Origin of the sequence: Synechococcus sp. Lug-A (assembly GCF_024345655.1) — a bacterium.
GTDB lineage: Bacteria > Cyanobacteriota > Cyanobacteriia > PCC-6307 > Cyanobiaceae > MW101C3.
Window position 1 is genome coordinate 53793 of record NZ_JAGQBN010000004.1, and the last position, 54449, is coordinate 108241.

The following is a 54449-nucleotide window of genomic DNA, read 5'->3' on the forward strand; positions in this document are numbered from 1 at the left end:
CGAGGTGGAACTGTTCACCGGCCGCTCCGACGGCCGTGTGGTGGGGGTGGCGGCTGAGGCCGCCGCGGCCCTCAGCGGCTTCGTGACCGAACCGGATCACCGCAATCTCGAATACATCACCGAACCGGACGCCGATTACGCCCGCCAGCTGGCGCTGCTGCTGGAGCCCCGCCGACGGTTGCGGCACTGGCTGCAGGACCGCGGCCTCACCCTGCTGCCGGGCAGCACCTTGAGCCTGGGGGACAGCCGGCGCTTCGAGCGCTCCGACCCCAGCAACCCGTACCACGGCTTCATCGCCTCGGCCTACGGCACCCGGGTGGTGACCGCGAGCGTGCACATCAACCTGGGCCTCACGTCGATGGAACCTCTGTTCGCCGCCTGCCGGCTGCTGCGCTGCGAGGCGGCGCTGCTGCTGGCCCTGAGTGCGAGCAGCCCCTTCCTCGATGGCGTCGCCACCGGCGCCCATTCGCAGCGATGGCTGCAGTTTCCGCTCACCCCCGAGCAGGTACCCCTGTTTCTCGATCACGGGCACTACATCCGTTGGATGGAAGAGCAGCTGGCGGCGGGAACGATGCGCAACATCCGCCACCTCTGGACCTCCGTGCGGCCCAACGGCGACGACCGTCCCCACCGGCTTAACCGGGTGGAGATCCGGATCTGTGATCTGATCAGCGATCCCCGGCTGCTGCTGGCGATCACCGCCTTCGCCGAGCTGCGCCTGTGGCAGCTGCTCGACGACCCCGACGCCCACGACCCCCTGCTCGCCAGCCGTCTCAGCCCCGACGCCCTGGCGGAGCTGGCCGATGCCAACGATCAGGCCGCCGCGCGCCTGAGCCTCGACAGTGAGTTGCGCGACTGGCGCAGCGGCGAAACGATCACGGCTCGCGCCTGGCTGCGGCGGGAGATCGATGCGCTGTGGCCCCTGGCCGAACGCAGCGGCCTCGCCCCCTGGCTGCTGCCGCTGGAGGCGGTGCTGCGGGACGGCAACCAGGCGATCCGCTGGCTGGCGCTGCACCGGCAGGGCGAATCGATCGAGGCGATCCTCAGCCGCGAGGTGGTCTGGATGGAAGAGCAGGAACGCACGTGGGATCCGGCACCGCTCAACACAGAAGCCCTGCACCCTTTGGGATGATCATGGGAGCGTCCTCTGCTGGCTCCGTCCTCATGCGGCAGTCCCTGTCCGCCCCTGCACCCATGCGCGAAGACGGCGTCATGGAGGCCGGCCTGGCGCAGCCTGCCCCGCGGGTGACCCGTCTGCTCGGTGAGCGGCTGGAGCTGGTTGAAGACCTCTGGAAAACCGTGCTGCGCAGCGAGTGCCCGCCCGAGCAGGCGGAACGGCTGCTGCGCATGAAAGATCTCAGCGATCCCGCCAACGCCCTGACGGCCAGCGCCACCAGCGCAGCGATCGTGCAGCTGATCAGGGACATGGATCTGGCGGAGGCGATCGCCGCGGCCCGCGCCTTTTCTCTCTACTTCCAACTGGTCAACATCCTCGAGCAGCACATCGAGGAAGACAGCTACCTGGCCAGCCTCCAGGAGGGCACCACCAACCCCATCCCCGATCCGTTCGCGCCGCCGCTCGCCAGCCAGACCGATCCGGCCACCTTCCGCGAGCTGTTCACCCGCCTGCGGGGGCTGAACGTGCCTCCTGCCCAGCTGGAAAACCTGCTGCGCGAACTGGACATCCGCCTGGTGTTCACTGCCCACCCCACCGAGATCGTGCGCCACACCGTGCGGCACAAGCAGCGGCGGGTGGCGAGCCTGATCCACCGGCTACAGGTGAACAGCCCCAGCGATCTGCACGACGAGCGCAGCCTCAGGCTGCAGCTGGAGGAGGAGATCCGGCTGTGGTGGCGCACCGATGAGCTGCACCAGTTCAAGCCGTCGGTGCTCGACGAAGTCGACTACGCCCTGCATTACTTCCAGCAGGTGCTGTTCGACGCCATGCCGCTACTGCGCCAGCGCATCCACAGCGCCCTGGGCTGCAGCTACCCGGATGTGGAGCCCCCCCGCGACGCCTTCTGCACCTTCGGCTCCTGGGTGGGAGCTGATCGCGACGGCAACCCCTCGGTCACGCCGGACATCACCTGGCGCACTGCCTGCTATCAGCGGCAGCTGATGATCGAGCGCTACATCAGCGCCGTCCAGGACCTGCGCGATCAACTCAGCATCTCGATGCAGTGGAGCCAGGTGAGCGCTCCGCTGCTGGAATCCCTGGAGATGGATCGGCTGCGCTTCCCCGAGATCTACGACGAACGGGCTGCCCGCTACCGGCTGGAACCCTACCGGCTGAAGCTGAGCTACACCCTGGAGCGGTTGCGCCTCACCCACCGCCGCAACCAGCAGTTGGCGGAGGCGGGCTGGGAGGCCCCCTGCGATGCCGGCTCCTTCCCGCCGGCTCTCACCATCGGCACCGGGCCGATCGCCAGCGCCCCGCAAGACCTCCACTACGCCTCCGTGGATGAATTGCGCACCGATCTGGAGCTGCTGCGCGACAGCCTCGAAACCACCGGGCTCAGCTGTGAGCCGCTGCGCAAGCTGCTGAGCCAGGTGCACATCTTCGGCTTCAGCCTCGCCACCCTCGACATCCGCCAGGAGAGCACCCGCCACAGCGATGCCCTCGACGAACTGAGCCGTTACCTCCAGCTGCCGGTGCCCTACGGCGAGATGGCCGAGGACGAGCGCGTCGCCTGGTTGCTGCAGGAGCTGCAGACGCGGCGGCCGCTGCTGCCCGCCGCCGCCGTCTGGAGCCCGGCCACGGCCGAAACCTTCGCGGTGTTCCGCATGCTTGAGCGGCTGCAGCGGGAGTTCGGCACGCGCATCTGCCGCAGCTACGTGATCTCGATGTCGCACACGGCCTCCGATCTGCTGGAGGTGCTGCTGCTCGCCAAGGAGGCCGGGCTGGTCGATCCCAAGGCGGTGCGCACCTCGCTGCTGGTGGTGCCCCTGTTCGAAACGGTCGAAGACCTCCAGCACGCCCCGGCCGTGATGGAGCGGCTGTTCAGCGAACCCTTCTACCTGCAGCTGCTCGCAAGCAATGGCGAAGCCGACAGGGCCCTGCAGGAAGTGATGCTCGGCTACTCCGACAGCAACAAGGATTCCGGCTTTCTCTCCAGCAACTGGGAGATCCACAAGGCCCAGATAGGCCTGCAGCGGCTGGCGCTGCAGCACGGGGTGGCGCTGCGCATCTTCCATGGCCGCGGCGGCTCGGTGGGACGCGGCGGCGGGCCCGCCTACCAGGCGATCCTGGCCCAGCCGAGCGGAACGATGAATGGCCGCATCAAGATCACCGAGCAGGGCGAGGTGCTCGCCTCGAAGTATTCCCTGCCCGAGCTGGCGCTCTACAACCTCGAGACGATGACCACCGCCGTGCTGCAGAACAGCCTGGTGAGCAGCAGCCTCGATGACACCCCCGCCTGGAACGAGCTGATGGGCCGCCTCGGTGCCCGCTCCCGTCAGCACTACCGCAAGCTGGTGCATGAAAACCCCGACCTCGTGGAGTTCTTCCAGCAGGTCACCCCGATCGAGGAGATCAGCAAGCTGCAGATCTCCAGCCGGCCGGCCCGCCGCAAGAGCGGCGCCAAGGATCTGTCCAGCCTGCGGGCCATCCCGTGGGTGTTCGGCTGGACCCAGAGCCGCTTCCTGCTGCCGAGCTGGTTCGGTGTGGGGGCGGCGCTGCAGGAGGAGCTGGAGCACGACCCCGACCAGCTGGAGCTGCTGAAGCTGCTCTACCAGCGCTGGCCCTTTTTCCGGATGCTGATCTCCAAGGTGGAGATGACCCTCTCGAAGGTGGATCTCGACCTGGCCCATCACTACGTACAGGCTCTGGGCCGGCCCAGCCACCGCGACGCCTTCGAGCGCATCTTCGAGGTGATCGCCGCCGAGTTCACGCTCACCCGGGATCTGGTGCTGAAGATCTCCGGCCACACCCGCCTGCTGGATGGTGATCCGGCCCTGCAGCTCTCGGTGGATCTGCGCAACCGCACGATCATTCCGCTGGGCTTCCTGCAGGTGGCCCTGCTGCGCCGCCTGCGCGACCAGCACCGCCAGCCGCCGATGAGTGAAGTGGCCAGCGATGCCGCCACCGATGGGCGCACCTACAGCCGCAGTGAGCTGCTGCGCGGCGCCCTGCTCACGATCAATGGCATCGCCGCCGGCATGCGCAACACGGGTTGAACGCTGCTTGATCCCGTTTCGCAACCAACCGGCCGTGCCGCGTCTCCCTGATGGGTACGTCCTGGAGAGTGAGCCCTCCCCCCACCCCAGTGAGCTGAACCGGCTGCTGATGGCCTGCGGCGAACCGCAGCGCAGTGAGGCCAAGCTGGCGCAGGTGCTCCTGCGCAGCGCCTGGCAGCTGAGCGTGCGCAACCCCGCCGGCGAGCTGGTGGGCTTCGTGCGCGCCACCAGCGATCAGGCGCTGAACGCCAACCTCTGGGACCTGGCAGCCACCCCCGGCGACGAACAGCAGCAAGCGGTGCTGACCGTGCTGGTGCATGCCGCCCTCTCCCGCCTGCGCCGTGAGCTCAGCGGTTGCAGCATCTCGGTGGCGGCCCCACCGGAGGCCTTGCCAGCCTTGCGCCGCTATGGGTTTCTGGTGGATCCCGGTGGCATCCGCGCCATGGGTCTGGGCCTCAAGGCGGAGGTGGAGGCGCCGGCCCCCGCCGGCGACGGGGCATCATCGCGGCCAATGGCCGAGTGACACCCGCCACTGGTGTGAGGGAGGGTCGCCTTAGTGAATGAGTGAAGCGAGCATGGAGGGATTCGAACCCCCGACCCTCAGAACCGGAATCTGATGCTCTATCCAGCTGAGCTACATGCCCGTGTACGGCGCTGTGGGCCGGATCACGTGGGTGAACAGGCAAAACCTGTTGACCTTGATGGGAAGACAACGCCCTCACCACTCGGCCTACCTTAGCCGCAAGCCGCCCCAGACCCATTCGGCTGCATCGCCTGGAGCTGCTGCACTTCCGCAATTACGCCCGGCTGGAGCTGGAGATCGAAGCCCCACGGCTGTTGGTGATCGGAGCCAATGGCGAAGGCAAGTCGAATCTGCTGGAAGCGGTGGAACTGCTCGGCAGCCTGCGCTCGCATCGCACCGGCAGCGACCTCGACCTGATCCAGCACGGCGAAACCCACGCCAGCGTGCGCGGCTTCTGCCATGAACCGGCGGCGCCGAACCACCAGGGTGCGGCCAGCGCCAGCGACGCCCTGGAACTGGAGCTGCGCCAGCGGGGCGGACGCACAGCACGCCGCAACGGCAAGACCCTGAGCCGCCAGCACGATCTGATCGGTCCGCTGCGCTGCGTCGGCTTCAGTGCCCTCGATCTGCACCTGGTACGCGGCGAACCGGCCCTGCGGCGCCAATGGCTCGACCGGGTGGTGCTGCAGCTCGAGCCCGTCTACACCGAGCTGCTGAGCCGCTACGCCCGCTTGCTGCGGCAGCGCAGCCGCCTCTGGCGCGGCGGCCTCTCAGGGCCGGAGCGGGAGGCCCTGCTCGATGCCTTCGACCTGCAGATGGCGGTGGTGGGCACCCGACTGCACCGGCGCCGGCGGCGGGCGCTGGCACGCCTGCAACCGCTCGCGGCCGCCTGGCAGGACCGGCTGAGTGGGGGCCGGGAACGGCTGGAGCTGCGCTATCAGCCCGGCAGCGTGCTGGAGGGAGAGGAGGAGGAGGCCCTGTGGCGGGAGGCCCTGATCGAGCAGCTCCAGCGTCAACGCCAGGAGGAACGCCGGCTGGGCCAGTGTCAGGTGGGGCCGCACCGCGACGAAGTGGGGCTGTTGCTCGGCGATCAGGCGGCACGCCGCTACGGCTCGGCCGGCCAGCAGCGCACCCTGGTGCTGGCACTGAAGCTGGCCGAGCTGGAGCTGGTGCAGCAGCTCTGCGGCGATCCGCCCCTGCTGCTGCTCGACGACGTGCTCGCCGAGCTCGACCCCACCCGCCAGCAGGTTTTGCTTGAAGCCGTGGGCGAGGCGCATCAGTGCCTGGTGAGCGCCACCCATCTGGAAGGTTTCAGCGATCGCTGGGCCGCAGGCTCGCAGCGGGTGGGGATCGTGGCGGGGGCGATCCACTCCCCCCCTTGAACCTGGCACTAGGATGCATTGCTGTTTGTACAGATTCGATGACCCAGACCCTGCCCTGCCTCCACCCCAACCCGGGATGGAACGGAGCCCAAAGCCTCAAGAGCCCTAAGCACCCCGCCTCTCCTGCCCCGGCTGAACCCGTGGCCAGCTCACCTGAAACCATGGTGGGCAAACACTGCATCCTCGAGCTCTACGACTGCAACCCGCAGAAGCTCGATGACGAAGCCTTCCTCAGGACCGCCATCACCACAGCAGCGAAACGTGCTGGCGCCACTCTCCTGAACCTCATCACCCATCGGTTCGAACCGCAGGGCGTTACGGGGCTTGCTCTTCTGGCCGAATCCCACATCTCGATTCACACGTGGCCGGAATCCGGTTACGCGGCTGTGGACGTGTTCACCTGCGGTGACCACACCATGCCCGAGCGGGCCTGTGACGTGCTCGGCCAGGAGCTCGGAGCCACACGCCGGAAGTTGAAGAGCTTCCGGCGCGAAACGCCCGCCTCGATCGCCGACGGAATCCGCGAACCGGTGCCCGCCGCCTGATCCGTTCCGGGGCACACCAAGAGGGCCATGCAAGGTGGGCGGGCATTCAGTGCCCTGCCCACCTTTTTCGCGTCTGGCCATGCTCTGACACAGGCCTGGCCCGTAGATCGGCCTGTGCTCTGGCCATCGTCTTGCCGTGGCTCGGCCTGGGTGTGGGCGCTGCCTGGAAACTGACCGTGCGTTTGCCTGGTCCCGTTCAGCCCCGGCCCATTGCGGCGCCGGGCAGCTGGCGGTTCAGCTTGCCGCTCACCAACCCTTCCAGGTCCAGGCTCACAGCGGTGAAGCCCAGCCCCAGGAACGTGTCCACCAATTCCTGTCGCGGCAGGCGGGTCACGAAGGAATCGAGCTGATCGGCGGGCACTTCGATGCGGGCCGTCTCCCCCTGCACCCGCACCCGCAGCTCACGCACCCCGCGGCGGTGCAACCACTCTTCGGCACGCGCCAGCCGTTCCAGGCGCAGCGCTGTGATCGGCTCTCCGTAGGGAAATCTTGAGGAGAGGCAAGGCTGGGCAGGTTTGTCCCACCAGGGGAAACCGAGCGCTCGCGAGATCTGACGCACGCCCGCCTTGTCGATACCGAGCTCCGCCAGCGGTGAAATCACCCCATGCTCCCGGGCCGCCTCGATCCCGGGGCGATGATCCCCGAGGTCATCGAGGTTGACACCATCCACCACCTGCAGGCCGCGGCCGGCGGCGATCTGCTCCGCCAGCACACCGTGCAGCTCCTTCTTGCACGCGTAGCAGCGGTTGACGGGGTTGCGGAAGTAGGCGGGATCCTGCAGCTCTGCCGTGGCCAGCTCCTGGTGGCGGATGCCCATCCAGGCCGCCTGCTGGCGGGCCTCCTGGAGCAGATGGGGGGCCAAGGCGGGGGAAACACCCGTCACCGCCAGGGCCTCCTCGCCCAGCTGCTCGGCCGCCACCGCTGCCACCAGGGCGCTGTCCACACCGCCGGAATAGGCCACCACCACAGCCCCGAAACCCTGCAATCGGGCGCGCAACCGCTCCAGCTGGGTGCACAGCTCGGCAGGCAGGCACTCCAGCAGGCGGTGCAGGGCCGGGGCAGCAGCGCCTCCGGCAGCATGAAACGGCAGTGCTGGTGAAGGCATTCCAGTCGCTGCCGATCGTTAGCATCTGATCGTAGAAGCCTGAGCCATGGCAGCGACCACAAGCAACGGCCGGGGCATAGGGATCCGCACGGCCGCAGGCAGCAGTGAGCGCAGCCACGGCCAGTTGCACGTCTACGACGGCGAAGGCAAGGGCAAAAGCCAGGCGGCCCTCGGGGTGGTGCTGCGCACCATCGGTCTGGGAATCTGCGAACAGAAACGCACGCGGGTGTTGCTGCTGCGCTTTCTGAAAGGCCCGGGACGCTCCTACGACGAGGACGCGGCCATTGAAGCCCTGCAACAGGGCTTTCCCCATCTGATCGATCAGGTGCGCACCGGCCGCGGCGATTTCTTCACCGCCGGAGAGGCCACGGCCTTCGACCGGCAGGAAGCGCAGCGCGGCTGGGACATCGCCAGAGGCGCCATCGCCAGCGCGCTCTATTCCGTGGTGGTGCTGGATGAGCTCAACCCGGTGCTCGACCTGGGCCTGCTGGAGGCAGGTGAGGTAGTGCGCACCCTGGCGGCCAAACCGGCAGGGATGGAAGTGATCGTCACCGGCCGGGGGGCGCCGGCCCAGTTGGTGCAACTGGCCGACCTGCACTCGGAGATGCGGGCCCACCACCACGAGGATCAGGGCGGCCGGCTCACCGGAATTGAGATCTACACCGGCGAGGGCAAGGGCAAATCCACCAGTGCCCTGGGCAAGGCGCTGCAGGCGATCGGGCGTGGCATCAGCCAGGACAAGAGCCACCGGGTGCTGATCCTGCAATGGCTCAAAGGCGGCAGTGGCTATACCGAAGATGCGGCCATTGCCGCGCTGCGGGAAAGCTATCCCCATCTGGTGGATCACCTGCGCTCAGGCCGCGATGCGATCGTGTGGCGCGGCCAGCAGCAGCCGATTGATTATGTGGAAGCAGAGCGGGCCTGGGAGATCGCCCGGGCAGCGATCGCCAGTGGTCTCTACAAAACCGTGATCCTCGATGAACTGAATCCCACTGTGGATCTGGAATTGCTGCCGGTGGAGCCGATCGTTCAGACCCTGCTACGCAAGCCGGCCGAAACGGAAGTGATCATTACGGGCCGCTGCAAGAACCCACCGGCCTATTTCGATCTGGCCAGTGTGCATTCAGAGATGGTCTGCCACAAGCACTACGCCGAGCGCGGCGTGGACCTCAAGCGCGGCGTGGATTATTGATTCGAGCGTTTCTTTGCTTCTCTGACTTGGATCTTCCAGGATCCCGCAACTTCAGCACGAACATGCCTGGGCCATGTGTACGCGCATCTGTGGGTGGCGCCTCTCTGGAGAGTGTATCCCTGGCTTGAGCTCTTCTGAATTGCGCATCCCCTGATTGGACATCCTTGGCTTGCGTCTCCCTGGCTTGTGCATGCCTGGCTTGCGCTCTCAAACTTCACCCAATTTGCTCCATCCTGTTTTATTGATTTTCGCGCAGACGACTGTACGCAGCGACTCCAGCACAAGCACAAGCACGTTCGCTCATTCCTTTCGGCTTCTGTCGACATCGAGCGGCAGCGGCAGGCGCCCCTCCTCGATTTCCTCTTCGATCAGATCCACCTCCCGGTTGGCAATGAAGCGGCCGAGCAACAGGCCCATCAACAGAGACACATACAACGTGCTGCTGAGGCTCAGCAGAATGGCCAGCCGTTCGCCGAGGGGATTGCTGGGCAACACATCGCCATAGCCCAGGCCGCCGAGGGTCACAAAGCTGAAATAGGTGAGTCGGTCGAGCAGGAAGTCGTTGTGGGCTTCTACGCCCAGGTTGAAGCTGCCCGGGTGAATCACCTGAATGGCCGTGGCCAGGATTCCACCGGTGAGGCCAAGATGCACATAGCCCGCCGCCGCGCCGGCCAGCACCTTCAGGTTCACACGCGGCACCCGGGCCAGCACCAGGACGAACCGCACCGTTGTGGTGAGGAAGAACACCGTGAGCATCAGCAGCGCCACCACCCTCAGCTGCTGGTTTGGCCAGCCCCCAACCAGCAACGGCACCCAGGTGCCGAGCGCCGCCAACAGTCCGAGCAGCCGGTAGAGCTGAACGCGCAGCAGCTCCGACGAGGACGGCCGGATCGCCGGCAGAAGCCGGATCGACTGGAGCACCAGCAGCGACACCATCACCGGCAGCAGGAAGCGGGCGAAGCCCACCCCGCGGATCGTGGCCACCGGCATGAGAAACACCGGCAGCAGGGTCAGCAGGAGGAAGGGAACGAACTGCTGTTCAAGGAGCAGCAGACGCCGTTCCTCCTGTCGCCGGCCGTCACGCTCGTGCTCCGTGAGTGCCGCCCTTGCCACTGGGGGCATGCGGGGGTCAGTAGAGCGGAACGGAAGGATCGACCTCCTCGCTCCAGGCCTTGATGCCTCCCGTCACGTTGACCCCCTCGATGCCATGCCGTTTGAGCGCGATCAGGGCCTTGGCCGAGCGGCCGCCGAGCTTGCAGTGCACATAGAGGCGCTTGCCTGCGGCCAACTCGCGCACCTGCTCGATCGCCTGCCCGCTTTCGATCTGATCGAGGGGAACGAGCACGCCACCAGGCATCACCGCGATCTCCGCCTCCGGCGGGTTGCGCACATCGAGCAGCACCACATCGGTGGGCTGGCTGTCGAGCAGGGCTTTGAGCTCCTGCACGCTCACGGAGGGCACACTGCCCGCTTCCTCCTGGCCGGGTGCCGAGCCACCGACACCACAGAACTCCTGATAATCGATCAGTTTGTCGATCACCGGACGCTCAGGGCTGGGGCGCAGCTTCAGTTCGCGGAAGGTCATCTTCAGGGCATCGAACAGCATCAGGCGACCGCTGAGCGTGGTGCCGATGCCCACGATGATCTTCACCGCTTCGGTGGCCTGGATCATGCCGATGATGCCGGGAAGCACGCCCACCACCCCGCCTTCGGCGCAGGACGGCACCATGCCCGGCGGCGGCGGTTCGGGGAACAGATCTCGGTAGTTGGGCCCGCCCTGATAGTTGAACACCGTGGCCTGGCCCTCGAAGCGGAAGATCGAGCCGTAGACGTTGGGCTTGTCGAGCAGCACGCAGGCGTCGTTCACCAGATAACGGGTGGGGAAGTTATCGGTGCCATCGCAGATCACGTCGTAGGGGGCGATGATCTCGAGCGCGTTTTCGCTGGTGAGCGCCGTTTCGTAGAGATCAACCTGGCAGTGGGGATTGATCTCGTGGATGCGATGCCGCGCCGATTCGATCTTCGGCTTGCCCACCCAGGTGGTGCCGTGAATCACCTGGCGCTGCAGGTTGCTGCTATCCACCACGTCGAAATCGACGATGCCGAGGCGACCGACGCCGGCGGCGGCCAGATAGAGCAGAAGGGGAGAACCAAGGCCACCGGTGCCTACGCAGAGCACCGAGGAGGCCTTCAGGCGCTTCTGTCCCTCCATGCCCACCTCGGGCAGGATCAGGTGGCGTGAGAAGCGGGCCACCTCATCAGGTGTGAGCTGGACGCCGCTGGTGTCGGGAGGAAGCATGGGCAGAAGGCCGGTGGCCAGAACAGCCGCTTGGGCGGCACATGCCTCAGTCTCCCAAACCCCCGGGCCTTGCCTCATCATCCGAAGCCAGCGGCAGCGGCTCGGCCGCCCTGCCATCGCCGGTCTCCGTCAGCCACCAGCCCCGCAACTCCTGGTGCAGGCCTGAGGCGATCAGCAGCACGGTGGGGGGCATCGCCAGCTCCAGATCCAGCGCCGAAGGCACCGCCGCGCTGGTGGGATGGCTGTGCGCGGCGCCGATCACCGAGAGGCCACGGCTGCGCGCCCACTTCTGTGCCTGCAGCTGCTCGCGCGGATCGAGGGCGAAACGCCGATGACGCTCCGGTTCCGGTTCCCACACATTCAGGCACGGCCACGCCGTGGTGATCCGCCAGCGGTGGTCTGCGTGGCCTGTCGGAATCGGGCCGATCAACAGAGCGCAGCCCTCCTGAGGGTGGGCCGCCCGCACGATCGCCTCCAGCACCGTCAGGGCGCGCCGATCGATCACCAGCTGTTCTGGCCAAGAGCCACCCATGCCGATACGTTATGGGCCGTCACCGCACCCCGCTCATTCAATGAACGAAACAATCACCGAGCAGGACGTGCAACCGACCAGCCATGTGCCCGCTTCTGAGAGCTCCGACGCTGGAGCGAGCTTCAACGCCCGTTACGGCGAGATCCTCACCAAGGTGAACCAGACCCTCGAGCAGGTGGACTGGAATCAGGCCGGCAAGGCGGGCAAGGCGCTCGGCATCCTGCTGGCCGTGATCGTGGCCCAGATCCTGATCAAGGGAGTCCTCGACACGATCAACCTGCTGCCTGTGGTTCCCGGCCTGCTCGAACTGCTCGGTTTGGTGGTGGTGGGCAGCTGGAGCTGGAAGAACCTCACCACCAGCGAAAAGCGCTCCGCCGTGGTGGAGCGCCTGCGCAGCCTGCGCCAGGAGTATCTGGGCTGAGGCCTAGAGCAACCGGTCAATCAACGCCTGCGCCTGTCGCCAGTAACCGCCACCGAACAGGTTGGCGTGATTGAGCAGGTGGTACAGGTCGTAGACAAGCCGCCGGCGCGCTTCGCCCGGCGGCAACGGCCATTCACGCCCATAGCCCAGGAAGAAGTCCGCCGGAAAGCCTCCGAACAACCGCGCCATGGCCAGGTCCACTTCCCTGTCGCCGCGGTAGACGGCCGGATCAAACAGAGCCGGCAGCGACGAATCTTGCAGCAGCGCCGCATTTCCGCTCCACAGATCCCCGTGCACGAGGCAGGGATCAGGGCCGTGGTCGTCGAGCCAGCCGGGCAGGTCTGCCAGCAGTTGCTGGCTGCCCGGTAGCTGTTTTCCCTTCGCCGCCGCCAGCTCCAGCTGCACGCCCAGACGCCGCTCTGCGAAGAAGCGACCCCAGTGATCCCCCCAACCGTTGCGCTGGGGGTTCGAGCCGATGAAGTTGTCGTGCGGCCAGCCGAAACGCAACGACGGGCCAGCGGCGCTGCGCCGGTGCAGGCAGGCGAGGGCAGCACCGAAATCACTCCAGGCCTGGGAGCTGCCGCCATGGGCCAGCGTCAGCCACGGCAGCAACAGCACCGCTTCCCCCTCCACCACGGCGCAGTGCAGCGGTTGCGGCACCACCAGGTCGGCGCCGGCGGCGGCCGCAAGGGCCTTGAGACCGTCCGCTTCGGCCTGAAGCAGGGGCAACGCTGTCGCGCCGTTGGTTTTGGCGAAGAAGCGGCGGCCATCGGCAAGCTGCAGCTGCAAGGCCCGGTGGATGCAGCCACCGCCCACCGGCTGGCGGGAGAGCAGTGGCGCCTGCAGGTGCTGCCGCACCCAGGCCGCCAGCGAATCGTCCGTCACGGCCGCCCCGTCAGCATTGCCAGCATGCCTGCAATTCTGTGGCGGGGCAGCGAAGGTGGGCGCGCAAGCCGATGCGGCCAAAGGCCAGTGCGACGTGGCCGTGCTCGGCGCCGGAATCGCCGGCCTCACGGCAGCGGCCCTGCTGGCGCGCCAGGGCCTGGACGTGCAGCTGCTGGAAGCCCATCACCAGAGCGGCGGCTGCGCCGGCACCTTCCGCCGCCGGGGCTATGTGTTCGATGTGGGGGCCACCCAGGTGGCCGGCCTGGAGCCGGGCGGCATTCACGCGCGGATCTTCGAGCAGCTGGGCGTGGAGGCGCCGGCAGCCACCCCTTTGGACCCCGGTTGCGTCGTGGATCTGGCCGATGGCCAGCCGGCGGTGCGGCTCTGGCGTGATCCCGAGCGCTGGCGGCAGGAACGGCAGCGGCATTTCCCGGGCTCGGAGCGCTTCTGGAGCCTGTGCGCAGCCATCCACCAGGCCAACTGGGGCTTCGCTGGACGGGAACCGGTACTGCCCCCCCGCAGCCTCTGGGACCTGGGCCAGCTGCTGGGGGCCCTGCGCCCCGCCAACCTGGCCAGCGGTGTGCTGGTGGGAAGCACGATCGCCGATCTGCTGAGGCTCACGGGCTGCGCCAACGACGCGCGGCTGCGGCGCTTTCTCGATCTGCAGCTGCGTCTCTATTCCCAGGAGCCGGCCCACCGCACTGCCGCGCTCTACGGCGCCAGCGTGCTGGCGATGGCACAGGAGCCTCTGGGCCTGTTCCACCTGGCGCCCTCGATGCAGGCCTTGAGCGATGCGCTGGAGCTGGGGCTGGCCCGCGCCGGCGGCAGCCTGCGCTTGCGGCACCGGGCGAGCGAGCTGCGGCAGCACGGCAGCGGCTGGAGGGTGCATGGCACAGGGCCAGGCGGGAGCAGCTGGCAGCTGCTCGCCCGTGAACTGGTCTGCAGCCTTCCCCCCCAGTCGTTGCCGGATCTGTTGCCAGGGGATGCCCTGCCGGCCGGTTACGGAGCGCGGCTGCGGCACCTGGAGGATCCCAGCGGTGCGCTGGTGCTGTACGCGGCCGTGGAGCGCAGCGCCCTGCCCGCCGACTGCCCCGCTCATCTGCAGCTCGACTGGGCCGACCCTGGCTCCCTGTTCGTGTCGGTGAGCCGGGAGGGGGATGGCCGGGCGCCGGCGGGGGAGGCCACCGTGATCGCCAGCGTGTTCACTCCGGCCCGGCCCTGGTTCGAGGGCGACGAAGCCGCCTACCACTCCCGCAAACAGACGGCGATGGCGGGCCTCCAGGCAGGGCTGAATCGGTTGCTCGGTCTCACGCCGGCGCACTACCGCCACGCGGAACTGTCCACACCACGCAGCTTCGCCCGCTGGACCGGGCGGCCCTTCGGCTTCGTGGGCGGCCTGGGCCAGCATCCCTCCCGTTTCGGCCCCTTCGGGCTGGCCAGCCGCACACCCCTGCCTGGCTTCTGGCTCTGCGGCGATGCCATCTACCCCGGCGAAGGCACCGCGGGCGTGAGCCTGTCGGCGCAGATGGTGAGCCGGCAACTGCTGGCTCGGCGGGGGATGGCTGCCTAGAGGAACTCCGGCCGCAGGCGCTGGCCGGCCGCCAGTGCCTCGCGCAGATCGGCCCAGCGCTCCTGCTGCAGCAACCCCTCCAACTGATCGAGTGATCGCCGGTAGGAGGCCAGGGCCGCCAGGAGCTGCTCCCGGTTGCAACGGGCCATCAGGGCACCCAGTTCCGGGTTGCCGCCCCCCACACGTGTGGTGTCGGCAAAGCCACTGGAGGCCAGCGCACGCACCAGCGCCCTGGCCTCAGTGTCCACCTGCTCGTAGCCGGCTTGCCCATCGCCAGGGGCCGGTGCCGCCACGGCGCCCCGATCCGCCGCCTGCAGCAGGGCGGCACCCACCAGCACCGGCAGGTGGGAAATCAGCGCCACGGCGCGGTCGTGGGCCTGGGGGTCGCACAGCAGCCATCGGGCCTCCACGGCTTCCGAGAGGGTGCGCACGAGCTCCAGAGCTGCCGGGTCGGTGTCTGGCGTGGGCGTCACCACCCAGGGGCGACCGCGGAACAGGTGGCGCACCCCCGCTTCCACCCCGGCCTCCGCGGTGCCGGCCATCGGGTGGCTGGCAACGAAACGGGGCACGATCCCCTGCCAGGTGCGCAGCACGGGTGCCTTGACCGAGCCCACATCGGTGATCACCGCGTCCGGCGGCAGGGCAGCCAGCAACGCCGGGGCCGGCGCCAGCAGCTGATCGAGCGGCAGCGCCAGCACCACGAGCCGGCAGCCCGCCAGCACGGAGGGATCGGTGCTGACCCGGCCAGCCAGTCCACGCTGGCGAGCCCGCTCCGCCGTGCTCTCCCGCCGTACAAGCCCGCGCACATCCCAGCCGCGGGCACGCAGATCGAGGCCGAGGGAGCCGCCGATCAGGCCCAGCCCCACCAGCCCCACCACTCCGGCCGTGCCGTCGGGGTGCATCGTCTGGGCTGTCATGGCTGCCACGGTCCACTCGGAGCAGCTTCCTACGATTCGCGGATGTTGGAAGCCCGCGCCCACCAGCAACTCAAGCAACTCCTGCGGCAGGAGGGTGGCGTGGGCTGGCCGCATCACCTCACGCTCAGCCGGGTGGTGGGGCGCAGCCTGCGGCGCGGCGATCACTGCTGCCTGCAGCTTGCGCCTGGCAGCGATCCGGGCTGGCTGGTAGCCCTGCTCGTGCCGATGGCCCTGGCGACGGCACCGCTGGTGCTGGTGGTGAGCGAGCCGATGCGCCGGCGCTTGCTGCAGGTCGAGCTGCCCCGGCTGCGGGCCGCCGGGCTCACGCTGCCGTGCTGGGAAGGGGAGACACCGCCCCGCGACAGCACCCTCTGGCTGATGAACCATCAGCAGTTGGTGAAGGCCTGGCAGAGCGGCACCCTTGGAGATCGCCACCTGGTGATTCCCGAGGAGGAGATCCTCGAAGCACGGCTGCGCACGGAGCTGGATCAGCAGCTCGCTCCTCAGCATTGGGACCAGATCCGCCTCAGCCTGCCGGCGGCGGACGCGAGCCTGCTGGAGCTGCACCAGCGGCTCGGCCGTCGGATCCTCAGCCACCCGGGCACCCCCTCGGCCCAAGTGCCCCTGCCGCCCGAAGACGAAGCGCCCCTGCGGCAGTTGCTGTCGCTGCTGGGGCCGCTGCCGCGTCCATGGCCCGAGTGGATGGCGGCCAGCGGCCCGGGCTGGACGAGCTGGGCCACCGTGGACCGCCAGCTGCTGCAGTGGGACCTCCACCGGGTGCCGCTCGAACCGCTGGAGGTGATGCAGGGACTGCTGGATGGCCGGGCCCTGGTGCTGGTGGGCCAGCGCGGAGCGCCTGTGCAGCTGGCGGGGTTCACCCCCCAGGTGCGGGTGGATCTGGCCGATCCGCTCCTTTCCGACCCTTTGCCGCTCTACGCGCCCCTGCGCCAGCCCCTGCCCAACAGCCCCCAGTACGGCGAGCATCTGCTCGATCACTGCCGCCGTCTGGTGCTGGGCCAGGCTGGTCTGACGATCGTGCTCGTCGATGAGGCTGGCCTGCGCCTGCCGCTGGCGGCGGCGCTGGCGGCCGAGTTCGGCACGCGGGTGTGCCATCAGGACACAGCCCCGGAGAGCAATGGTGTGATCTGCTGCGGCTGGACCTGGTGGCTGGAGCATCAGGAGCGATTGCCGGTGCCCTGCCAGGTGGTGGTCGGTCCACTGCCGATCGCCAGCCTGGAAGACCCGCTCACCGCCGCCCGGGTGATGCGGCTGCGCCAGCAGGGACGCGACTGGTTCCGCGAACTGCTGCTGCCCGAAGCGCTTGATCGACTGCAGCGCGGCCTGGCCAGCCTCAGGCGCGGAGGGGCGGGGCGACTGGCTGTGCTGGATGGCCGGGTCCGCAGCCGCAGCTGGGGGCGGCAGGTGTTGCGCGCCCTGGAACCCTGGGTGGCCCTGAATCGCCTGCTCCCGGGCTGAGCCGCCAGCTGCAGATACGCCCGGTGGCCACCTCTACGCTGCACCGCAGTGGGAGCAGAACGGTCATGGGTGAAGCAAGGCGGAGGGCGCAACAGGGTCTGCCACCACGCCAGAAGGCCAAGCCATCCGCAGCCAAGGACGCCTCACCACGCCTGGTGGAATGGTTTCCGCTCACGCGCGACCAGGCCGATCGCTTCGTGAAGCTCACCACCCGCGGCGCCTGGGTCGGCATTGGCTCACTGGTCCTCTTCTGGGTGGTCGTGCGCTTCATCGGCCCGGCCGCCGGCTGGTGGCAACTGTCCGACACCCCCTGAGACATCGCCCTGACATCCACCCCCTGGCCGCCGCAGGCGCTCCTGCTGAGCGCCACAGACGTCACCGCCTGCTGACGCGCCACTATGAACGGTCGCAACAATCGGAAGAAAACCTTATGATCGGGCGGACCAACGGTTCCGCGTGATGTTTACCCGTCTGGCTGAGCAATACCGCTCGCTGGCTCAGGATCTCGTCATGAGCCTTCAGGCTCTTGCCAGCAGCCTGCAGCGCAAAGGGCTGGTGGCCACCTGCTACGTCTGCGGAGACGGCCAGGAGCGGCAAGGCGCTTCCTTCGTCGCAGACCTGGGGGATACCCACACCATCCGCTTTCTGGTGTCTGACTGCGGCATCAGCTGGGTGGAATCGCGCAATGGTCACGAGCTGGTACGGCTGGACGGGGCCGATGCGATCCAGGAACTGCAACGGGTGACCGCCTTCCTGCAACAGGTTCCCGCCGACGGCAACGCCATAAAGACTGCGGACCAACGGCAGGCTGTGCTGATCAGCGCAACGTCCCAACCCCTCGAGGAATTGGTGGGGTGACCAGCTCGGCTGAGCGGATGAGCCGCTGGCGTTCTGGGGACAGTCGACCCACGGGTGTACGGCTCTGCTCAACTTCTGAGCTGCAGAGCTGCTCGTGTACTGACCGAAAGGCTGGTTCTTCGGAAGGCTGAATTGAGCCCAGGCGAGGCCCAGGACGCCTCAGCACTGGACCGGTGAGCTGGACAGCTGACTGGGAATCGGAGGGAGCGTTCCAGCTGCGGCCAGCTTTCAGGCCGATGGCTGGCCGCAGCTGGCTCTCGTTGCCGTCGAGACTTCACCTGGATTTCCGCACCACGCTGGGGCGATCCGGGCTCTCTGTCGATGCCCGAATCACCCTTTCAATCCCCCGCCCCGCTGATACGGCTGGAATGGTGGGGCTGGGCCTGCGGCCTGCCCTCAGCGCGCAGCCAGACCAGCCACCTCCACGGCGTCATCCGCGTCGGAGCCGTCGTCGGCCTCAGCCTCAGCCGCAGCCAGCTTTGCCGCCGCCGCCGCCAGGGGCTTGACGGAATTGGCCGTCACATCGGCGCCTTCGGTGAGCTTGCGGCGCACGATCGCTTCGATCGCCTCCTTCTGGGTGGGGTTCTGCTCCAACCAGGTGATGGTGTTGTCGCGCCCCTGGCCGATGTTGTCGCCCTCGTAGCTGTACCAGGCACCCTTGCGGACCACCACGGCCGTTTCCTCGGCCAGATCCAGCAGACAGCCCAGGGTGCTGATGCCGCGGCCAAAGAGAATGTCGAACTCAGCGATGCGGAAGGGGGGCGCCACTTTGTTCTTCGCCACCTTCACCTTGGCCCGGATGCCGTACTCCTCGGTGCCACGCTTGAGGGTCTGAATGCGGCGGATGTCGAGGCGAACCGAGGCATAGAACTTGAGCGCGTTGCCTCCCGTGGTGGTTTCCGGGTTGCCGTAGGTCACCCCGATCTTTTGCCGCAACTGGTTCAGGAAAATCACCGTGCAGCCGGATTTGCCGATGTTGCCGGTGATCTTGCGCATGGCCTGACTCATCAGACGGGCCTGACTGCCCACCGCCAGGTCGCCCATCTCCCCTTCGATCTCCGCGCGTGGGGTGAGCGCCGCCACCGAGTCGACCACAACGATGTCGACGGCCGCAGAACGCACCAGCTGATCCACGATCTCGAGCGCCATTTCGCCGGTGTCCGGCTGGGAGACCAGCAGGTTCTCCACATCGACCCCGAGGGCCGCCGCATAGACCGGATCCAGGGCATGCTCGGCGTCGACGAAGGCCGCCACGCCACCACGGCGCTGGGCTTCGGCGATCGCATGCAGCGTGAGCGTGGTTTTCCCCGAACTCTCGGGGCCGTAGATCTCCACCACCCGGCCCTTGGGATAGCCGCCACCGAGGGCAAGATCAAGAGTGAGCGCGCCGGTGGAAACGGTTTCGACCCGCATGCGGGAAGCATCCCCGAGGCGCATGATCGAACCCTTGCCGAAGTTGCGCTCGATCTGACCGAGTACGAGGTCAAGGGCCTTGTCGCGGGCGGCGGCGGCGGAACCGAGGGCGGCGGCCGACGATCCGGCGGCGGCGGAGCGGGGATGAGCGGCCCTGAGGTCGGTGCTCTTGGGGTCGGCAGGCATGGTCAACGGTGGGTGAGAGAACAGGCCGCTGATCGAGACGTCCGAAGCGGGACATCCTGCGGCCTCAAAGGCACAGGTGCCACCGAATCGGGTGGACGTATCAGGCCGGCGCGCCGGACAGGAATTAGTACAGGCGTACGCTAGCGGATCAGGGCCAGGTCGCCAAGGGGGCCGCGAACCGCTCCGGGCGGAGCAGGGCGATGCCCGGCGGCAGGCCGGTCAGATCAGCCGCGCGCACGTACCCCCACGACACCAGAAAGCAGCGCACGGAGGTCAATCCCGGCGTGGCCCGCACCTGCTCCAGGGTGGGGCGCCTGTCTTCGATGAACCAGATCGGCCTGTTCAGCGACCGCAACTGGAGCAGAACCTCCGGCTTCGGCCCCTGCTCATGACCGAACAGCTGCCAGGGCTCAAGGCCCTCGGCAGAAAGCAGCTCAGCGGCGAAGGCCGCCCCCTTGGTGGTCAGCACCGCCCAATCGGCCGCCTCGCCGCGCAGGGCCCGCAGCCGCTCCGGCACGCCGGGGTAGGGGCGGTGCAGTGCAAGCCAGGCGCGGCGGTCGGTGGCGATGGCCTCGCGGCGCACGAGCTCCAGCACCTCCTGCAGCTGGGAGGGCTGCCACTCCCAGCGCTCCAGAGCACGGTCCAGAGCACCGCCGTAGTCAGCCAGGGTGTCGCTGAGCCGATGGTCGTCGCGGCCCAGCTCAGCGGCCAGCAGCACCATCTCCCAGCCCTTGTGGATCAGGGGCCGCAGCTGGGCAAAGCCGGGCGGCGCCGACACGGGCAGGTGAAGGTCGGGGCGCAGCTGCAGAGCAGCCCGGCGGGCGCTCCACCAGTACTCGGCCATGCCGTCGACCAGCACCCCGTCAAAATCGAACACCAGCAGGGGGCTGGAGGACACAGGGGAGCTCAAAGGAGTGTCAGAACTGGGCCGCTAGGATTCGAACCTAGGAATGGCGGGACCAAAACCCGCTGCCTTACCACTTGGCGACGGCCCAACGCGCAGTTGTGGGGTGGTCCGGGGAAGAGGGCCCGCAGGCCGCCAACGCAGTGGAACACCCGACGCCCGGGATCCAGATAGTTACCCACAGCGAGCCGTCCTTCGTCAATCTCCCGCTGTGCCGACAGGGATCACGGCAGCTGATGGCAGCGCTCAGCGCGGGAACACACGCAACCGCAGCTCCCCGCCGCTGCCGAACTCGGCACAGCGCAATCCATAGCGGCGCACCTGCTCCGCCTGAATCTGGCGGACGCGGGCGCTGCGGGGCAGCAACTCCACCGGGCAGCCGCGGGGCACCACCACCTGCTCCACAGCCAGACGGCATTCCTCCATGGCGCCGTAGGCGTCGTCCGGCAGTACCTGCAGCGGCGCCACCCCATCCGGCTGGCGCCGCCGCAGCAGCCGCTCGAGACCTCGCTGGATCTGATGCAGGCTGTCGGACTTGATCACCAGGATCGGCACGCCGTGGAGCTGGGCCTGCCGCCGCACCTCCGGGTCCTGGCCCAGCTGGTTGCGCACGGTGAGCACCGCATCCGCCTGCTCCAGATCAACAACCTGCTCAACGGCATAGCGGCGGCTGCGCACCGCCTGATCCAGCAGCGCAGCGCTGATGCCGCAGCTGAACAGGCGCAGGGTCGTCGCTGCCGGCTCCACCGCTGGGCGCCGGTGCGGTGCGGGCATGGATGGGTCGGGCAGAGGCACCGGCGCCAGGGGCGGGGCCGGATCCGGCCGCCGTAGCTCGCGGCGTGGCGCTGGTAGCTCCGCGCGCGTCAAGCGGGGTGGGGCCGGAGGAGTGGCCGCGTCTTCGAGCCGCACGCGGCCGAAAGCATCGCATTCGCGCACCTGGGGGCGGGCAGGCTGCCCCCGAAGCTGGAAATCCACCGTGCGGGCCACGTCACGGTGCACCAGCCAGCGGCTGCGGCTGTGCATCTCCACCGCCAGCGGGAAGGTGGGGTCGGCGCAGCGCTCCAGCACGGTCTTCTGGGAGCCGCGCCGCCGCGCTTCCTCATCACCGAGCGTGACCGACTGAATGCCGCCGATCAGGTCGCAGAGGGTGGGGTTCTTGATCAGGTTGGCCAACTCATTGCCGTGGGCCGTGGCCACCAGCTGCACCCCCCGTTCGGCGATCGTGCGGGCCGCCTGAGCCTCCAGCAACGTGCCGATCTCATCGATCACGATGACTTCCGGCATGTGGTTCTCCACCGCCTCGATCATCACCTGATGCTGCAGCTCGGGGCGCGCCACCTGCATGCGGCGGGCCCGGCCGATGGCGGGGTGGGGAATGTCACCGTCGCCGGCGATCTCGTTGCTCGTGTCGATCACCACCACGCGGCGTTCCAGGTCGTCCGCCAGCACACGGGCAATCTCCCGCAGGGCCGTGGTCTTGCCGACACCGGGACGCCCCATCAGCAGCAGCGACTGACCGGAATCCAGCAGATCCCGCACCATCGCCACCGTGCCGTACACAGCGCGGCCCACCCGGCAGGTGAGACCCACCACATCGCCGGTGCGGTTGCGGATGGCGCTGATGCGGTGCAGGGTGCGCTCGATGCCCGCCCGGTTGTCGCCGCCGAAATGGCCGAGCCGTTCCACCACGGCCGCCAGGTCCGAGCGGTCGATCGGCTGATCGGTGAGGGCAATGGCGCGCCCGGGGTAGCGGGCCTCAGGACAACGACCAAGATCCAGCACCACCTCGAGCAGCTGGTCGCGGCTCTCCGCGGCGGCGAAGGCCTCGCGCACCCGCTCCGGCAGCACCGCCAGCAGCGCTTCGAGATCGTCGGTCACCCGTTGCGGCGAAAGGGCGACCTCAGGGGCGCCGGCGTGAGCCAGGGCGAGGGGGGCAGCGTCGGGAGCTTGCATGACCCATCACTCCAGGACTGCCGTTCTAGCCATCAGGAAGCCAGCCACGGGCCGACCAGCGCCCGGGCCCTTGCCAGCGCCTCGGTCCAGAGGTCCGCATCGTCAAGCAGCCGTGTGCCCCGCCGCTCGGCCTCCACCAGCAGCGGCTGCAGCTGACGGCGGGCCATTCCACCGAAGGCCACACCGGCGCTGAGGCGCCGCGCCTCCGCCGCCGAGCCCGCCAGACGACGCAGCAGCTCCAGGGTGTGGGCGTTGGTGCCACCCGCCAGTTGCAGGGGCCCCGGTGGTGCCGAGGGCCGCAGCGCCGCCAGCAGCCGCACCGCGGCATGGGCCGTGCCGTCCCCCACATCGCCGCTCATCGGCCGGCCATCGAGCTGCCAGAGGGGCCGCAACCCCGCCGCTCTAAGGCGCGCGAACCGCTGCCAGAGCTCCGCCGCTAGACCCTCCACCCCTGGACGTTCCATGCCTGCAGATTCCGCACCTGAACCGTCCACGCCGTCAGCCACCGCCTGCCTGCGGCCGTTGGAGGGCGCTTCCCAGCCACAACTCACCGACAGGCGCTGCAGGGGCAGTCGCGCAGCTACCACCTGGTCGAGACGCTGAGCGAAAGCGGCGCCTCGGCCCGGCTGGGTGTGAATCTCCACCGCATCCGGCCGCAGCGCTGCCAGCAGAGGGGTCACAGCCTGCGCCGGCAGCGCATGCTCCCTGGCCGCGATCAGGCCGAGGGGGCAGGCCGGCAGGCAGCGGCCGCAGCCGTAGCAGCGCTCGTCGATCACACCGCCGCTCTCGCCGATGGCCAGGGCCGGGCACACCCGCGCGCAGGGTCGGGGGCAGGACGGCGGACAACGCTCCGGATCGAAGTGGGCCTTGCGGAAATGGGGGTCGGCGCCATCGCTGAGGCTCAGCATCAGCCAGGGGGGACAGCCGCCAGCGGAGCGCTCCAGACCCCAGGCGATGCCGCGCCGCGCTGCCACCACCACAGCGGGATCGGCAGCCACATCGATCGCCTGAACACCCGCCAGGGTGTAGATGCCGCAGAGATCGACGATCGCAGCCAGATCCTGGTTGCTGGCGCCGCAGATCAACTTGACCCAGCGGCCGGAGCGCAGCGCCTGCTCAGGCGGCAACGCACTGATCGAGCGGATGCCAGCGCAGCGACCTCGAGCCACCCATTTCCGCCACGATGCGCAGGCGCGGCTCCCTCTGGGTGAGCCCGCACAGGGCCGAGAGCTCTGCGGCGGAGAGCACCTGGGCTTCCAGCAGCCAGAGCAGGATCGGTTTGGTGCCTTCCAGCAGGGGGCCGAGCTGGGGCATCACCTGTTGGACGTCACCGACGGCAGCGGCATTGCCAACGCTGTGGTGGCCAAGGTGCGGCGGACGGATGCCATGCGACTGGAGCAGGAACACTTCGGGATCGCCGAGGCCGCGGGCTGAAGTCATTTGTGCGCGGTAGCCGGCGGCGCGCAGACGCCGCATCAGCCGTGTCTCCGCACCACCTTCCAGGGGGGCATAGAGGGCCAGGGCACCAGCCTTCTCCAGATCCTCCCGAAAGCGACGGCCGGTAAGAAGGAGCGGCATGGAGGGCAATGCCAGGAACGGCGGCAGTCTGGCAGGACGCTTTCAGGAATAGGGGGTCGGACCATGCGGTACTGTGGATTCTTGTGCATGTGTTCTGTGCCCGTCCGCTAGCCGGGCCTCCGGAACCTTGCGCGGGTCCACCGCTGTCGGTGGATCCTCCCGGCCAGTTCGGCAACGAGCAGCTCTGCTGCCTCACCGCCGACGGGAAACTCGCCGTCCTCCGGCTACGGCCCGACGGAAAAGTCCCAGCCTGCTGTTTCGCCCACCGCTAGCCCCCGGCCCTGCCTGCCCGTCAGGCCATGGCCGGATGCTCCGTTTCCACGGGATCCAGTCAAGCGGATCCAGCGCGTTCATCGATTCAGCCTCCAGGCGGCCCGTCATCTCCGGATGGTCTCGGCCGTGGTCCTGCTGGCGTTCTTCCCCCCATGTCCATCGGCATCCTCGGCAAGAAATTGGGCATGTCCCAGTTCTTCGCCCCCGACGGCAAGTCCATCCCGGTCACCGTGATCGAGGCGGGCCCCTGCCGCATCACCCAACTCAAAACCCCTGCCACCGACGGCTACACCGCCGCTCAGATCGGCTTTGGCGACATTCGCGAGAAGCTCGTCAACCGCCCGGCTGCGGGTCACCTGGCCAAATCCGGCAGTGAGCCGCTGCGGCACCTCACCGAGTACCGGCTCGATTCTGTCGAAGGCCTCGAACTCGGTGGCACGATCACGGTCGAAGGCTTCGAGCCCGGCCAGAAAGTCGATGTCAGCGGTGACACGATCGGCCGCGGTTTCAGTGGTTATCAGAAGCGCCACGGCTTCAGCCGCGGTCCGATGACGCACGGTTCCAAGAACCACCGCGAACCCGGATCCACCGGCGCCGGCACCACCCCCGGTCGGGTCTACCCCGGCAAACGGATGGCAGGCCGCTACGGCGGCAAGCAGATCACCACCAAGGGTCTCGTCATTCTCAAGGTGGATGTCGAGCGCAACCTGCTGGTGGTGAAGGGTTCGGTGCCCGGCAAGCCCGGCGCCCTGCTCAACATCCGACCCGCTCGGCGGGTCGGTGACAAGGTCGCGAACTGAGGATGTCAGCCATGGTCAACTGTGTCGTTCGTGATTGGCAGGGCAAGGAAGCCGGCAAGGCCAGCCTTGATCTGAGGGTCGCCAAGGAAGCCTCGGCCGGCGGCCTGCTGCAGCGCGCGGTCGTGCGCCAGCTCGCCCACGCCCGCCAGGGCACGGCCAGCAGCCTCACCCGCGCCGAAGTGCGTGGTGGCGGCCGCAAGCCCTACAAACAGAAAGGAACGGGTCGTGCGCGCCAGGGCTCGATCCGCACCCCGCTCCGCCCCGGTGGCGGCGTGGTGTTCGGGCCCAAGCCCCGCACCTACAGCCTGGCGATGAACCGCAAGGAGCGTCGCCTGGCGCTGCGCACCGCCCTGATCAGCCGGGCCGCCGACATGGTGGTGGTGCAAGGCTTCGGCGCGGCGCTGGAGCAGCCGAAAACCCGCGAAATCGTCGCTGCTCTGCAGCGCTGGGACATCCCCGCCGGCGCCAAGGTGCTGCTGGTGCTGGATGCCCCCACCGATGTGGTCCGCCTGTCGGTCCGCAACCTCGAAAACGTGAAACTGATCGCCGCCGATCAGCTGAATGTCTTCGACTTGCTCAACGCCAGGAAGCTGGTGCTCAGCGAGGAAGCTCTCGCCAAGATCCAGGAGGTCTACGGAGATGACTGAACGTTTCGCCAACCGGCTGGCGGATGTGATCCGGCGCCCGCTGATCACCGAGAAAGCCACCCGCGCGCTCGAACTCAACCAGTACACCTTTGAGGTGGACCCCAGGGCTGCCAAGCCCGACATCAAGGCCGCCGTCGAGCACCTCTTCGATGTGCACGTCATCGGCGTGAGCACCATGAATCCTCCTCGCCGTGCCCGGCGGGTCGGACGCTTCGCCGGCAAGCGCGCCCAGGTGAAAAAGGCGGTGGTGCGGCTCGCCGCAGGCAATGCCATCCAGCTGTTCCCCGAGGCCTGAGGGTTCTGAATCGTTATGGCAATCCGCAACTACCGTCCCTACACCCCCGGCACCCGCACCCGGGTCGCCAGCGACTTCAGCGAAGTCACTGAGCGCAAGCCCGAACGCAGCCTGGTGGTGGCCAAGCACCGCCGCAAAGGCCGCAACAACCGGGGCGTGATCACCTGCCGCCACCGTGGCGGTGGCCACAAGCGCCTCTATCGCCTGGTGGATTTCCGCCGCGACAAGCACGGCGTGGAGGCCCGCGTGGCCGCCATCCACTACGACCCGCACCGCAACGCGCGTCTGGCTCTGCTCTTCTACACCGATGGTGAGAAGCGCTACATCCTTGCTCCTGCAGGGATTGAAGTCGGCCAAACGGTGGTGTCCGGCCCCGGATCCCCGATTGAAACCGGCAATGCCCTGCCGCTCTCCTCAATTCCTCTGGGCTCCGCTGTCCACAACGTCGAGCTCTACGCCGGACGCGGTGGCCAGATGGTTCGCACCGCCGGCGCCAGCGCCCAGGTGATGGCCAAGGAAGGCGATTACGTCGCCCTCAAGCTGCCGTCCACCGAGGTTCGTCTCGTGCGCCGGGAGTGTTACGCCACCCTCGGTGAAGTGGGCAACGCTGAAGTTCGCAACACGAGCCTCGGCAAAGCCGGTCGCAAGCGCTGGCTGGGGCGTCGCCCCGAAGTGCGCGGCAGTGTGATGAACCCCTGCGACCACCCCCACGGTGGTGGTGAGGGCCGCGCACCGATCGGCCGCTCCGGCCCGGTCACCCCCTGGGGCAAACCGGCCCTGGGCCTCAAAACCCGGAAGCGGAACAAACCCAGCAATCGGTTTGTCCTGCGGAAACGTCGCCGCACCTCCAAACGGAGCCGTGGCGGACGGGATTCCTGATGGTCAACACTGTTTTGCTGTCTGCTTAAACCGCCATGGGACGTTCACTCAAAAAAGGACCATTCGTCGCCGACCACCTGCTGCGCAAGGTCGAAGCGCAGAACAGCGCTGGCGACAAAACCGTGATCAAAACCTGGTCGCGGGCTTCCACCATCCTGCCGATGATGATCGGCCACACGATTGCCGTTCACAACGGCAAGAGCCACGTGCCGGTGTATGTCACCGAGCAGATGGTGGGCCACAAGCTGGGGGAATTCGCCCCCACCCGCACCTTCCGGGGTCACATCAAAGACAAAAAAGGTGCCCGTTAAGGAGCGACACACCATGGCCAACCCTTCCCCCAGCTCAGAAGCCCGCGCCCACGGCCGCTACATCCGCGGATCCGTTTCCAAGGTGCGCCGGGTGCTCGACCAGATCCGCGGCCGCTCCTATCGCGAGGCGCTGATCCTGCTCGAGTTCATGCCTTACCGCTCCACCGGACCGATCACCAAGGTGCTCCGTTCGGCGGTCGCCAATGCGGAACACAACCTTGGTCTTGATCCCGCTTCCCTGGTGATCAGCACCGCGATCGCCGACATGGGTCCTTCCCTGAAGCGATTCCGTCCCCGCGCCCAGGGGCGGGCTTACGCGATCAAGAAACAAACCTGCCACATCAGCATTGCTGTGGCGTCCACTTCCGCCTGACCCCCGAGGACACCGCCCGATGGGACACAAGATCCATCCAACCGGATTGCGCCTGGGGATCACCCAGGACCACCGCTCCCGCTGGTATGCCCCCAGCAAGACCTATCCGATTCTTCTCCAGGAAGACGATCGGATTCGTCGCTTCATCCACAAGAAATACGCCAGCGCCGGCATCTCCGACGTGCTGATCGCCCGCAAGGCCGATCAACTCGAAGTGGAGCTCAAAACGGCACGCCCCGGCGTGCTGGTCGGCCGCCAGGGCAGCGGCATCGAAGAGCTTCGTGCCGGCATCCAGACCACGCTCGGCGACCGCCAGCGCCAGGTGCGCATCAATGTCGTTGAGGTGGAGCGGGTCGACGCTGACGCCTACCTGCTGGCCGAATACATCGCTCAGCAACTGGAAAAGCGGGTCGCCTTCCGCCGCGTCATGCGGATGACGGTGCAGCGCGCCCAGCGGGCCGGTGTGCTCGGGCTGAAAATCCAGGTGAGCGGTCGTCTCAACGGCGCCGAAATCGCCCGGACGGAATGGACCCGCGAAGGCCGCGTGCCCCTGCACACGCTGCGCGCCGACATCGATTACGCCACCAAGGTGGCCACCACCACCTACGGGGTGCTGGGCATCAAGGTCTGGGTGTTCAAAGGAGAGGTGCTTCCTGGGCAGAAGGAGCAACTGCCCGCTGGTGGAGCACCCAGGCGCCGGAGCAGCCGGCGGCCCCAACAGTTCGAAGACCGCTCGAACGAGGAGTGATCAGGAGGCCTGAACCATGCTGAGTCCCAAACGCGTCAAATTCCGCAAACAACAGCGAGGTCGCATGCGCGGCGTCGCCACCCGGGGCAACACGATTGCCTTCGGTGAGTTTGCCCTCCAGGCCCAGGAATGTGGCTGGATCACTTCTCGCCAGATCGAAGCCAGTCGTCGGGCGATGACCCGCTATGTCAAGCGGGGAGGAAAGATCTGGATCCGGATCTTCCCCGACAAGCCGGTCACCATGCGCCCCGCCGAAACCCGTATGGGTTCCGGTAAAGGCAACCCTGAATTCTGGGTGGCGGTGATCAAGCCCGGCCGGATTCTCTTTGAGATGGGCGGGCCTGAAATCACCCCGGCCATCGCCAAGGAGGCCATGCGCCTGGCGCAGTACAAGCTGCCGGTCAAGACGAAGTTCCTCGCCTTGGCCGACCAGGAGCCGGAAGCTTCCCCCGAACCCTCTCTCGCCCTGGAGTCCTGAACATGGCACGTCCTGCCATCGCCGAGGTGCGAACCCTCACCGATGCCGAATTGGTCGAACAGATCGGCGGTTGCCGCCGTGAGCTGTTCAACCTTCGCTTCCAGCGGGCCACCCGCCGGCTGGAGCAACCGCACCTGTTCAAGCAGAGCCGCACCAAGCTGGCTCAGCTGTTGACGGTGCAGCAGGAGCGGCAACGCTCCGCTCCCTCCGCCTCCTGATCCCCCACCACCCCATGGCACTCAAGGAAAGGGTCGGCACCGTCGTCAGCGACAAGATGGAAAAAACGGTGGTGGTCGCGGTGGAGAACCGCTTCCCCCATCCCATCTATCAAAAGACCGTCAGCCGCACCACCCGCTACAAGGCCCACGACGAAGACAACCGTTGTCGGGTCGGTGATCGCGTCCGCATCACCGAAACCCGTCCCCTCAGCCGCACCAAGCGCTGGGCGGTGGCGGAAGTTCTCACCCCATCCGGCGCGAGCTGAGGAGGTCACACCATGATTCAGCAGGAAACCTTCCTCAATGTCGCTGACAACAGCGGCGCCAAGCGCATCCAGTGCATCCGTGTGCTGGGCACCAACCGCCGGTATGCCCACGTCGGCGATGTGATCGTCGCTGCCGTCAAAGACGCCATGCCCAACATGGGGGTGAAGAAGTCGGACGTCGTCAAGGCTGTGGTGGTGCGCACCCGCGCCACGCTGCGCCGCGACACGGGCAACTCGATCCGCTTCGACGACAACGCCGCCGTGATCCTCGGCAACGACAACAACCCGAAGGGCACGCGTGTGTTCGGTCCGGTCGCCCGTGAACTGCGCGAGCGCAACTTCACCAAGATCGTGTCACTCGCCCCGGAGGTGATCTGAAATGGCCGCCGCAACACCCCAGCCACGGCCCGCCAAGCGGGTCAAGATGCGCATCCGCAAAGGCGACACCGTCAAGGTGATCGCTGGCAAGGACAAGGGAAAAACCGGTGAAGTCCTGCGCACCCTTCCTTACGAGAACCGCGTGGTGGTGCAGGGGATCAACCTGCGCACCCGTCACGTGAAGCCCACCCAGGAAGGCGAAACCGGCCGGATCGTCACGGAAGAAGCCTCTGTGCATGCTTCGAATGTGATGGTGTTCTCCACCAGCCAGAACGTTCCCAGCCGTGTCGCCATTGCCATCCAGGCCGACGGCACCAAGAAGCGCCGCCTCACCAAGACCGGCGAACTGCTCGATTGAGCACATCCTCGATTCGGTGGCCTCGGCCATGGAGTCACCTCCCCCGCCCGTCCCTGCACTCCCCGTTCCTGTCCGCCTTCTGACAACGCCCAGAAGCGAATTTCCCCCACCCCGCCATGTCACTCAAACAGCGCTACCGGGAGACGATCCAGCCCAAGCTGCTGAAGGATCTCAGCCTCTCCAACATTCATGAGGTTCCCAAGGTGATGAAAGTCACCGTGAACCGAGGTCTCGGCGAGGCCGCCCAGAACGCCAAGGCCCTTGAGGCTTCGATCGCTGAACTGGCCACGATCACCGGTCAGAAGGTGGTGGTGACCCGTGCCAAGAAGGCCATCGCCAGCTTCAAGATCCGCCAGGGCATGCCGATCGGCGTCGCCGTCACCCTTCGTGGTGACCGGATGTATGCCTTCCTCGAGCGCCTGATCCATCTGGCCTTGCCCCGCATCCGCGATTTCCGCGGTGTGAGCCCCAAGAGTTTCGATGGACGGGGGAATTACACCCTTGGAGTCCGGGAACAGATCATCTTTCCGGAAATCTCCTACGACAAGATCGATGCCATCCGGGGCATGGACATCACCATCGTGACCAGTGCCCGTAACGACGAAGAGGGCCGGGCCCTCCTCCGCGAGATGGGAATGCCGTTCCGCAGCAACTGAGCCCTCTTCGGACCCCCAACATGGCCAACCACGACCCGATTTCAGACATGCTCACCCGCATTCGTAATGCGAGTGAGAAAAAGCATCAGACCACCAAGGTGCCTGCTTCCCGCCTGTCGCACAGCATCGCCAAAGTGCTGCAGCAGGAAGGGTTCATTGCCCAGATCAGCGAAGAAGGTGAAGGGGTGCAAAGGCATCTCGTTCTTGAGCTGAAATACAGCGGCAAGCATCGTCAACCCACGATCCGCTCCGTCAAGCGCGTCAGCAAGCCGGGTCTGCGGATCTACAAGAACACACGTCAACTCCCCAAGGTGCTGGGTGGTCTCGGCGTCGCGATCATTTCCACCTCCAAGGGTGTGATGAGCGACCGTGACGCCCGTAAGCAGGGTGTCGGCGGTGAAGTCCTCTGCTACATCTACTGAAAAGGGAGTTGATTCATGTCACGTATTGGTAAAGCACCGATCCCGATCCCCGACAAGGTGACCGTGAGCCTCAACGGCCTCTCGGTCCATGTCAAGGGGCCCAAAGGCGAACTGAACCGCACCCTCCCTGAAGGTGTCCAGATTCGCCAGGAAGACAACACGCTCGTTGTTGCCCCTTCCACAGCCACCCGCCGCTCGCGGGAGCGCCACGGACTCTGCCGTACGCTGGTGGCCAACATGGTCGAAGGGGTGAGCAAAGGCTTCACCCGCAAGCTCGAAATCGTGGGCGTGGGCTACCGGGCCCAAGTTCAGGGTACGAAGCTCGTGGTGAGCGCCGGCTACAGCCACCCGGTCGAAGTGGTGCCCCCCGAAGGCATCGTCTTCACCGTGGAGGGCAACACCCAGGTGCTGGTCTCCGGTTTCGACAAGGAACTGGTCGGCAACGAAGCGGCCAAGGTCCGCGCCATTCGTCCTCCTGAGCCCTACAAGGGCAAGGGCATCAAGTACGAGGGCGAGCGCATTCTGCGCAAGGCCGGCAAAACCGGTAAGAAATGAGGCCTGCCTGAGCGTCCCACCCCTCCACTCCCATGTCCACCGTTTCCCGCAAAGCCCAGACCCAGAAGCGTCACCGCCGTCTGCGTCGCCATCTCACCGGATCCGCCGCCCGTCCGCGGCTGGCTGTGTTCCGCTCCAACAATCACATCTACGCCCAGGTCATCGACGACGACGCACAGAGCACGCTCTGTGCCGCTTCGACGCTCGACAAAGATCTGCGCACCAGCCTGACCGCCAGCTCCACCTGCGATGCCTCCGTGGCCGTGGGTCAACTGGTGGCCCAACGTGCCCTCGCCAAAGGCATTCAACAGGTGGTGTTCGATCGTGGCGGCAACCTCTATCACGGCCGTGTCAAGGCCCTTGCCGACGCTGCCCGTGAAGCGGGCCTTCAGTTCTGAACCGGATCCAACCATGACCGAAATCAACGAAACGATCCAGTCCAGCGACGTGCCAGCGGCGGCTGAAGGCCAGCCCGAACAGCGGCGCGGTGGCGGTGGCGGCAAAGGCGGCGATCGTCGCGGCGGCAGCGGCGGTGGTCGCCGTGGTGAAGGGCGGCGCGGCGGTCAGGAGCGCGACTCCGAATGGCAGGAGCGTGTGGTCCAGATCCGCCGGGTCTCCAAAACCGTCAAAGGCGGTAAGAAGATGAGCTTCCGCGCCATCATCGTGGTCGGCAACGAACGCGGTCAGGTGGGTGTGGGCGTCGGTAAGGCCGGCGATGTCATCGGTGCCGTCCGCAAGGGCGTGGCCGACGGCAAGAAGCACCTCGTCAAGGTTCCGCTCACCCGCACCAGCTCGATTCCCACCGAGAGCCGTGGGGTCGATGGCGCTGCCAGCGTGCTCATGCGCCCGGCCGCCCCGGGCACCGGCGTGATCGCAGGCGGCTCCATCCGCACCGTGCTTGAGCTCGCGGGCATCAAGAACGTGCTGGCGAAGCGCCTGGGCAGCAAGACGCCCCTCAACAATGCCCGCGCCGCCATCGAGGCGCTGCAGGCGCTCCGCACCCACAAGGAAACCGCCAAGGAACGGGGCATCTCCCTCGAGCAGATTTACTCCTGAGCCCCATGACCCACACTCTCCAGTCCCTCAAGCCCCAGGCCGGTGCCCGGCGCCGCAAGCTCCGCAAAGGCCGCGGCATCGCCGCCGGTCAGGGTGCCAGCTGCGGCTTCGGCATGCGCGGACAGAAGTCCCGCTCCGGCAGCCCCACCCGCCCCGGCTTTGAAGGCGGCCAGATGCCGCTCTACCGGCGGGTCCCCAAGCTCAAGCACTTCCCACTGGTGAACCCCAAGTCGTTCACCGTGCTGAACGTGGCCAAGCTGTCGGGCCTCAAGGCCGGCAGCACCGTCAACCTGGATGTTCTGGTGAAAGAAGGGCTGGTCACCAGCCCCAAGCACCCTCTGAAGATCCTCGGCGACGGCGATCTCAGTGTGAAACTGACCGTTCAGGCTGCTGCTTTCACTGCGTCTGCCCGTGAAAAGATCGAAGCCGCTGGTGGAACCTGCGAGCTCACCTGACCCCATCTCCACACCCCGCCAGCCATGCTGGTGGGGTTTCCTGGTCTCAGAGCCGTCTGCCACCGTCCTGCGGAACGGCAGGCGGCTTTCGTGTCACTCCGCAGCGTCTCCTTTCTGCCTCCCCACCGCCTGAGAACACACCATGCTCCTTAGCCGGGGGCGCAATCCCAGCGCCGGCGAAATCCTCACCCAGCTGATCCAGTCCAAGGGTCTCCGTGACCGGGTGCTCACCACGCTTGGCTTGCTGCTGTTGGTGCGCCTGGGGATTTACATCCCCGTTCCCGGCATCGACCGGGTGGCCTTCCAGCAGTTCATCCAGCAGGGCGGCCAGCTGATCGGCTTCCTCGACATCTTCACGGGTGGGGGCATCTCCACCCTTGGTGTGTTCGCGCTTGGCATCCTGCCGTTCATCAACGCCTCGATCATTCTTCAGCTCCTCACGGCGGCGGTGCCCCAGCTGGAGGACCTCCAGAAGAACGAAGGGGAAGCCGGCCGGCGCAAGATCGCTCAGATCACACGCTATGTGGCACTGGGTTGGGGGATCCTGCAGAGCACGGTCTTCGCCCTGATCCTGCGGCAATACGCCATCCCGGGAGTGTCCGCTCCTGTGTTCGTCATCCAGACCTCCCTCGCACTTGTGGCGGGATCGATGGTGGTGATGTGGATCAGCGAAGTGATCACCGAGCGGGGGATCGGCCAGGGAGCGTCGCTGGTGATCTTTGTGAACATTGTGGCCACGCTGCCGCGTGCCCTTGGCTCCACCGTGGAGCTGGCCCAGAGCGGCGACCGGGCCACCGTGGGCGGAATCGTGGTGCTGGTGCTGATTTTCCTGGTCACGATCGTTGGCATCATTTTCGTGCAGGAAGGCAGCCGTCGCATCCCGATCGTGAGCGCCAAGCGTCAGGTCGGACAAAACACCCCCCTTTCCGCGCGTCAGAGCTACCTGCCCTTGAAGCTCAATGCCGGTGGGGTGATGCCGATCATCTTTGCGTCAGCCGTGGTGTTCCTGCCCCTCACCATCGCCAACCTCACCCGCGCCCCCTGGCTGATCCAGCTGGCCGGCTACCTCAGCCCCAACAGCAGCACGCCATGGCTTTATGCCCTGCTGTTCTTCGCGTTGATCATCGGCTTTTCGCTGTTCTACGCCACCCTCACGATCAATCCGGTCGACATCGCCACCAACCTCAAGCGCAGCGGTGTAGCCGTTCCGGGTGTGCGTCCCGGCTCTGCCACTGCCATTTATCTCAGTGGCGTGCAGAACCGGCTCACCATCCTCGGGGGTCTCTTTCTCGGTGCGGTGGCAATCATTCCCTCGGCTGTGGAGGGCGCCACGCAGGTGCGCACCTTCCAGGGTCTGGGGGCCACCTCCCTGCTGATCCTGGTGGGCGTTGCGATCGACACCGCCAAGCAGGTCCAGACCTACGTGATCTCGCAGCGCTACGAGGGGATGGTGCGCCAGTGACGCGTCCCACCCCTTCCAGGGCTCCCCAGGTCATCGCCACTCCCCCGCCCCTTCTCTGGTTTCCGCTCATCCGCCCCCTTCCATGAAGCAGCGCATTCTTTTTCTCGGCCCCCCAGGAGCCGGCAAGGGCACCCAGGCCGAGCGTCTCGCGGCCAGCCACAACCTCCTGCACCTCTCCACCGGCGAGTTGTTGCGCGCCGAAGTGGCTGCGGGCAGTGCGCTCGGCCAGGAAGCGGAGGCCGTGATGGCCCGTGGCGAACTGGTCAGCGACACCTTGGTGCTGGCGATCGTTCGTGCCCGTCTGACCTGCTGCAACGGCGGCTGGCTGCTCGATGGTTTCCCACGCAACCTGGCCCAGGCCGATCTCCTCCAGCAACTGCTGGAGGAGATCGGCCAACCGATCGAATTGGTGGTGCTCCTGGCCCTCGATGACGAAACCCTCGTGGAGCGCCTGCTGGCACGCGGCCGCGCCGACGACAACGAAGCTGTGATCCGCAACCGTCTTGTCGTCTACAGCGATCAGACGGAGCCTTTGATCGCGTACTACCGCGCCAAGGGGCTGCTCAGTTCCGTCGAGGCCACTGGCACGGTCGAGGCGATTGCCGAGCGAATCTCCGCTGTTGTGGGTTGAGCGCTGTGGTACGTTGTCTGTTTGGAAATTTGGAGCACCGCTGCTCATGAAGGTGCGTGCCTCGGTCAAGAAAATGTGTGACAAGTGCCGGGTGATCCGCCGCCATGGCCGGGTCATGGTGATCTGCACCAACCCCAAACACAAACAGCGCCAGGGCTGACCTGCGCTGTTCCCGCCTCATTCATCTGCGCCCTCTTGGGCGCACCACCCAGCCCACCGTGGCTGGGCTCCCCTCTGCCCAACTGAATCGTTTCTTCGTGGCTCGGATTGCCGGTGTCGATATCCCTCGTGACAAGAGGGTTGAGATTTCTCTCACTTACGTCTATGGCATCGGCTTGACCCGTGCCCAGAAGATCCTGGCCAAGGCCGGTGTCAGCCCGGACATCCGGGTGAAAGACCTTGACGACGCTGACGTGCAGAAACTGCGCGCCGCAGCGGAATCCTTCACCCTCGAAGGCGACCTGCGCCGTCAGGAGGGCATGGCGCTCAAGCGTCTGCAGGACATCGGCTGCGTTCGTGGCCGCCGCCATCGCATGGGCCTGCCGGTCCGTGGGCAGCGCACCCGCACCAACGCACGCACCCGCCGCGGCGCGCGCAAAACCGTGGCCGGCAAGAAGAAGTAATCCTCTCGCCCAGCGCCTCATCGGCGTCAGTCCTTCCCAGTCCCCTACCCCAGGCCCCTGTCCATGGCGAAGCCAGCCAAGAAAACCGGCGCAAAGAAAACCAAGCGGAATGTGCCCAACGGCGTGGCACACATCCAGAGCACCTTCAACAACACCATCGTGTCGATCACCGACACCGCTGGCGAGGTGATTTCCTGGTCGTCTGCCGGGGCCAGTGGCTTCAAGGGAGCCCGCAAGGGCACCCCGTTCGCCGCCCAGACGGCCGCCGAAGCTGCCGGCCGCCGCGCCCTCGAGCAGGGCATGCGGCAGATCGAAGTGCTGGTGCGCGGGCCTGGATCTGGCCGTGAAACCGCCATTCGTGCTCTGCAGGTGGCAGGTCTTGAGATCACCCTGATCCGTGATGTCACCCCGCTGCCTCACAACGGTTGCCGGCGCTCCAAGCGCCGCCGGGTCTGAGTCGCTTCACTTCCAAGCCCTCGGGCATTCCTCTTCACCACCTTCAGGCCGTGCATCAGTATCAGATCGATCGCGTCGAGCATCAGATCGGCGAAGACCGCTCCCAGACGGGCGTCTTTGTGATCGGGCCCCTCGATCGCGGCCAGGCCATCACCCTGGGCAACGCCCTGCGTCGGGTGCTCATGGGTGGGATGGAAGGCAGTGCGATCACGGCCGTGCGCATCGCCGGCGTGAACCATGAATACGCCACGGTGCCGGGTGTCCGCGAAGACGTTCTCGACATTCTGCTGAACTGCAAGGAAGTGGTCGTCAGCAGCCGCAGCCGCGATCTTGAGATCGGCCGGCTTGTGGCCACCGGCCCCGCCACCGTTACCGCCGGTGACCTGCAATTCTCCTCGCAGGTTCAGGTGATCGACCTTGAACGGCCGATCGCCACCGTCGCGGAAGGCCACAGCCTCGAGCTTGAAGTGCACGTGGAGCGGGGTGTGGGCTATCGCCCCGTCGACCGTCACAACGAAGACACCAGCGCCATCGACCTGCTCCAGATCGATGCCGTGTTCATGCCGGTGCGGCGGGTGAACTACACCGTCGACGAAACCGCTGTCGGCGAAGGCGGCTCGGCGCGGGAGCGGCTGCGGCTCGAGATCCACACCAGCGGCGCGATCACCCCCGACGACGCCATGGCCCAGGCCGCCAATCAGTTGATTGCCCTGTTCCAGCCGCTGGCCAGCCTCACCATCGACGACGAGCCGGGCGTGGAGCCGGAGCCCTCTGCGGAAAGCCAGATCCCTCTGGAAGAACTCAACCTGTCCGTGAGGGCTTACAACTGCCTGAAGCGTGCCCAGGTGAACTCGGTTTCCGATCTCATGGGCTTCAGCTACGAAGACCTCCTCGAGATCAAGAACTTCGGTTCCAAATCGGCCGACGAGGTGATCGAAGCCCTTGAGCGCATCGGCATTTCTCTGCCCCAGAGCCGCACCACGGCCTAGACCCCGCTTCGCTGCGCGATCTCTCCCCTTCGACGTACACCACCCCGGAACCATGCGCCACCAATGCCGAGTCCCCCTTCTTGGTCGCCCAGCTGACCAACGCAAGGCACTGCTGCGCGGACTCACCACCCAGTTGATTCGCGAAGGCCGCGTCACCACCACCAAGGCCCGGGCCAAGGCCCTGCGTGACGAGACCGAGCGCATGATCACCCTGGCCAAGGAGGGCACCCTGGCGGCCCGCCGCCGGGCCATGGGCTACATCTTCGACAAGCAACTGGTCCACTCGCTCTTCGACAAGGCCCAGGAGCGTTACGGCGACCGCCAAGGTGGCTACACCCGCATCATCCGCACGGTGCCCCGGCGCGGCGACAACGCCGAGATGGCCATCATCGAGCTGGTCTGACAACGCCGCGCCGCATCGCCCTCTGTCTTCAGTACGAGGGCTCCTGCTATCACGGCTGGCAACGGCAGCCTCATCAGTCCAGTGTTCAGAGCACCCTGGACCAGGCCATTGCTGCGCTTGAGCCCCCACCTTCACCCTCCACAGTTGCGGCAGGCCGCACCGATGCAGGTGTTCATGCCGCAGGTCAGGTGGTGCATTTCGATGCCACAGGCCCGATTCCTGCCCACCGCTGGCCCGCCGCGCTGAACGGACGCCTACCTGCGAGCATCCGCGTGCTTGCCGCCTCGGAGCAGCCTCAGAGCTGGCACGCCTGCTTCTCCGCCACCTACCGGCGCTACCGCTACACCCTCTACAACGGGCGCACTCCCAACCTCTTCCTGGCGCCATTCACCTGGCATCGCTACCGCCACCGGCTCGATGAGAACCGGATGCGTGCTGCGCTGGAAGGAATGCTCGGCACCCACAACTTCGCCGCTTTCCAGCGGGCCGGGAGCAGCCGCCCCCATGCCCGCACCACCGTTCAGGATGTGAGCCTTGAGCGCGACGGTGACCTGATCACCGTGGAGATCCAGGCCAGTGGCTTCCTGTACGGCATGGTGCGCCTGGTGCTGGGCCAGCTTGTGGCTCTCGGGGAGGGCCGGCTCAGCCTGGAGCAGTTCGAGCACCGTTGGCGCACCGGAGCGCGCGCTGAGGTGAAGGAAGCGGCACCGCCCCAGGGTCTCTGCCTGCTGCGGGTTGGGTACCCACAGCCAATCTTCCCAATGAGCGCATGGTATGATTGCCAACCGCGATTCAGGTTGAGAAGCCAGGATCCGCCGGAGTTTTCGCCTCTTTCGCCCAGCTCCTGAAACCAAGTCCAGCGGGCCTTTCGCGGCCGCCTCCAAGGGATTTACCCAGGAGCTGGAGAAGGCGACGGTCTAGGCTCCGGATCAGCGATGGGCTCAACGTTCTCTCCATGCGGAGACAACAGGGCCACCTCCCTCCTGTCCAGCCCCCCCATTCAGCGGGATGGCGCAATCCCTCCGTCCGGCCTGCCGGTGCAATGAACAAGACCTCCGTCCCCTCTCCTGATTCCCTTGATCGCCAGTGGTACCTGGTTGATGCAGAGAATCAAACGCTCGGCCGTCTGGCCAGCGAGGTGGCCAGCGTGCTGCGCGGCAAGAACAGCCCTTCCTTCACCCCTCACCTTGATACCGGCGATTTCGTCGTGGTCGTCAACGCCGACAAGGTGCGTGTGAGCGGCAACAAGCCCGAGCAGAAGATCTACCGGCGCCATTCCGGCCGCCCCGGCGGCATGAAAACCGAAACCTTCGCCGCCCTGCAGGCTCGCCTCCCTGAGCGCATCGTTGAGAAGGCGATCAAGGGGATGCTGCCCCACAACGCCCTCGGGCGGCAGATGTTCCGCAAGCTGAAGGTCTACAAGGGTGCCGAGCATCCGCACGCCGCTCAGCAGCCCCAGCCCCTGGCCCTCGATCCTTCCGCTTCCGCACGATGAGCACCTCCACCAATCGCGTCGTCTACTGGGGAACCGGCCGCCGCAAGACAGCCGTCGCCCGTGTGCGCGTGGTGCCCGGCACCGGCGCCATCACGATCAATGGCCGCCCCGGCGACAACTACCTGAACTACAACCCCAGCTACCTCGCTGCGGTCAAAGCACCCCTCGACACCCTCGGGCTGTCCACCGACTACGACCTGTTGGTCAACGTCAAAGGCGGCGGCCTCACTGGGCAAGCCGATGCGATCAAGCAGGGGGCTGCCCGTGCGCTTTGTGATCTCTCCCCAGACAACCGCAAACCGCTGAAGACCGAAGGCCACCTGAGCCGCGACCCCCGGGCCAAGGAGCGTCGCAAATACGGCCTCAAGAAAGCCCGCAAGGCTCCCCAGTTCTCCAAGCGCTGATCCACGTCATGCCCAAGAGCGACATCCATCCCACCTGGTACCCCGATGCCAAGGTGATCTGCAACGGAGAGGTGGTGATGACCACCGGCTCCACTCATCCCGAGCTCAACGTCGACGTGTGGAGCGGCAATCACCCCTTCTACACAGGCACCCAGAAGATCCTCGACACCGAAGGTCGCGTCGACCGCTTCATGCGCAAGTACGGCATGGCCAGCACCGACAGCGCCAAGAAAGCCACAGCACCGGCGGCCGAAGCAGTCAGCGAAACCCCTGCAGCCGACGCTTGAGACCCTGCCGGTCTGGCCTCCCACCCGGCACCGTGCTGATTTCACACCCACGGCCGGATGCTCCAGGGCATCCGGCTTTTTGCTGAGCGCGCCACCGCTGCCATGGACCCTGCCTTCCTCGCCGAACGTCTGGAAGCCGTCCGTCTGACCTTCACCACCCTGGAGCGGCAACTCGCCGATCCGGCGGTGGCCGCCGATCCGGCCCAGCTGCAGCACCTGGCCCGCGAACGGTCACGGCTCGAACCGCTGGTGCTCGATTACGCCTGCTGGAACGAGCTGCGGCGAGAGTGGACCCAGACCCGCCAACTGCTGAAGGAGAGCCGCGGCGACGCTGAACTGGAGCTGATGGCCCAGGAAGAGCTGGCGAGCCTGACGGCCCGGATCGGTGCCACCGAGGAACGCCTCACCCTCGCCTTGCTGCCAAGCGATCCCCGCGATGAGCGCAGCGTGATGCTGGAGATCCGCGCCGGCGCCGGCGGCGACGAAGCCTCGCTCTGGGCCGGGGACCTGGCCCGGATGTACGAACGCCATGCCCAGACGCTCGGCTGGCAGGTGCAGCCCGTCAGCGCGTCTGAAGCCGATCTCGGTGGCTACAAGGAGGTGATCCTCTCGATCCGTGGGGATGGGGTGTACAGCCAGCTGAAGTACGAAGCCGGCGTGCACCGGGTGCAGCGGGTTCCCGCCACCGAGTCGCAGGGGCGGGTGCACACCTCCACCGCCACCGTGGCCGTCATGCCCGAAGCGGATCCAGTGGAAGTGCAGCTTGACCCCGGCGACCTGGAAATCAGCACGGCCCGCTCAGGAGGCGCCGGCGGACAGAACGTCAACAAGGTGGAGACCGCCGTCGATCTCCTCCACAAACCCACCGGCATTCGCGTCTTCTGTACCCAGGAGCGCTCCCAGCTTCAGAACCGGGAACGGGCTCTGGCGATCCTGCGGGCGAAGCTGCTGGAGCGTGAACTGGCGGCCGCGGCCGCAGCCGAAAGTTCGCAGCGACGGGCCCAGGTCGGCAGCGGCGACCGCAGCGAAAAGATCCGCACCTACAACGTGAAAGACAACCGGGTGACCGATCACCGGCTCGGCCGAAACTTCGCGCTCGAGGCGGTCCTGCAGGGCCAGTTGGGCGAAGTGATCGCAGCCTGCATCGCCGCCGATCAACGCCGGCAACTGGAGCAGCTGGCGGCTGACGCAGCGGCGTGAACACTGATGGGCTGCTTGGCCCATCAGCGGGAGGTCCGTTGTCTGGCGCCGGCTTCAGGCCCCGATCACATACTTGGCCCACTCGCGACGGCCGGAGCGGATCTGGCGTGTGGCCTCGAAGTAGAGGGTGCTCACGGGCCGCCGCGGCACCCTTGCCAGTGGCATGGAGGCCTCGCGCGGGGTGCGGTTGCCCTTGCGAACGTTGCAGCGCAGACAGGCGGTGGTCACGTTTTCCCAGCTGTCGCCCCCTCCTCTGCTGCGGGGGATCACGTGATCGATCGACAGCTGATCGCCCTGATAGCCGCAGTATTGGCAGGAATGGCCGTCGCGCTGAAAGACATTGCGGCGGGTCAGGGGCAGCTCCTTGAAGGGCACGCGCACGAACTGGCGCAACCGGATCACCGATGGCAGCAGCAGATCGTCCCGCAGGATGCGGCTGCTGTCGTGTTCGAGGCCTTCCGCCTTCCCCTTCAGCACCATCACCGTGGCACGACGCCAGGTAGTGATGTTCAACGGCTCATAGGAGGCGTTCAGTACGAGAACCTGGCTCACGACGCTCTGTCGAGGGGAGGCATGCCAGACCTCCTGCGTGGCGGCATGCTAATGGGAGTTTCTGGTCCTGCTTCAGATCCGCTCCAGGTTCGCTCTACGCGGCTCCCTGCCACGCCCTCGCCCGGATGATTCCCGCTTCCGACGCTCCTTCCTTCCCCTCCGCCACTCCCTCCACCACCGACGCCCCGCTCGCTTGCGGTCTGCATCCCACCCAGCGAGCATGGGTGGAGGTGGATGCTGCGGCAATCCAGCGCAACGCCAGCCGGTTGCAGCGCTTTCTCAGCCCCGGCTGCGCGTTGATGGCCGTTGTCAAGGCCGATGGCTATGGCCATGGCGCCCTGCCCGTGGCGCAGGCGGCGCTGGCCGGCGGTGCCAGCTCACTCGGGGTGGCCACCCTGCAGGAAGGTGTGGATCTGCGGCAGCGGGGAGTTAAGGCACCGATCCTGGTGATGGGCAATCTGGTGGGCGCCGAAGAGCTTCACAGCTGCCTGCACTGGCAGCTGATGCCCACGATCAGCACGCTGGAGGAGGCCAGCTTGAGCCACCGCCTGGCGGCAGGCACCGGTCGCCGTATGGAGGTGCATCTCAAGCTCGACACCGGCATGGCCCGGCTGGGGGTCGACTGGCGCGTGGGTGCCCAGCTGCTGGAGTCGCTGCATGACCTCGACCACCTCGAGGTGGCCGGGCTGTATTCCCATCTCGCTGATGCCGATGCCCCTGACGCCGGCGGCTCCGATCTGACGCGCCAGCAGCAGGAGCGGTTCGAATGCGTGCTGTGCCAGGCCGCGAACCGCGGGCTGGCCACCGGCCTACGTCATCTCGCCAACTCCGCCGGCAGCCTGCGCGGGCCTTCCCTCCACTACGACCTGGTGCGGGTCGGCCTGGCCCTCTACGGCCATGCGCCTGCCCCCCATCTGGCCACGCAGGTGCAGCTGGAGCCGGCCATGGGGGTTCGTGCCCGGGTCACCCTGCTGCGCGATGTCCCAGCCGGCGTGGGGGTGAGCTACGGCCACCAATGGCGCGCGCCGCGGCCCAGCCGCCTGGCGGTGGTGGCGATCGGTTACGCCGATGGCGTGCCGCGCTCCCTCTCCAGCCGCATGGAGGTGCTGTTCGCGGGCCATCGGCTGCGCCAGGTGGGTGCGATCACCATGGATCAGCTGTTGATCGATGCCACCGACGAACCCGAGCTGCGCGTGGGATCGGTGGTGACGTTGCTGGGCTGCGACGGGGACATTCGCATCGGTCCGGAGCACTGGGCCGCCACCTGCGGCACCATCCCCTGGGAGGTCCTCTGCGGCTTCAAGCATCGGTTACCGCGGCTCCGTCCCGAGGAGGCCTGTCACAGGCGCTGATAAGCTTTGCCAGCCCCTGGAGAGGTGGCTGAGTGGTTGAAAGCGGCTCCCTGCTAAGGAGTTACAGGAGGCAACTTCTGTCGAGGGTTCGAATCCCTCCCTCTCCGTTCCCTGGTTCTGCAGCTCCCGCGCTGCTCCTTGCTCACTGAAGCGTGGGCCTGCCTTGGCGCTGCTGGTCAGTGGCGCCCTTTGCATCGGCAGGCCGCACCTCTGGATCCACGGCGCTGGCTTTCAGCAGGCCGGCAGCCAGCTGGGGCAACAGGCGTGCATCCTGCGCCCGCTCGGACCCCTCGCTGAACACCACCAGCAGAAAGGGACGATGGCCCTCCATCTCCACATAGGCAGCATCGTGGCGGGCCTGGCTCATCCAGCCCGCCTTGCTCCAGAGCCGGGCGGACAGCGGCAGCCCTTCACCGAGGAAGCCGTCCACCTGATTCTCCGGATCCGCCGCCCGCAGCGCTGGATCGAGAGGACGCCGCAGCAGCTCGCGCATACGGGCGCTCGCCAGTGGCGATACGAAGGCGCCCGCCATGGCGGCATGCAGCAGGCGGGCAGTGGCATCGCTGCTCAGCCGGTTGCGGTTGGCGCGATCGGGTCCGTAGAACTGGCGCTCACGCCCGTAAGGACCATCGCCCCAGGTCTTCTGACAGAGGTTGCAGGCCTCCATCTCGGGCCAGCCCAAGCGGGCGAACCAGCGGTTCACCAGCTGACGTTGCGCCATCCAGGCGTCCAGAGCGGCCGGAGGCAGGTCCGGACCGCTGGTGGTGCCGGTCAGCATGTCCACCACATAGCCGGTGGCGTCGTTGCTCGAGTCACGGATCATGTCGGCGAGGGAGCGCCGCAGTTCCGGCGACTCCTCCAGCAACTGGCGCTGCAGCCAGGCTTCCGCCGCCGCCAGATAGAAGAGCTTCACCACGCTGGCGGGGTAGACGGAGCGGCCGCCCGCCCAGCTCGCTCCGGCCGGCGGCAGGGCCCAGAACGTCGCCGGATCAAGCCCATCGGCCTGGCCGATCAAGGAGGTCTCGTACCGCAGCCAGGTGACGGCCAGCTGATCGGCAAGACCGGGCCGGGCCTGCCCTTCCAGTTCGCGGAGCCGCTCCTGCAGGATCGTGCCCATGGCCCCATCCGGGCGGTAGAACGCCATCGATGTCGGCCACAGCAATGGTGAGATTAGGCACTCCCGCAGCGGCGGAACTGCTGGTAACAGGCAGCCGCTGGCGCCTGCTGGCCCCGCTGGACGGGTACAGCCGCCCCAGCGGGGCGGGACTCGCCACCCAGGCCGCGGCAGGGCGCTGCCTGGAGGTGCTCCAGGCAGCAACGCCGCCGGAGGGAAGGCTGCGGGTGCGGCTGCTCGAAGACGGCTACGGCTGCTGGCTGGACGCGGGTGAACTGGCCGGCAGGGCGGAAGCGGCAGCCCGTCCGTTGCCGCGGCTGCTGACGGCGGCAGCGATCCAGGCCCGGCTACCTGAGGTGCTGGCATTTGCGGCCGGCGCTGCCGCCCACCCCAACCACTACCTCTGGGGAGGCACCACCGGCCCCCACTACGACTGCTCCGGGTTCATCCAGAGCGCGTTTGCCCAGGCGGGGATCTGGATTCCTCGTGACGCCTATCAACAGGAACGGTTCTGCCAGCCGGTGGCGGTGAGCCCCTCCACCCTGACGCTGCTACGACCGGGGGACCTGATCTTCTTCGGCCGTCCGCAACGCTGCACCCATGTGGGACTGCACCTGGGCTCCGGGCGCTATCTGCACAGCTCCGGACGCGACCACGGCCGCAACGGTCTGGGCATCGACCAGCTGGCCCCCTGGGACACGCATCCGGTGGCCAGCCACTACCGCCGGGAACTGCGGGGCGCCGGCAGGGTGGTCCACTGCCATGACGGCAGCCCACTCCCGTAAGTTGCAGGCTCACCTCTTTCCGCCAGCCCCATGAGCGCGCCCCTCCGGCTGGAGCTCTCGGTGGTGATCCCCCTCTACAACGAGGAAGAAAGCCTGCCACCGCTGGTGGAGCAGGTGCTGCGCGCCGTGCGTCCCTTGGGGCGGCCCTTCGAACTGGTGCTCGTCGACGACGGCTCCACCGACCGCACCGCTGAGGTGCTGACCGGGCTGGCCGCGCGCGTGCCGGAGCTCGTGGCCGTGCTGCTGCGGCGGAACTACGGCCAGACCGCTGCGATGGCGGCGGGTTTCGATGCCAGCACCGGCGCCATGATCGTGACCCTCGACGGAGACCTGCAGAACGATCCGGCCGATATCCCACTGCTGCTGGAGCGGCTGGAGGACGGCTACGACCTGGTGAGCGGCTGGCGGCACCTGCGCAAGGACGCTGCCGTGCAACGGCTGCTGCCGTCGTTGATCGCCAACCGGCTGATCGCGCGGGTGACCGGGGTGCGCCTGCACGATTACGGCTGCTCGCTCAAGGCTTACCGCCGTGAAGTGGTGGCCGACATGAACCTCTACGGCGAGCTGCATCGCTTCCTTCCGGCGCTCGCGTTCATCGAGGGCGCCCGGATCGCCGAGGTGAAGGTGAACCACCATCCACGGCGCTTCGGCAGCAGCAAATACGGCATCGATCGCACCTTCCGGGTGCTGATGGATCTGCTCACGGTCTGGTTCATGAAGCGGTTCCTCACCCGTCCCATGCACGTGTTCGGGTTCGGGGGGCTGGCCTCCCTAGCGGTGGGCCTGCTGATCAGCCTCTACCTGCTGGGCGAGAAGGTTTTCCTCGATGCCGATATCGGCAATCGTCCCCTGCTGCTGGTGGCGGTACTGGCGATCGTGGCCGGCATCCAGTTGTTCTGCTTCGGGCTGCTGGCGGAGCTGCAGATGCGCACGTATCACGAAAGCCAGGGGCGGCCCATCTACCGGGTGCGGCAGACCCTCAAGGGGCCCCGTGGCGCTGAGCTGGCCGCAGCGGTGGGCCCGCCCTGAGCGATGGGTTTGTCCCTGCCGGATTGAACTTTTATGTCGCCCTGTGCAGGCTTCTGAGCCTGGCCGAAAGCGATCCTTACAGTACCGGCGGTTGCTGTATTGGCCCACGCCATGACTGGAGAATTCGTAGCTGCCTGGCTGCCGTCGGTGTTCGTGCCTCTGGTGGGAATCCTCGGTCCTGCTGTCGCCATGGCCCTGCTGTTCAACGTGATCGAAGCCCGCGACTGAACCGGTGCACGGGTCAACGCCCGCCGGTCTTTCGCTCCGCCCGTTCGCCTCCCCTTCGCTCGCTTCACCTCATGACCGTCCACCCCGTCGCCGACCCCACCGTCGGCAACCTGGCCACCCCGATCAACAGCAGCTACTTCACCAAGGCGTTCCTGAACGCGCTGCCCGCCTACCGTCCGGCGTTGTCCCCCAACCGGCGTGGCCTGGAAGTGGGCATGGCCCACGGTTTCTTCCTCTATGGGCCTTTCGCCCTCACCGGGCCGCTGCGTCTCACCGAGTACGCCAGCACCGCCGGCCTGCTGGCCACGATCGGTCTGGTTTCGATCCTCACGGTCTGCCTGTCGATCTACGGCACCGCCGGCACCGGCCCCAACGTGCAGCCCCCCGACGCCACGATCGACAATCCCCCCGCAGACCTCTTCACCAAGGCCGGTTGGGCTGAGTTCGCCAGCGGCTTCTGGCTCGGTGGCTGCGGCGGCGCCGCCTTCGCCTGGTTCCTGGCCGGTACCGCTCTGGTGGCTCCGCTCACCAACCTCGCCGGTGGCGTCTGGAGTGTGAACTGATGCGCTGAGTCTTCAGCGTTCACCTTGAAGCCCCGCCCAGGCGGGGCTTTTTCATGGCCAGAACCAAGGTTGGCATCAGGTCGGCACTGGCTCTGATGCAGGAGCAGCAGCGCCAGCAACCTGGCACGTGCCGAAACGGCACCGGAGCGGGGGCAGTTTCTGTAAGGATTGTTGAACGACAGGCTTGAGTTGCGGGATCGGGTCCATGTCGGTGTCTGGTCCGTTTCTGCGCCGGCCGGTGCTCACCTTGGTGGTGACCCTGCTGATCCTGCTGGCGGGAGCGATCTCCCTGCCAGCCCTGCAGGTGGAGAACCTGCCACCGATCGCACCCATCCGGGTGAGCGTGCGCGCCAGCTACCCCGGCGGCGGCGCCCTCGCCGTGGAGCAGGGCGTCACCACCCCGCTGGAGCGCCAGCTCAACGGCCTCGAGCGCCTCGAAAGCATCCGTTCCAGCAGCTCGGCGAACGGCAGCACGATCACGCTCACCTTTGAGGGCGGCAATCCCGAGCTCAACCAGATCAACGCCCAGAACGAAGCCACGCTGGCGAACCGTCAGCTGCCCCCGCAGGTGTCGCGGCTGGGGGTGCAGGTGCGCCGCAGCTCCGACGACCTGCTGATGGTGCTGGGCTTCAGCGCCAAGGAAGGCATGTACACGCCGTCGTTCCTGAGCGGCTGGGTGGATCAACAGCTGCGTGATTCTCTCCAGCGGGTTCCGGGCGTGGGCAACGTCACCGCGTTCGGCGGGGCGGATCTCGCCTTCCGGCTGTGGCTGGATCCGGTGGAGCTGGAAAAGCGTCAGCTCACCATTCTTGATGTGGAGCGCGCCCTGGCCGAGCAGAACGTGTTGGCTGCTCTCGGTCAGGTGGGCGACGCCCCCAGCCCCCCCGGCCAGCAGATCACCCTGCCACTGGAGATGGAAGGGCGCCTGCGCAGCGTGCGCGAGCTGGAGCAACTGGTGGTGAGCCGGACCGCCGATGGTGGCGTCGTGCTGCTCAAGGACGTGGGGCGGGTGGATCTCGACCTCGAGAGTTTTGAGAGCACCGGCATGAACCTGAAAGGGGATCCGGTGGTGGCCGTGCAGATCTTCCAGCGCGATGGCAGCAACGCCCTGGCAGTGAGCGATGCCGTCAATGCCAGCCTTGATCGGCTGGCCGATCAGTTTCCACCCGGGGTGGAGGTGCAGCGGATCGTCGATGTGGCCGACACCGTGCGGGAAAGCATCGACCTCACCACCGCCAGCCTGCGGGACGCTGTGGTGTTGGTGCTGGTGGTGCTGCTGCTGGCCCTCGGCAACAGCCGGCTGGCGGTGGTCACGGCCGTGGCCGTGCCGGTGGCCCTGATCGGCAGCCTCAGCCTCCTGTGGGTCACCGGCAGCTCGATCAACACGCTGAGCCTGTTCGGCATGGTGCTGGCCACCGGACTTGTGGTGGATGACGCGATCGTGGTGAGTGAAGACATCAGCCGGCGACTCGAGCAGGGCGAATCACCGGCGATGGCCGCACGCAACGCCATGGAGGAGCTGGGCGGAGCTGTGATCGCCACCTCGCTGGTGCTGGTGGCGGTGTTTCTGCCGGTGCTGGCCATGGCCGGCAGCGTCGGCCGGCTCTACCAACCGATCGCGATCACGATCAGCGCCACGATCTTGTTCTCCACGATCAATGCGCTCACCTTCACACCGGTGGCGGCGGCCTGGCTGCTTGCCCATGGCTGGCAGGAGCCGGCCCGGCTCAGAAGGTTGCTGCACAAGCCGCAGGTGTGGATGGAGCGCCTTGGCCATCACTACGGTCGTGCCCTCGAGCGCAGCTTTCGTCGCCGGCGCCTCGTGCTGCTGGGGCTGGTGGGGGGCATCGTGCTGGCGGTCTGGGGCCTGGGGCAACTGCCCACCGGATTCATCCCCCAGGAAGACGAGGGCCAGATCCGGGGCGTGGTGATGTTGCCGGGTGGTGCCTCGATCCAGGCCACAGAAGCCGTGCTGGAAAAGGTGCGGGAACGGGTGGTGGAAGAGCCGATGGTTCGGATCGCCAACTTCTATGCCGGGCGTTCCTTCGGCGACAGCGCCCCCAACCGCGGCATCTTCTTCATCCGGCTCAAGGAGATGAGCGAACGGGGCACCAGCCGTGAAAACAGCAACGTGGCGGTGGCCCGACGGCTGGAACGGCGGCTGCGGGCAGAGATCACAGACGCGGCGGTGCAGGTGAGCGTGCCGCCAACGGTGCGCGGCTTCGGTGGCGAAGGGGGTCTGGAGCTGGAAATGCTCGACGTCAGTGCGGGACGGCTTGACCTGGCGGCGTTCGAGCAGGAAACCCGCCGCTTCATTGCAGCCGCCAATGCCAGCGGCGACTTTGAGCGGGTCAGCACGCGCTTCAGCGCGGACGCCCCACTGCTTCGGCTACTGCCCGACCGGCTGCGCATGGCCTCGCTGGGGGTTGAGCTCAACACCGTGGTCAACACGCTGGGCTCCAGCTTCGGAAGCCGCTACGTGAACGACACCTTCGAGAGTGACCGTGTGCGCCGTGTGGTGGTGCAGCTCGACGGGAGCAGTCGGAACACAGCAGATGATGTGCTTTCCCTGCAGGTGCGCAGCAGCGCCGGTGACCTGATCCCCTTGCGTGAGGTTGTGCGCATCGAGCAGTCCACGGGCCCCACCACCATCAACCGCAGCCGGCTGTCGCGGTCCATCACGATTCAGGCCGTGCCGCGCTCCGGGCTCAGCACCGGGCAGGCGATCGCTCGCCTCGAAGCCATCCAACAGGACATGGGGAACGCCTTGACGGATCTGGAGTGGGTGGGGCTGGCGCGCGAGGAACAGCAGGCGGGCGGCAAAACGCTGACGCTGTTCGTGTTCGGCGTGGTGGTGGTCTACCTGGTGTTGGCCGGTCTCTACGAGAGCTTTCTCGACCCCCTGATCATCCTTGTGACCGTGCCACTCGCCATGCTCGGGGCGCTCGTTGGCCTGGCCAGCCGAGGATTGTTCCTGGATGTGTATGCCCAGGTGGGCTTGCTGGTGCTGGTGAGCCTGGCAGCGAAGAACGGGATCTTGATCGTGGAATTCGCCAACCAGCGGCTCCAGCAGGGAGTTGGCCTGAGAGAAGCGATCGAAGAAGCGGCCATCAGTCGCCTGCGACCGATTCTCCTCACCGCGGTGTCCTCATTGGTTGGTTTTCTGCCGCTGGTGTTCGCCACCGGCGCCGGATCAGCAAGCCGGATCAGCATCGGCACCGTGGTGTTCTCCGGCTTGTTGGTGTCCACGCTGCTCACCCTGTTCGTGGTGCCGGTGATGTACCTGGAGATGAAGCTGCTGGAGGGAAGAAAGTGGTGGCCCCAGCGAAAACTCACATCAGCGGCGACCGATTCCCGGCAAGGCTGAGAGCAAGGGATTGGTCCTGAGACCCCAGGCGCCTGGATGGTCCGGGGCTGGAGACTCATGACCCTGAGGTGGACCCCGAAAACTGAACCAGCCCTGAAAAGAACTTCCCGGCCGGCCAGACTTGGCCAGGAGAAGCCCCGACTTTCGCACTTCTGTCTTGGCGCGATACTGCCTGGATCTTCCCAAGCAAGACCAGTAGAAGACCGAGCTGATGGGAAGCAAGCTGATCGTGCAACAGGCTGATACAAACAAGGCTGTCAAGATGCGGAGCTGAACAAACGCAGACCGGACGTCCGCCACGCTCATTCGAAACCCGCCTCGGCTCTCCCACTCAACGCTCCTCCATCACGAGACCAACGAACGTCCGGCCCGACTTGCTGCAGATGAATCCAGATGCATGCAACTGAGTGGAGCCGCGTGCGGCTGAAGGCTGCTGGGTCCATGGTCCTCAGTGCGTGGCGGGTCGCCCCTCACATCGGCCCTCACAGTGCTTGGTCATCCCAGGACAGCGCTGGACCACACCGCACTGAACTGAACTCAACGGAACTGGACTGAACTGAACTGAACTGAACTGAACACATGGGGTATTGCCAGGACGAGGCCGTAGGGCTGTCGGTCAGGCTGCTCTCCACCATGGCCAGCCGTGCGCAACTGCGGAAGTGAGGCACATGAAAAAACCCCCGGGTATACCCGGGGGTGAAGGAGGATCGTCCCTCGAAGATCAGGCTGGCCGCAGGGTCAGCCGAATTTGCCGGAGGTGGATGCGATCAAGAAGGCTGCGTATGTGAGCACGTAGCCAACGGAGAAGTGCGCCAGACCGACCACACGGGCCTGAACGATCGAGAGAGCGACAGGCTTGTCACGCCAGCCCACCAGGTTGGCGAGCGGGGTGCGCTGGTGTGCCCAGACGATGGTTTCGATCAGCTCCTGCCAGTAACCGCGCCAGGAGATCAGGAACATGAAGCCGGTGGCCCACACCAGGTGACCGAAGAGGAACATCCAGGACCAGACGGCCAGGTTGTTCGACCCGAACGGGTTGTACCCGTTGATCAGCTGGGAGCTGTTGAGCCAGAGGTAGTCGCGGAACCAGCCCATCAGATAGGTGCTGGATTCGTTGAACTGAGCCACGTTGCCCTGCCAGATCGCCAGGTGCTTCCAGTGCCAGTAGAAGGTGACCCAACCCACCGTGTTCAGAGCCCAGAACACCGACAGGTAGAAGGCGTCCCAAGCAGAGATGTCACAGGTGCCGCCACGGCCGGGGCCGTCGCAGGGGAAGGAGTAGCCGAAGTCCTTTTTATCGGGCATCAGCTTGGAACCACGGGCGTCCAGAGCACCTTTGACCAGGATCAAGGTGGTGGTGTGCAGGCCAAGCGCGATGGCGTGGTGCACAAGGAAGTCGCCAGGGCCGATGGGCAGGAACACATCGGTGTTGCCGTTGATGGCATCGAGCCAGAAGTGATCACCAGGGATGTTGGCCGAAGCCAGGCTGGCGGCACTGCTGGGGTTCGAGAGCAGCACATCCATTCCGTACATGGCTTTGCCGGAGGCAGCCTGCACGAACTGGGCAAACACGGGCTCCACCAGGATCTGCTTCTCGGGGGTTCCGAACGCCACGACCACGTCGTTGTGGACGTAGAGGCCGAGGGTGTGGAAACCGAGGAACAGGGAGACCCAGCTGAGGTGGCTGATCAGAGCTTCCTTGTGATCAAGCATCCGAGCCAGAACATTGTTCTTGTTGGCTTCGGGGTCGTAATCACGAATGAAGAAGATCGCACCGTGAGCGAAGGCACCGACCATCAGGAAGATGGCGATGTACTGGTGGTGGGTATAGAGAGCAGCCTGCGTCGTGTAGTCCTTGGCGATGAACGCATAGGACGGCATGGCATACATGTGCTGCGCCACCAGGCTCGTGACCACACCCAGCGAAGCCAGGGCCAGACCGAGCTGGAAGTGGAGCGAGTTGTTGACGGTGTCGTAGAGGCCCTTGTGCCCAGCGCCGAGGTCACCAGGGGTGCCCTTGGGGGGGTTGTGAGCATCAAGGATCTCGCGGATCGAGTGACCGATTCCGAAGTTGGTCCGGTACATGTGACCGGCGATCACGAAGATGCAGCCGATCGCCAGATGGTGATGGGCAATGTCCGTGAGCCAGAGCGCCTCAGTCTGGGGGTGGAAGCCGCCCAGGAAGGTGAGGATCGCGGTGCCGGATCCCTCAGCGGTACCGAACACCTGGTTGACGGTGTCGGGGTTCTCGGCATACACACCCCAGTTGCCGGTGAAGAACGGAGCCAGACCGGCGGGGTGGGGCAGCACGTTGAGGAAGTTGTCCCAGCCGACGTGCTGACCGCGGGCTTCGGGAATCGCCACGTGGACCAGGTGACCGGTCCAGGCGATGGAGCTGAAGCCGAACAGAACAGCCAGGTGGTGGTTCAGACGGGATTCAGCGTTCTTGAACCAGGCCAGGGAAGGCCGGAACTTGGGCTGAAGGTGAAGCCAGCCGGCGAACAGGGCCCAGGCCGACAGGATCATCATGAAGATGGAACCCTGATAAAGCTCGGCGTTGGTCTTCATTCCGATCGTGTACCACCAGTGGTACAGGCCGGAATAAGCGATGTTCACCGGAGAGGTAGCACCAGCCTGAGTGAAGGCGGTGATGGCCCCTTGGCCGAAGTGAGGATCCCAGATCGCGTGAGCGATGGGACGGACATGCAGCGGATCGGCGACCCACTGCTCGAAGTTGCCCTGCCAGGCGATATGGAACAGGTTGCCGGAAACCCAGAGGCCAATGATGGCCAGATGACCGAAGTGGGTGGAGAAGAGCTTCTGGTAAAGCTTCTCCTCGGTCATCCCGTCATGGCTCTCGAAGTCGTGAGCCGTGGCGATGCCGTACCAGATACGGCGGGTCGTCGGGTCCTGTGCCAGACCCTGGCTGAACGAAGGAAATTTCGTTGCCATTGGGAAAGGTCAGGTGTGAGGTCAGCCGACCGCGATGAGTCGGGACAGGAAGAAGGCCCAGGTGGTAGCGATACCGCCCAGAAGGTAGTGAGCAACGCCCACGGCACGACCCTGAGTGATGCTCAGAGCACGTGGCTGGATGGCCGGAGCCACTTTCAGCTTGTTGTGAGCCCAGACGATGGACTCAATCAGCTCTTGCCAGTAGCCGCGGCCGCTGAACAGGAACATCAGGCTGAAAGCCCAGACGAAGTGAGCACCCAGGAACATCAGGCCATAAGCACTGGAAGAGGTGCCGTAGCTGTTGATGACCTGAGCGGCCTGCGCCCAGAGGAAATCGCGCAACCAGCCATTGATGGTGATGGCGCTCTGAGCGAAGTTGCCATTGGTGATGTGCTGAACGCTGCCGTCCGCATTCACCGTGCCCCACACATCGCTCTGCATCTTCCAGCTGAAGTGGAAGATCACGATCGAGATGGAGTTGTACATCCAGAAGAGGCCGAGGAACACATGGTCCCAAGCCGAAACCTGGCAGGTACCGCCACGGCCGGGGCCGTCGCAGGGGAAGCGGAAGCCCAGGTTCGCCTTATCGGGGATGAGCCTGGAGCTGCGGCTGTAAAGCACACCCTTCAGCAGGATCAGCACGGTGACGTGGATCGTGAAGGCGTGGATGTGGTGGACCATGAAGTCGGCCGTTCCCAGGGGGATCGGGCCGGCAGCCACCTTGCCACCCACAGCAACAACAGCGCCATTGAACACTTCGCTCACACCGGCCAGCGCGTTGGGCGCAGTGGTGCCGGCTGCAGCGGCGTGCAGGCCCTGAATCCATTGAGCGAAGATGGGCTTCAGCTGAATGGCTGTGTCACTGAACATGTCCTGGGGACGGCCCAGGGCACGCATGGTGTCGTTGTGGATATAGAGGCCGAAGCTGTGGAAGCCAAGCCAGATGCACACCCAGTTGAGGTGGCTGATCAGGGCATCACGAGCTTTCAGAACCCGGTCAAGCACGTTATCGATGTGCTGGGCAGGGTCGTAGTCGCGGATCAGGGCAATGGCCGCGTGAGCGCCAGCACCCACCACCAGGAATCCGCCGATCCACATGTGATGCGTGAACAGCGAGAGCTGGGTGGCGTAGTCGATGCCGATGTAGGGATAAGGGGGCATCGAATACATGTGGTGCGCCACGATGATCGTGAGCGAACCGAACAGCGCGAGGTTGACCGCCAGCTGGGCATGCCAGGAGGTGGTCATGAACTCGAACAGGCCGTCGTGACCCTTGGGTGCGGGGAACAGCAGGGGATCGCCCTTCTGACCCTCAAGGATCTCCTTGATGCTGTGGCCGATGCCCCAGTTGGTGCGGTACTGGTGGCCGGCAACGATGAACAGGACAGCGATCGCCAGGTGGTGATGCGCGATGTCGGTCATCCAGAGGCTGCCCGTGACGGGATTCAACCCACCTTTGAAGGTGAGGAAATCG

At 66.4% G+C, this 54449-nt stretch carries 62 protein-coding genes and 3 tRNA genes (2 of these 65 cut by a window edge); 48 read left to right on the forward strand and 17 right to left on the reverse strand.

What is annotated here, in order from left to right:
• The 3 genes in view from gshA to KBY86_RS04250 are tightly spaced (each overlapping or abutting the next) and all read left to right on the forward strand, a layout consistent with a single transcriptional unit that may run on beyond the window.
• Positions 1-1132: the 3' portion of a glutamate--cysteine ligase gene (gene gshA, locus KBY86_RS04240; RefSeq protein ID WP_255140344.1), read on the forward strand. The gene continues 29 nt to the left of window position 1, outside the view; the window shows 1132 of its 1161 coding nt (coding positions 30-1161); the start codon falls outside the window, past its left edge; the stop codon is at positions 1130-1132.
• The gene (gene ppc, locus KBY86_RS04245) at positions 1129-4176 is read left to right on the forward strand and encodes a phosphoenolpyruvate carboxylase (RefSeq protein WP_369803084.1); all 3048 of its coding nucleotides are present in this window, start codon (positions 1129-1131) and stop codon (positions 4174-4176) included. The genes gshA and ppc overlap by 4 nt, the downstream gene beginning before the upstream one ends.
• Positions 4142-4699, forward strand: coding sequence for an N-acetyltransferase (locus KBY86_RS04250; RefSeq protein WP_255140346.1), 558 nt, complete (start codon positions 4142-4144; stop codon positions 4697-4699). Before ppc ends, KBY86_RS04250 begins: the two co-directional genes overlap by 35 nt.
• Positions 4700-4746: 47 nt before the next feature.
• On the opposite strand, the gene KBY86_RS04255 is transcribed toward KBY86_RS04250, so the two are convergent.
• A tRNA-Arg gene (locus tag KBY86_RS04255) sits at positions 4747-4820 on the reverse strand.
• Positions 4821-4956: 136 nt separating this feature from the next.
• Here KBY86_RS04255 and recF point away from each other — a divergent pair.
• Both recF and speD read left to right on the forward strand, forming a co-directional pair.
• Positions 4957-6081 carry a DNA replication/repair protein RecF gene (recF, locus tag KBY86_RS04260; protein ID WP_255140396.1) on the forward strand — a complete coding sequence of 375 codons (1125 nt, stop codon included), beginning with the start codon at positions 4957-4959 and terminating at the stop codon, positions 6079-6081.
• 38 nt (positions 6082-6119) lie between these two features.
• Positions 6120-6626: an adenosylmethionine decarboxylase gene (gene speD / locus KBY86_RS04265; RefSeq protein ID WP_255101367.1), complete on the forward strand. Its 507-nt coding sequence runs from the start codon at positions 6120-6122 to the stop codon at positions 6624-6626.
• 196 nt (positions 6627-6822) lie between these two features.
• Here speD and larE read toward each other — a convergent pair whose 3' ends face one another.
• Positions 6823-7731: an ATP-dependent sacrificial sulfur transferase LarE gene (larE, locus tag KBY86_RS04270; protein ID WP_255140347.1), complete on the reverse strand. Its 909-nt coding sequence runs from the start codon at positions 7729-7731 to the stop codon at positions 6823-6825.
• Between the two features lie 46 nt (positions 7732-7777).
• Here larE and KBY86_RS04275 point away from each other — a divergent pair, with 46 nt between their 5' ends.
• Positions 7778-8923: a cob(I)yrinic acid a,c-diamide adenosyltransferase gene (locus KBY86_RS04275; RefSeq protein WP_094514202.1), complete on the forward strand. Its 1146-nt coding sequence runs from the start codon at positions 7778-7780 to the stop codon at positions 8921-8923.
• A 300-nt stretch (positions 8924-9223) separates the two neighbouring features.
• Here the strand turns inward: KBY86_RS04275 and KBY86_RS04280 are convergent, their stop codons facing one another.
• The 3 genes from KBY86_RS04280 to KBY86_RS04290 are packed head-to-tail and all read right to left on the reverse strand — an operon-like array spanning position 9224 to position 11754.
• A complete protein-coding gene (locus tag KBY86_RS04280) occupies positions 9224-10045 on the reverse strand; it encodes a potassium channel family protein (RefSeq protein WP_094514204.1) in 822 nt (273 codons plus the stop codon).
• A 7-nt stretch (positions 10046-10052) separates the two neighbouring features.
• Positions 10053-11222, reverse strand: a complete 1170-nt coding sequence (gene moeB / locus KBY86_RS04285; protein WP_255140348.1) for a molybdopterin-synthase adenylyltransferase MoeB — start codon at positions 11220-11222, stop codon at positions 10053-10055.
• Between the two features lie 46 nt (positions 11223-11268).
• Positions 11269-11754: a M67 family metallopeptidase gene (locus KBY86_RS04290; RefSeq protein ID WP_255140349.1), complete on the reverse strand. Its 486-nt coding sequence runs from the start codon at positions 11752-11754 to the stop codon at positions 11269-11271.
• Positions 11755-11794: 40 nt separating this feature from the next.
• On the opposite strand from KBY86_RS04290, the gene KBY86_RS04295 reads away from it, so the two are divergent.
• Positions 11795-12175 carry a CAAD domain-containing protein gene (locus KBY86_RS04295; RefSeq protein WP_094514210.1) on the forward strand — a complete coding sequence of 127 codons (381 nt, stop codon included), beginning with the start codon at positions 11795-11797 and terminating at the stop codon, positions 12173-12175.
• Between the two features lie 3 nt (positions 12176-12178).
• On the opposite strand, the gene KBY86_RS04300 is transcribed toward KBY86_RS04295, so the two are convergent.
• The gene (locus KBY86_RS04300; RefSeq protein ID WP_255140350.1) at positions 12179-13060 is read right to left on the reverse strand and encodes a fructosamine kinase family protein; all 882 of its coding nucleotides are present in this window, start codon (positions 13058-13060) and stop codon (positions 12179-12181) included.
• Between the two features lie 55 nt (positions 13061-13115).
• Here KBY86_RS04300 and crtD point away from each other — a divergent pair, with 55 nt between their 5' ends.
• Positions 13116-14630 carry a C-3',4' desaturase CrtD gene (crtD, locus tag KBY86_RS04305; protein WP_255140351.1) on the forward strand — a complete coding sequence of 505 codons (1515 nt, stop codon included), beginning with the start codon at positions 13116-13118 and terminating at the stop codon, positions 14628-14630.
• Here the strand turns inward: crtD and KBY86_RS04310 are convergent.
• Entirely contained in the window at positions 14627-15547 is a 921-nt protein-coding gene (locus tag KBY86_RS04310; RefSeq protein ID WP_255140352.1) for a prephenate/arogenate dehydrogenase, read from the reverse strand. The two genes, crtD and KBY86_RS04310, sit on opposite strands and share 4 nt — an antisense overlap.
• 42 nt (positions 15548-15589) lie before the next feature.
• Here KBY86_RS04310 and KBY86_RS04315 point away from each other — a divergent pair, with 42 nt between their 5' ends.
• From KBY86_RS04315 to KBY86_RS04325, 3 genes are all read left to right on the forward strand, one after another.
• Positions 15590-17023, forward strand: coding sequence for a helicase (locus KBY86_RS04315; protein WP_255140354.1), 1434 nt, complete (start codon positions 15590-15592; stop codon positions 17021-17023).
• Between the two features lie 65 nt (positions 17024-17088).
• Complete coding sequence (locus KBY86_RS04320; RefSeq protein WP_094514216.1) at positions 17089-17337, forward strand: DUF2839 domain-containing protein; 249 nt, start codon at positions 17089-17091, stop codon at positions 17335-17337.
• A 145-nt stretch (positions 17338-17482) separates the two neighbouring features.
• Positions 17483-17881, forward strand: a complete 399-nt coding sequence (locus KBY86_RS04325; RefSeq protein WP_094514218.1) for a DUF1815 family protein — start codon at positions 17483-17485, stop codon at positions 17879-17881.
• A gap of 396 nt (positions 17882-18277) precedes the next feature.
• On the opposite strand, the gene recA is transcribed toward KBY86_RS04325, so the two are convergent.
• The 6 genes from recA to KBY86_RS04355 all read right to left on the reverse strand — a co-directional run bounded on the left by recA (position 18278) and on the right by KBY86_RS04355 (position 23915).
• Entirely contained in the window at positions 18278-19480 is a 1203-nt protein-coding gene (gene recA, locus KBY86_RS04330; RefSeq protein ID WP_094514224.1) for a recombinase RecA, read from the reverse strand.
• A 148-nt stretch (positions 19481-19628) separates the two neighbouring features.
• Positions 19629-20378, reverse strand: coding sequence for an HAD family hydrolase (locus KBY86_RS04335; protein WP_255140355.1), 750 nt, complete (start codon positions 20376-20378; stop codon positions 19629-19631).
• A 25-nt stretch (positions 20379-20403) separates the two neighbouring features.
• A tRNA-Gln gene (locus KBY86_RS04340) sits at positions 20404-20475 on the reverse strand.
• A gap of 155 nt (positions 20476-20630) precedes the next feature.
• Positions 20631-22337, reverse strand: coding sequence for an AAA family ATPase (locus tag KBY86_RS04345; protein ID WP_255140356.1), 1707 nt, complete (start codon positions 22335-22337; stop codon positions 20631-20633).
• A gap of 32 nt (positions 22338-22369) precedes the next feature.
• Positions 22370-23464 (reverse strand): LdpA C-terminal domain-containing domain, encoded by a 1095-nt coding sequence (locus KBY86_RS04350; protein WP_255140397.1) that lies wholly within the window; start codon positions 23462-23464, stop codon positions 22370-22372.
• Positions 23454-23915 (reverse strand): NAD(P)H-quinone oxidoreductase subunit N, encoded by a 462-nt coding sequence (locus tag KBY86_RS04355; RefSeq protein ID WP_094514235.1) that lies wholly within the window; start codon positions 23913-23915, stop codon positions 23454-23456. The genes KBY86_RS04350 and KBY86_RS04355 overlap by 11 nt, the downstream gene beginning before the upstream one ends.
• 425 nt (positions 23916-24340) lie before the next feature.
• On the opposite strand from KBY86_RS04355, the gene rplC reads away from it, so the two are divergent.
• The 30 genes from rplC to prfA all read left to right on the forward strand — a co-directional run bounded on the left by rplC (position 24341) and on the right by prfA (position 41033).
• Entirely contained in the window at positions 24341-24988 is a 648-nt protein-coding gene (rplC, locus tag KBY86_RS04360) for a 50S ribosomal protein L3 (protein WP_094514239.1), read from the forward strand.
• 11 nt (positions 24989-24999) lie between these two features.
• Positions 25000-25635, forward strand: a complete 636-nt coding sequence (gene rplD, locus KBY86_RS04365) for a 50S ribosomal protein L4 (RefSeq protein WP_094514242.1) — start codon at positions 25000-25002, stop codon at positions 25633-25635.
• Positions 25628-25930, forward strand: a complete 303-nt coding sequence (locus KBY86_RS04370) for a 50S ribosomal protein L23 (RefSeq protein ID WP_255140357.1) — start codon at positions 25628-25630, stop codon at positions 25928-25930. The genes rplD and KBY86_RS04370 overlap by 8 nt, the downstream gene beginning before the upstream one ends.
• 15 nt (positions 25931-25945) lie before the next feature.
• A complete protein-coding gene (gene rplB / locus KBY86_RS04375; RefSeq protein WP_094514251.1) occupies positions 25946-26809 on the forward strand; it encodes a 50S ribosomal protein L2 in 864 nt (287 codons plus the stop codon).
• Between the two features lie 35 nt (positions 26810-26844).
• A complete protein-coding gene (gene rpsS, locus KBY86_RS04380; protein ID WP_006173352.1) occupies positions 26845-27120 on the forward strand; it encodes a 30S ribosomal protein S19 in 276 nt (91 codons plus the stop codon).
• Between the two features lie 13 nt (positions 27121-27133).
• Positions 27134-27493: a 50S ribosomal protein L22 gene (rplV, locus tag KBY86_RS04385; protein ID WP_094514255.1), complete on the forward strand. Its 360-nt coding sequence runs from the start codon at positions 27134-27136 to the stop codon at positions 27491-27493.
• A gap of 19 nt (positions 27494-27512) precedes the next feature.
• A complete protein-coding gene (rpsC, locus tag KBY86_RS04390; RefSeq protein WP_094514258.1) occupies positions 27513-28241 on the forward strand; it encodes a 30S ribosomal protein S3 in 729 nt (242 codons plus the stop codon).
• 16 nt (positions 28242-28257) lie between these two features.
• Positions 28258-28719: a 50S ribosomal protein L16 gene (gene rplP / locus KBY86_RS04395; RefSeq protein ID WP_094514261.1), complete on the forward strand. Its 462-nt coding sequence runs from the start codon at positions 28258-28260 to the stop codon at positions 28717-28719.
• Between the two features lie 2 nt (positions 28720-28721).
• Positions 28722-28937 (forward strand): 50S ribosomal protein L29, encoded by a 216-nt coding sequence (gene rpmC / locus KBY86_RS04400; protein ID WP_094514264.1) that lies wholly within the window; start codon positions 28722-28724, stop codon positions 28935-28937.
• Between the two features lie 14 nt (positions 28938-28951).
• Positions 28952-29203: a 30S ribosomal protein S17 gene (gene rpsQ, locus KBY86_RS04405; protein ID WP_094514265.1), complete on the forward strand. Its 252-nt coding sequence runs from the start codon at positions 28952-28954 to the stop codon at positions 29201-29203.
• Positions 29204-29215: 12 nt separating this feature from the next.
• Positions 29216-29581, forward strand: a complete 366-nt coding sequence (rplN, locus tag KBY86_RS04410) for a 50S ribosomal protein L14 (protein ID WP_094514267.1) — start codon at positions 29216-29218, stop codon at positions 29579-29581.
• Between the two features lies 1 nt (position 29582).
• Positions 29583-29939 carry a 50S ribosomal protein L24 gene (gene rplX, locus KBY86_RS04415; RefSeq protein WP_094514269.1) on the forward strand — a complete coding sequence of 119 codons (357 nt, stop codon included), beginning with the start codon at positions 29583-29585 and terminating at the stop codon, positions 29937-29939.
• Positions 29940-30055: 116 nt separating this feature from the next.
• Entirely contained in the window at positions 30056-30595 is a 540-nt protein-coding gene (rplE, locus tag KBY86_RS04420) for a 50S ribosomal protein L5 (protein ID WP_094514273.1), read from the forward strand.
• 20 nt (positions 30596-30615) lie between these two features.
• Positions 30616-31017, forward strand: a complete 402-nt coding sequence (gene rpsH, locus KBY86_RS04425; RefSeq protein WP_094514276.1) for a 30S ribosomal protein S8 — start codon at positions 30616-30618, stop codon at positions 31015-31017.
• A gap of 15 nt (positions 31018-31032) precedes the next feature.
• Complete coding sequence (rplF, locus tag KBY86_RS04430) at positions 31033-31572, forward strand: 50S ribosomal protein L6 (RefSeq protein ID WP_094514279.1); 540 nt, start codon at positions 31033-31035, stop codon at positions 31570-31572.
• A 32-nt stretch (positions 31573-31604) separates the two neighbouring features.
• Entirely contained in the window at positions 31605-31970 is a 366-nt protein-coding gene (gene rplR / locus KBY86_RS04435; protein ID WP_094514283.1) for a 50S ribosomal protein L18, read from the forward strand.
• Positions 31971-31983: 13 nt separating this feature from the next.
• Positions 31984-32628: a 30S ribosomal protein S5 gene (rpsE, locus tag KBY86_RS04440; protein WP_255101352.1), complete on the forward strand. Its 645-nt coding sequence runs from the start codon at positions 31984-31986 to the stop codon at positions 32626-32628.
• 5 nt (positions 32629-32633) lie between these two features.
• Positions 32634-33083: a 50S ribosomal protein L15 gene (gene rplO / locus KBY86_RS04445; protein WP_094514288.1), complete on the forward strand. Its 450-nt coding sequence runs from the start codon at positions 32634-32636 to the stop codon at positions 33081-33083.
• Between the two features lie 142 nt (positions 33084-33225).
• Positions 33226-34545: a preprotein translocase subunit SecY gene (gene secY, locus KBY86_RS04450; RefSeq protein WP_094514291.1), complete on the forward strand. Its 1320-nt coding sequence runs from the start codon at positions 33226-33228 to the stop codon at positions 34543-34545.
• A gap of 82 nt (positions 34546-34627) precedes the next feature.
• Entirely contained in the window at positions 34628-35176 is a 549-nt protein-coding gene (locus tag KBY86_RS04455) for an adenylate kinase (RefSeq protein ID WP_255140358.1), read from the forward strand.
• Between the two features lie 46 nt (positions 35177-35222).
• Entirely contained in the window at positions 35223-35336 is a 114-nt protein-coding gene (gene rpmJ, locus KBY86_RS04460; RefSeq protein WP_006173336.1) for a 50S ribosomal protein L36, read from the forward strand.
• Positions 35337-35433: 97 nt separating this feature from the next.
• Positions 35434-35799 (forward strand): 30S ribosomal protein S13, encoded by a 366-nt coding sequence (gene rpsM, locus KBY86_RS04465; RefSeq protein WP_094514420.1) that lies wholly within the window; start codon positions 35434-35436, stop codon positions 35797-35799.
• A 63-nt stretch (positions 35800-35862) separates the two neighbouring features.
• Positions 35863-36255 carry a 30S ribosomal protein S11 gene (rpsK, locus tag KBY86_RS04470; RefSeq protein ID WP_006173334.1) on the forward strand — a complete coding sequence of 131 codons (393 nt, stop codon included), beginning with the start codon at positions 35863-35865 and terminating at the stop codon, positions 36253-36255.
• A gap of 50 nt (positions 36256-36305) precedes the next feature.
• On the forward strand, positions 36306-37244 hold the full coding sequence (locus KBY86_RS04475) for a DNA-directed RNA polymerase subunit alpha (RefSeq protein ID WP_094514422.1): 939 nt from the start codon (positions 36306-36308) through the stop codon (positions 37242-37244).
• Between the two features lie 52 nt (positions 37245-37296).
• Entirely contained in the window at positions 37297-37647 is a 351-nt protein-coding gene (gene rplQ / locus KBY86_RS04480) for a 50S ribosomal protein L17 (protein WP_094514299.1), read from the forward strand.
• Complete coding sequence (truA, locus tag KBY86_RS04485) at positions 37644-38495, forward strand: tRNA pseudouridine(38-40) synthase TruA (protein WP_255140398.1); 852 nt, start codon at positions 37644-37646, stop codon at positions 38493-38495. The genes rplQ and truA overlap by 4 nt, the downstream gene beginning before the upstream one ends.
• Positions 38496-38689: 194 nt before the next feature.
• On the forward strand, positions 38690-39142 hold the full coding sequence (rplM, locus tag KBY86_RS04490) for a 50S ribosomal protein L13 (protein ID WP_094514307.1): 453 nt from the start codon (positions 38690-38692) through the stop codon (positions 39140-39142).
• Positions 39139-39546 carry a 30S ribosomal protein S9 gene (gene rpsI / locus KBY86_RS04495; protein ID WP_094514311.1) on the forward strand — a complete coding sequence of 136 codons (408 nt, stop codon included), beginning with the start codon at positions 39139-39141 and terminating at the stop codon, positions 39544-39546. Before rplM ends, rpsI begins: the two co-directional genes overlap by 4 nt.
• A gap of 8 nt (positions 39547-39554) precedes the next feature.
• Positions 39555-39833, forward strand: a complete 279-nt coding sequence (gene rpmE / locus KBY86_RS04500) for a 50S ribosomal protein L31 (RefSeq protein WP_094514314.1) — start codon at positions 39555-39557, stop codon at positions 39831-39833.
• 102 nt (positions 39834-39935) lie between these two features.
• Positions 39936-41033, forward strand: a complete 1098-nt coding sequence (gene prfA / locus KBY86_RS04505) for a peptide chain release factor 1 (RefSeq protein ID WP_255140359.1) — start codon at positions 39936-39938, stop codon at positions 41031-41033.
• 54 nt (positions 41034-41087) lie between these two features.
• Here prfA and KBY86_RS04510 read toward each other — a convergent pair whose 3' ends face one another.
• On the reverse strand, positions 41088-41585 hold the full coding sequence (locus KBY86_RS04510) for an HNH endonuclease (protein WP_094514316.1): 498 nt from the start codon (positions 41583-41585) through the stop codon (positions 41088-41090).
• A gap of 125 nt (positions 41586-41710) precedes the next feature.
• On the opposite strand from KBY86_RS04510, the gene alr reads away from it, so the two are divergent.
• Together alr and KBY86_RS04520 are read left to right on the forward strand one after the other, a co-directional pair.
• Complete coding sequence (alr, locus tag KBY86_RS04515) at positions 41711-42937, forward strand: alanine racemase (RefSeq protein WP_255140360.1); 1227 nt, start codon at positions 41711-41713, stop codon at positions 42935-42937.
• A gap of 18 nt (positions 42938-42955) precedes the next feature.
• Positions 42956-43044, forward strand: a tRNA-Ser gene (locus KBY86_RS04520).
• 35 nt (positions 43045-43079) lie between these two features.
• Here the strand turns inward: KBY86_RS04520 and KBY86_RS04525 are convergent.
• Complete coding sequence (locus tag KBY86_RS04525) at positions 43080-44081, reverse strand: serine hydrolase (RefSeq protein WP_255140361.1); 1002 nt, start codon at positions 44079-44081, stop codon at positions 43080-43082.
• A gap of 2 nt (positions 44082-44083) precedes the next feature.
• Between KBY86_RS04525 and KBY86_RS04530 the strand changes: the two genes are divergently transcribed.
• From KBY86_RS04530 to KBY86_RS04550, 5 genes are all read left to right on the forward strand, one after another.
• A complete protein-coding gene (locus KBY86_RS04530; protein WP_399220361.1) occupies positions 44084-44836 on the forward strand; it encodes an NlpC/P60 family protein in 753 nt (250 codons plus the stop codon).
• Positions 44837-44866: 30 nt separating this feature from the next.
• On the forward strand, positions 44867-45865 hold the full coding sequence (locus KBY86_RS04535; protein WP_255140362.1) for a glycosyltransferase family 2 protein: 999 nt from the start codon (positions 44867-44869) through the stop codon (positions 45863-45865).
• A 111-nt stretch (positions 45866-45976) separates the two neighbouring features.
• Positions 45977-46093 (forward strand): photosystem I reaction center subunit VIII, encoded by a 117-nt coding sequence (locus KBY86_RS04540; RefSeq protein ID WP_094514330.1) that lies wholly within the window; start codon positions 45977-45979, stop codon positions 46091-46093.
• Between the two features lie 71 nt (positions 46094-46164).
• Positions 46165-46656, forward strand: coding sequence for a photosystem I reaction center subunit XI (locus KBY86_RS04545; RefSeq protein WP_094514333.1), 492 nt, complete (start codon positions 46165-46167; stop codon positions 46654-46656).
• Positions 46657-46861: 205 nt separating this feature from the next.
• On the forward strand, positions 46862-50023 hold the full coding sequence (locus KBY86_RS04550; RefSeq protein WP_255140363.1) for an efflux RND transporter permease subunit: 3162 nt from the start codon (positions 46862-46864) through the stop codon (positions 50021-50023).
• Between the two features lie 738 nt (positions 50024-50761).
• Here KBY86_RS04550 and psaB read toward each other — a convergent pair.
• Both psaB and psaA read right to left on the reverse strand, forming a co-directional pair.
• The gene (psaB, locus tag KBY86_RS04555) at positions 50762-52975 is read right to left on the reverse strand and encodes a photosystem I core protein PsaB (protein WP_094514338.1); all 2214 of its coding nucleotides are present in this window, start codon (positions 52973-52975) and stop codon (positions 50762-50764) included.
• A gap of 21 nt (positions 52976-52996) precedes the next feature.
• On the reverse strand, positions 52997-54449 hold the 3' portion of the coding sequence (gene psaA, locus KBY86_RS04560) for a photosystem I core protein PsaA (protein WP_094514341.1). 851 nt of this gene lie beyond the right edge of the window; only the last 1453 of its 2304 coding nucleotides appear in the window; its start codon lies beyond the right edge, outside the window; it ends in the stop codon at positions 52997-52999.

Excerpts from the sequence above, each read along its gene's own strand:
- rpsS (WP_006173352.1), top strand. The coding sequence starts at position 26,845 with ATGGGACGTTCACTCAAAAAAGGACCATTCGTCGCCGACCACCTGCTG.
- KBY86_RS04345 (WP_255140356.1), bottom strand. The coding sequence starts at position 22,337 with ATGCAAGCTCCCGACGCTGCCCCCCTCGCCCTGGCTCACGCCGGCGCC.
- rplN (WP_094514267.1), top strand. The coding sequence starts at position 29,216 with ATGATTCAGCAGGAAACCTTCCTCAATGTCGCTGACAACAGCGGCGCC.
- rplB (WP_094514251.1), top strand. The coding sequence starts at position 25,946 with ATGGCAATCCGCAACTACCGTCCCTACACCCCCGGCACCCGCACCCGG.
- rplX (WP_094514269.1), top strand. The coding sequence starts at position 29,583 with ATGGCCGCCGCAACACCCCAGCCACGGCCCGCCAAGCGGGTCAAGATG.
- rplM (WP_094514307.1), top strand. The coding sequence starts at position 38,690 with ATGAACAAGACCTCCGTCCCCTCTCCTGATTCCCTTGATCGCCAGTGG.
- KBY86_RS04290 (WP_255140349.1), bottom strand. The coding sequence starts at position 11,754 with ATGGGTGGCTCTTGGCCAGAACAGCTGGTGATCGATCGGCGCGCCCTG.
- KBY86_RS04545 (WP_094514333.1), top strand. The coding sequence starts at position 46,165 with ATGACCGTCCACCCCGTCGCCGACCCCACCGTCGGCAACCTGGCCACC.
- rpmC (WP_094514264.1), top strand. The coding sequence starts at position 28,722 with ATGGCACGTCCTGCCATCGCCGAGGTGCGAACCCTCACCGATGCCGAA.
- KBY86_RS04535 (WP_255140362.1), top strand. The coding sequence starts at position 44,867 with ATGAGCGCGCCCCTCCGGCTGGAGCTCTCGGTGGTGATCCCCCTCTAC.
- rplP (WP_094514261.1), top strand. The coding sequence starts at position 28,258 with ATGCTGAGTCCCAAACGCGTCAAATTCCGCAAACAACAGCGAGGTCGC.
- rpsK (WP_006173334.1), top strand. The coding sequence starts at position 35,863 with ATGGCGAAGCCAGCCAAGAAAACCGGCGCAAAGAAAACCAAGCGGAAT.
- rpsH (WP_094514276.1), top strand. The coding sequence starts at position 30,616 with ATGGCCAACCACGACCCGATTTCAGACATGCTCACCCGCATTCGTAAT.
- KBY86_RS04320 (WP_094514216.1), top strand. The coding sequence starts at position 17,089 with ATGGGTGAAGCAAGGCGGAGGGCGCAACAGGGTCTGCCACCACGCCAG.
- moeB (WP_255140348.1), bottom strand. The coding sequence starts at position 11,222 with ATGCTTCCTCCCGACACCAGCGGCGTCCAGCTCACACCTGATGAGGTG.
- KBY86_RS04310 (WP_255140352.1), bottom strand. The coding sequence starts at position 15,547 with ATGACAGCCCAGACGATGCACCCCGACGGCACGGCCGGAGTGGTGGGG.
- KBY86_RS04280 (WP_094514204.1), bottom strand. The coding sequence starts at position 10,045 with ATGCCCCCAGTGGCAAGGGCGGCACTCACGGAGCACGAGCGTGACGGC.
- secY (WP_094514291.1), top strand. The coding sequence starts at position 33,226 with ATGCTCCTTAGCCGGGGGCGCAATCCCAGCGCCGGCGAAATCCTCACC.
- KBY86_RS04325 (WP_094514218.1), top strand. The coding sequence starts at position 17,483 with ATGTTTACCCGTCTGGCTGAGCAATACCGCTCGCTGGCTCAGGATCTC.
- rplQ (WP_094514299.1), top strand. The coding sequence starts at position 37,297 with ATGCGCCACCAATGCCGAGTCCCCCTTCTTGGTCGCCCAGCTGACCAA.
- rplF (WP_094514279.1), top strand. The coding sequence starts at position 31,033 with ATGTCACGTATTGGTAAAGCACCGATCCCGATCCCCGACAAGGTGACC.
- rpsQ (WP_094514265.1), top strand. The coding sequence starts at position 28,952 with ATGGCACTCAAGGAAAGGGTCGGCACCGTCGTCAGCGACAAGATGGAA.
- KBY86_RS04250 (WP_255140346.1), top strand. The coding sequence starts at position 4,142 with ATGGCATCGCCGCCGGCATGCGCAACACGGGTTGAACGCTGCTTGATC.
- rpsE (WP_255101352.1), top strand. The coding sequence starts at position 31,984 with ATGACCGAAATCAACGAAACGATCCAGTCCAGCGACGTGCCAGCGGCG.
- KBY86_RS04355 (WP_094514235.1), bottom strand. The coding sequence starts at position 23,915 with ATGCCGCTCCTTCTTACCGGCCGTCGCTTTCGGGAGGATCTGGAGAAG.
- ppc (WP_369803084.1), top strand. The coding sequence starts at position 1,129 with ATGATCATGGGAGCGTCCTCTGCTGGCTCCGTCCTCATGCGGCAGTCC.
- KBY86_RS04275 (WP_094514202.1), top strand. The coding sequence starts at position 7,778 with ATGGCAGCGACCACAAGCAACGGCCGGGGCATAGGGATCCGCACGGCC.
- rplC (WP_094514239.1), top strand. The coding sequence starts at position 24,341 with ATGTCCATCGGCATCCTCGGCAAGAAATTGGGCATGTCCCAGTTCTTC.
- KBY86_RS04550 (WP_255140363.1), top strand. The coding sequence starts at position 46,862 with ATGTCGGTGTCTGGTCCGTTTCTGCGCCGGCCGGTGCTCACCTTGGTG.
- alr (WP_255140360.1), top strand. The coding sequence starts at position 41,711 with ATGATTCCCGCTTCCGACGCTCCTTCCTTCCCCTCCGCCACTCCCTCC.
- rplV (WP_094514255.1), top strand. The coding sequence starts at position 27,134 with ATGGCCAACCCTTCCCCCAGCTCAGAAGCCCGCGCCCACGGCCGCTAC.
- KBY86_RS04525 (WP_255140361.1), bottom strand. The coding sequence starts at position 44,081 with ATGGCGTTCTACCGCCCGGATGGGGCCATGGGCACGATCCTGCAGGAG.
- KBY86_RS04540 (WP_094514330.1), top strand. The coding sequence starts at position 45,977 with ATGACTGGAGAATTCGTAGCTGCCTGGCTGCCGTCGGTGTTCGTGCCT.
- rplO (WP_094514288.1), top strand. The coding sequence starts at position 32,634 with ATGACCCACACTCTCCAGTCCCTCAAGCCCCAGGCCGGTGCCCGGCGC.
- KBY86_RS04370 (WP_255140357.1), top strand. The coding sequence starts at position 25,628 with ATGACTGAACGTTTCGCCAACCGGCTGGCGGATGTGATCCGGCGCCCG.
- rpsC (WP_094514258.1), top strand. The coding sequence starts at position 27,513 with ATGGGACACAAGATCCATCCAACCGGATTGCGCCTGGGGATCACCCAG.
- recA (WP_094514224.1), bottom strand. The coding sequence starts at position 19,480 with ATGCCTGCCGACCCCAAGAGCACCGACCTCAGGGCCGCTCATCCCCGC.
- rpmJ (WP_006173336.1), top strand. The coding sequence starts at position 35,223 with ATGAAGGTGCGTGCCTCGGTCAAGAAAATGTGTGACAAGTGCCGGGTG.
- larE (WP_255140347.1), bottom strand. The coding sequence starts at position 7,731 with ATGCCTTCACCAGCACTGCCGTTTCATGCTGCCGGAGGCGCTGCTGCC.
- rpsI (WP_094514311.1), top strand. The coding sequence starts at position 39,139 with ATGAGCACCTCCACCAATCGCGTCGTCTACTGGGGAACCGGCCGCCGC.
- KBY86_RS04455 (WP_255140358.1), top strand. The coding sequence starts at position 34,628 with ATGAAGCAGCGCATTCTTTTTCTCGGCCCCCCAGGAGCCGGCAAGGGC.
- KBY86_RS04295 (WP_094514210.1), top strand. The coding sequence starts at position 11,795 with ATGAACGAAACAATCACCGAGCAGGACGTGCAACCGACCAGCCATGTG.
- KBY86_RS04530 (WP_399220361.1), top strand. The coding sequence starts at position 44,084 with ATGTCGGCCACAGCAATGGTGAGATTAGGCACTCCCGCAGCGGCGGAA.
- prfA (WP_255140359.1), top strand. The coding sequence starts at position 39,936 with ATGGACCCTGCCTTCCTCGCCGAACGTCTGGAAGCCGTCCGTCTGACC.
- rplE (WP_094514273.1), top strand. The coding sequence starts at position 30,056 with ATGTCACTCAAACAGCGCTACCGGGAGACGATCCAGCCCAAGCTGCTG.
- KBY86_RS04315 (WP_255140354.1), top strand. The coding sequence starts at position 15,590 with ATGTTGGAAGCCCGCGCCCACCAGCAACTCAAGCAACTCCTGCGGCAG.
- psaB (WP_094514338.1), bottom strand. The coding sequence starts at position 52,975 with ATGGCAACGAAATTTCCTTCGTTCAGCCAGGGTCTGGCACAGGACCCG.
- rplD (WP_094514242.1), top strand. The coding sequence starts at position 25,000 with ATGGTCAACTGTGTCGTTCGTGATTGGCAGGGCAAGGAAGCCGGCAAG.
- rpmE (WP_094514314.1), top strand. The coding sequence starts at position 39,555 with ATGCCCAAGAGCGACATCCATCCCACCTGGTACCCCGATGCCAAGGTG.
- speD (WP_255101367.1), top strand. The coding sequence starts at position 6,120 with ATGACCCAGACCCTGCCCTGCCTCCACCCCAACCCGGGATGGAACGGA.
- rplR (WP_094514283.1), top strand. The coding sequence starts at position 31,605 with ATGTCCACCGTTTCCCGCAAAGCCCAGACCCAGAAGCGTCACCGCCGT.